77 protein-coding genes (1 of these 77 only partly in view) are annotated in these 54721 nt (G+C 44.3%); 55 read left to right on the top strand and 22 right to left on the bottom strand.

Annotated elements, in window-relative coordinates:
* The coding region (locus tag B3V51_RS02995; protein WP_286707933.1) for a cbb3-type cytochrome c oxidase subunit I at window positions 1-328 on the bottom strand (328 nt) is incomplete at its 3' end.
* Between the two features lie 855 nt (window positions 329-1183).
* Between B3V51_RS02995 and B3V51_RS03000 the strand changes: the two genes are divergently transcribed.
* Window positions 1184-1573: an SCP-2 sterol transfer family protein gene (locus tag B3V51_RS03000; protein WP_071001896.1), complete on the top strand. Its 390-nt coding sequence runs from the start codon at window positions 1184-1186 to the stop codon at window positions 1571-1573.
* A gap of 176 nt (window positions 1574-1749) precedes the next feature.
* On the opposite strand, the gene B3V51_RS03005 is transcribed toward B3V51_RS03000, so the two are convergent.
* Window positions 1750-2721, bottom strand: a complete 972-nt coding sequence (locus B3V51_RS03005; RefSeq protein WP_093068121.1) for a hypothetical protein — start codon at window positions 2719-2721, stop codon at window positions 1750-1752.
* A 449-nt stretch (window positions 2722-3170) separates the two neighbouring features.
* Between B3V51_RS03005 and B3V51_RS03010 the strand changes: the two genes are divergently transcribed.
* The 3 genes from B3V51_RS03010 to B3V51_RS03020 all read left to right on the top strand — a co-directional run bounded on the left by B3V51_RS03010 (window position 3171) and on the right by B3V51_RS03020 (window position 5605).
* The gene (locus tag B3V51_RS03010) at window positions 3171-4406 is read left to right on the top strand and encodes a lipoprotein-releasing ABC transporter permease subunit (protein ID WP_071001894.1); all 1236 of its coding nucleotides are present in this window, start codon (window positions 3171-3173) and stop codon (window positions 4404-4406) included.
* Between the two features lie 44 nt (window positions 4407-4450).
* Complete coding sequence (gene lolD / locus B3V51_RS03015; protein WP_093068124.1) at window positions 4451-5131, top strand: lipoprotein-releasing ABC transporter ATP-binding protein LolD; 681 nt, start codon at window positions 4451-4453, stop codon at window positions 5129-5131.
* Between the two features lie 168 nt (window positions 5132-5299).
* Window positions 5300-5605, top strand: a complete 306-nt coding sequence (locus B3V51_RS03020; protein ID WP_058024771.1) for a hypothetical protein — start codon at window positions 5300-5302, stop codon at window positions 5603-5605.
* Between the two features lie 68 nt (window positions 5606-5673).
* Here the strand turns inward: B3V51_RS03020 and B3V51_RS03025 are convergent, their stop codons facing one another.
* Complete coding sequence (locus B3V51_RS03025; protein ID WP_223335218.1) at window positions 5674-6249, bottom strand: DUF2062 domain-containing protein; 576 nt, start codon at window positions 6247-6249, stop codon at window positions 5674-5676.
* A gap of 298 nt (window positions 6250-6547) precedes the next feature.
* Between B3V51_RS03025 and B3V51_RS03030 the strand changes: the two genes are divergently transcribed.
* The 4 genes from B3V51_RS03030 (at window position 6548) to B3V51_RS03045 (ending at window position 12660) form a co-directional block, all read left to right on the top strand.
* The gene (locus tag B3V51_RS03030; RefSeq protein ID WP_227674253.1) at window positions 6548-9505 is read left to right on the top strand and encodes a ComEC/Rec2 family competence protein; all 2958 of its coding nucleotides are present in this window, start codon (window positions 6548-6550) and stop codon (window positions 9503-9505) included.
* Between the two features lie 196 nt (window positions 9506-9701).
* A complete protein-coding gene (sppA, locus tag B3V51_RS03035; RefSeq protein WP_071001891.1) occupies window positions 9702-10757 on the top strand; it encodes a signal peptide peptidase SppA in 1056 nt (351 codons plus the stop codon).
* Between the two features lie 154 nt (window positions 10758-10911).
* Window positions 10912-11802 carry an alpha/beta fold hydrolase gene (locus B3V51_RS03040; RefSeq protein ID WP_071001890.1) on the top strand — a complete coding sequence of 297 codons (891 nt, stop codon included), beginning with the start codon at window positions 10912-10914 and terminating at the stop codon, window positions 11800-11802.
* 69 nt (window positions 11803-11871) lie between these two features.
* Window positions 11872-12660: a CPBP family intramembrane glutamic endopeptidase gene (locus B3V51_RS03045; RefSeq protein ID WP_071001889.1), complete on the top strand. Its 789-nt coding sequence runs from the start codon at window positions 11872-11874 to the stop codon at window positions 12658-12660.
* 66 nt (window positions 12661-12726) lie between these two features.
* Here B3V51_RS03045 and dusA read toward each other — a convergent pair whose 3' ends face one another.
* Window positions 12727-13713, bottom strand: coding sequence for a tRNA dihydrouridine(20/20a) synthase DusA (dusA, locus tag B3V51_RS03050; protein WP_286707934.1), 987 nt, complete (start codon window positions 13711-13713; stop codon window positions 12727-12729).
* Between the two features lie 144 nt (window positions 13714-13857).
* Between dusA and B3V51_RS03055 the strand changes: the two genes are divergently transcribed.
* Entirely contained in the window at window positions 13858-15009 is a 1152-nt protein-coding gene (locus B3V51_RS03055; RefSeq protein ID WP_286707935.1) for a site-specific integrase, read from the top strand.
* Here B3V51_RS03055 and B3V51_RS03060 read toward each other — a convergent pair.
* From B3V51_RS03060 to B3V51_RS03135, 16 genes are all read right to left on the bottom strand, one after another.
* Window positions 14981-15244 (bottom strand): pyocin activator PrtN family protein, encoded by a 264-nt coding sequence (locus B3V51_RS03060; protein ID WP_286707936.1) that lies wholly within the window; start codon window positions 15242-15244, stop codon window positions 14981-14983. The two genes, B3V51_RS03055 and B3V51_RS03060, sit on opposite strands and share 29 nt — an antisense overlap.
* Complete coding sequence (locus B3V51_RS03065) at window positions 15245-15436, bottom strand: hypothetical protein (protein ID WP_286707937.1); 192 nt, start codon at window positions 15434-15436, stop codon at window positions 15245-15247.
* A complete protein-coding gene (locus tag B3V51_RS03070; protein WP_286707938.1) occupies window positions 15429-15677 on the bottom strand; it encodes a hypothetical protein in 249 nt (82 codons plus the stop codon). Before B3V51_RS03070 ends, B3V51_RS03065 begins: the two co-directional genes overlap by 8 nt.
* Window positions 15678-15679: 2 nt before the next feature.
* Window positions 15680-16402, bottom strand: coding sequence for a nucleoside triphosphate pyrophosphohydrolase family protein (locus tag B3V51_RS03075; RefSeq protein ID WP_286707939.1), 723 nt, complete (start codon window positions 16400-16402; stop codon window positions 15680-15682).
* Window positions 16395-16694 (bottom strand): hypothetical protein, encoded by a 300-nt coding sequence (locus tag B3V51_RS03080; protein WP_286707940.1) that lies wholly within the window; start codon window positions 16692-16694, stop codon window positions 16395-16397. Before B3V51_RS03080 ends, B3V51_RS03075 begins: the two co-directional genes overlap by 8 nt.
* A 187-nt stretch (window positions 16695-16881) precedes the next feature.
* Window positions 16882-17373: a hypothetical protein gene (locus tag B3V51_RS03085; RefSeq protein ID WP_286707941.1), complete on the bottom strand. Its 492-nt coding sequence runs from the start codon at window positions 17371-17373 to the stop codon at window positions 16882-16884.
* 10 nt (window positions 17374-17383) lie between these two features.
* Entirely contained in the window at window positions 17384-17923 is a 540-nt protein-coding gene (gene ssb, locus B3V51_RS03090) for a single-stranded DNA-binding protein (protein ID WP_286707942.1), read from the bottom strand.
* Between the two features lie 11 nt (window positions 17924-17934).
* Window positions 17935-18573, bottom strand: a complete 639-nt coding sequence (locus B3V51_RS03095) for a hypothetical protein (RefSeq protein ID WP_286707943.1) — start codon at window positions 18571-18573, stop codon at window positions 17935-17937.
* Window positions 18570-19430 (bottom strand): recombinase RecT, encoded by an 861-nt coding sequence (locus B3V51_RS03100; protein WP_286707944.1) that lies wholly within the window; start codon window positions 19428-19430, stop codon window positions 18570-18572. The genes B3V51_RS03095 and B3V51_RS03100 overlap by 4 nt, the downstream gene beginning before the upstream one ends.
* Window positions 19431-19441: 11 nt before the next feature.
* Window positions 19442-19666: a hypothetical protein gene (locus B3V51_RS03105; protein ID WP_286707945.1), complete on the bottom strand. Its 225-nt coding sequence runs from the start codon at window positions 19664-19666 to the stop codon at window positions 19442-19444.
* Between the two features lie 9 nt (window positions 19667-19675).
* Complete coding sequence (locus B3V51_RS03110; RefSeq protein ID WP_286707946.1) at window positions 19676-20317, bottom strand: hypothetical protein; 642 nt, start codon at window positions 20315-20317, stop codon at window positions 19676-19678.
* Window positions 20314-20568 carry a hypothetical protein gene (locus B3V51_RS03115; protein ID WP_286707947.1) on the bottom strand — a complete coding sequence of 85 codons (255 nt, stop codon included), beginning with the start codon at window positions 20566-20568 and terminating at the stop codon, window positions 20314-20316. Before B3V51_RS03115 ends, B3V51_RS03110 begins: the two co-directional genes overlap by 4 nt.
* Window positions 20565-20765: a hypothetical protein gene (locus B3V51_RS03120; RefSeq protein ID WP_286707948.1), complete on the bottom strand. Its 201-nt coding sequence runs from the start codon at window positions 20763-20765 to the stop codon at window positions 20565-20567. Before B3V51_RS03120 ends, B3V51_RS03115 begins: the two co-directional genes overlap by 4 nt.
* The gene (locus B3V51_RS03125) at window positions 20766-20927 is read right to left on the bottom strand and encodes a hypothetical protein (protein ID WP_286707949.1); all 162 of its coding nucleotides are present in this window, start codon (window positions 20925-20927) and stop codon (window positions 20766-20768) included. It lies immediately after the preceding gene.
* Between the two features lie 10 nt (window positions 20928-20937).
* Window positions 20938-21291, bottom strand: a complete 354-nt coding sequence (locus B3V51_RS03130) for a hypothetical protein (RefSeq protein ID WP_286707950.1) — start codon at window positions 21289-21291, stop codon at window positions 20938-20940.
* 244 nt (window positions 21292-21535) lie between these two features.
* Complete coding sequence (locus B3V51_RS03135) at window positions 21536-22243, bottom strand: LexA family protein (protein WP_286707951.1); 708 nt, start codon at window positions 22241-22243, stop codon at window positions 21536-21538.
* A 125-nt stretch (window positions 22244-22368) separates the two neighbouring features.
* Here B3V51_RS03135 and B3V51_RS03140 point away from each other — a divergent pair, with 125 nt between their 5' ends.
* From B3V51_RS03140 to B3V51_RS03350, 43 genes are all read left to right on the top strand, one after another.
* Entirely contained in the window at window positions 22369-22608 is a 240-nt protein-coding gene (locus B3V51_RS03140; protein ID WP_286707952.1) for a hypothetical protein, read from the top strand.
* Window positions 22609-22611: 3 nt separating this feature from the next.
* Window positions 22612-22824 carry a hypothetical protein gene (locus B3V51_RS03145; RefSeq protein ID WP_286707953.1) on the top strand — a complete coding sequence of 71 codons (213 nt, stop codon included), beginning with the start codon at window positions 22612-22614 and terminating at the stop codon, window positions 22822-22824.
* 34 nt (window positions 22825-22858) lie between these two features.
* On the top strand, window positions 22859-23044 hold the full coding sequence (locus tag B3V51_RS03150) for a hypothetical protein (protein WP_286707954.1): 186 nt from the start codon (window positions 22859-22861) through the stop codon (window positions 23042-23044).
* Between the two features lie 28 nt (window positions 23045-23072).
* Window positions 23073-23243 (top strand): hypothetical protein, encoded by a 171-nt coding sequence (locus B3V51_RS03155; RefSeq protein WP_286707955.1) that lies wholly within the window; start codon window positions 23073-23075, stop codon window positions 23241-23243.
* Window positions 23233-23445 carry a hypothetical protein gene (locus B3V51_RS03160; protein ID WP_286707956.1) on the top strand — a complete coding sequence of 71 codons (213 nt, stop codon included), beginning with the start codon at window positions 23233-23235 and terminating at the stop codon, window positions 23443-23445. The genes B3V51_RS03155 and B3V51_RS03160 overlap by 11 nt, the downstream gene beginning before the upstream one ends.
* Before the next feature lie 185 nt (window positions 23446-23630).
* Window positions 23631-23960 carry a hypothetical protein gene (locus tag B3V51_RS03165; protein WP_286707957.1) on the top strand — a complete coding sequence of 110 codons (330 nt, stop codon included), beginning with the start codon at window positions 23631-23633 and terminating at the stop codon, window positions 23958-23960.
* A gap of 64 nt (window positions 23961-24024) precedes the next feature.
* Window positions 24025-24510 carry an HNH endonuclease gene (locus tag B3V51_RS03170; RefSeq protein ID WP_286707958.1) on the top strand — a complete coding sequence of 162 codons (486 nt, stop codon included), beginning with the start codon at window positions 24025-24027 and terminating at the stop codon, window positions 24508-24510.
* Window positions 24511-24520: 10 nt separating this feature from the next.
* On the top strand, window positions 24521-25378 hold the full coding sequence (locus tag B3V51_RS03175; RefSeq protein ID WP_286707959.1) for a replication protein: 858 nt from the start codon (window positions 24521-24523) through the stop codon (window positions 25376-25378).
* The gene (locus B3V51_RS03180; protein WP_286707960.1) at window positions 25329-25916 is read left to right on the top strand and encodes a hypothetical protein; all 588 of its coding nucleotides are present in this window, start codon (window positions 25329-25331) and stop codon (window positions 25914-25916) included. Before B3V51_RS03175 ends, B3V51_RS03180 begins: the two co-directional genes overlap by 50 nt.
* Window positions 25913-26107 carry a hypothetical protein gene (locus B3V51_RS03185; RefSeq protein WP_286707961.1) on the top strand — a complete coding sequence of 65 codons (195 nt, stop codon included), beginning with the start codon at window positions 25913-25915 and terminating at the stop codon, window positions 26105-26107. Before B3V51_RS03180 ends, B3V51_RS03185 begins: the two co-directional genes overlap by 4 nt.
* Window positions 26104-26475 (top strand): hypothetical protein, encoded by a 372-nt coding sequence (locus B3V51_RS03190; RefSeq protein WP_286707962.1) that lies wholly within the window; start codon window positions 26104-26106, stop codon window positions 26473-26475. The genes B3V51_RS03185 and B3V51_RS03190 overlap by 4 nt, the downstream gene beginning before the upstream one ends.
* Window positions 26472-26606, top strand: a complete 135-nt coding sequence (locus B3V51_RS03195; protein WP_286707963.1) for a hypothetical protein — start codon at window positions 26472-26474, stop codon at window positions 26604-26606. Before B3V51_RS03190 ends, B3V51_RS03195 begins: the two co-directional genes overlap by 4 nt.
* Before the next feature lie 2 nt (window positions 26607-26608).
* A complete protein-coding gene (locus B3V51_RS03200) occupies window positions 26609-26947 on the top strand; it encodes a hypothetical protein (protein WP_286707964.1) in 339 nt (112 codons plus the stop codon).
* Entirely contained in the window at window positions 26944-27360 is a 417-nt protein-coding gene (locus B3V51_RS03205; RefSeq protein WP_286707965.1) for a hypothetical protein, read from the top strand. Before B3V51_RS03200 ends, B3V51_RS03205 begins: the two co-directional genes overlap by 4 nt.
* Before the next feature lie 432 nt (window positions 27361-27792).
* Entirely contained in the window at window positions 27793-27987 is a 195-nt protein-coding gene (locus tag B3V51_RS03210; RefSeq protein WP_286707966.1) for a hypothetical protein, read from the top strand.
* Between the two features lie 3 nt (window positions 27988-27990).
* On the top strand, window positions 27991-28416 hold the full coding sequence (locus B3V51_RS03215) for a DUF6378 domain-containing protein (RefSeq protein ID WP_286707967.1): 426 nt from the start codon (window positions 27991-27993) through the stop codon (window positions 28414-28416).
* A complete protein-coding gene (locus tag B3V51_RS03220; protein WP_286707968.1) occupies window positions 28409-28873 on the top strand; it encodes a hypothetical protein in 465 nt (154 codons plus the stop codon). Before B3V51_RS03215 ends, B3V51_RS03220 begins: the two co-directional genes overlap by 8 nt.
* Window positions 28866-29150 carry a nuclease domain-containing protein gene (locus B3V51_RS12875; RefSeq protein ID WP_286707969.1) on the top strand — a complete coding sequence of 95 codons (285 nt, stop codon included), beginning with the start codon at window positions 28866-28868 and terminating at the stop codon, window positions 29148-29150. The genes B3V51_RS03220 and B3V51_RS12875 overlap by 8 nt, the downstream gene beginning before the upstream one ends.
* Entirely contained in the window at window positions 29147-29557 is a 411-nt protein-coding gene (locus B3V51_RS03230) for an antiterminator Q family protein (protein ID WP_286707970.1), read from the top strand. The genes B3V51_RS12875 and B3V51_RS03230 overlap by 4 nt, the downstream gene beginning before the upstream one ends.
* Window positions 29558-29703: 146 nt before the next feature.
* Window positions 29704-30075 (top strand): hypothetical protein, encoded by a 372-nt coding sequence (locus tag B3V51_RS03235; protein ID WP_286707971.1) that lies wholly within the window; start codon window positions 29704-29706, stop codon window positions 30073-30075.
* 1 nt (window position 30076) lies between these two features.
* Window positions 30077-30610, top strand: coding sequence for a hypothetical protein (locus B3V51_RS03240; protein ID WP_286707972.1), 534 nt, complete (start codon window positions 30077-30079; stop codon window positions 30608-30610).
* Window positions 30611-30814: 204 nt separating this feature from the next.
* A complete protein-coding gene (locus tag B3V51_RS03245; protein ID WP_286707973.1) occupies window positions 30815-31609 on the top strand; it encodes a DNA-methyltransferase in 795 nt (264 codons plus the stop codon).
* A gap of 197 nt (window positions 31610-31806) precedes the next feature.
* Window positions 31807-31998: a hypothetical protein gene (locus B3V51_RS03250; protein ID WP_286707974.1), complete on the top strand. Its 192-nt coding sequence runs from the start codon at window positions 31807-31809 to the stop codon at window positions 31996-31998.
* A gap of 56 nt (window positions 31999-32054) precedes the next feature.
* On the top strand, window positions 32055-32558 hold the full coding sequence (locus B3V51_RS03255; RefSeq protein ID WP_286707975.1) for a hypothetical protein: 504 nt from the start codon (window positions 32055-32057) through the stop codon (window positions 32556-32558).
* Between the two features lie 142 nt (window positions 32559-32700).
* The gene (locus B3V51_RS03260; RefSeq protein WP_286707976.1) at window positions 32701-33996 is read left to right on the top strand and encodes a terminase large subunit domain-containing protein; all 1296 of its coding nucleotides are present in this window, start codon (window positions 32701-32703) and stop codon (window positions 33994-33996) included.
* Window positions 33997-34002: 6 nt separating this feature from the next.
* Complete coding sequence (locus B3V51_RS03265) at window positions 34003-36162, top strand: portal protein (protein ID WP_286707977.1); 2160 nt, start codon at window positions 34003-34005, stop codon at window positions 36160-36162.
* Complete coding sequence (locus B3V51_RS03270; protein WP_286707978.1) at window positions 36162-36365, top strand: hypothetical protein; 204 nt, start codon at window positions 36162-36164, stop codon at window positions 36363-36365. Before B3V51_RS03265 ends, B3V51_RS03270 begins: the two co-directional genes overlap by 1 nt.
* Before the next feature lie 133 nt (window positions 36366-36498).
* Window positions 36499-36687 (top strand): hypothetical protein, encoded by a 189-nt coding sequence (locus tag B3V51_RS03275; protein WP_286707979.1) that lies wholly within the window; start codon window positions 36499-36501, stop codon window positions 36685-36687.
* 101 nt (window positions 36688-36788) lie between these two features.
* Complete coding sequence (locus tag B3V51_RS03280; RefSeq protein ID WP_286707980.1) at window positions 36789-37667, top strand: hypothetical protein; 879 nt, start codon at window positions 36789-36791, stop codon at window positions 37665-37667.
* A gap of 18 nt (window positions 37668-37685) precedes the next feature.
* Window positions 37686-38954 (top strand): P22 phage major capsid protein family protein, encoded by a 1269-nt coding sequence (locus B3V51_RS03285; protein WP_286707981.1) that lies wholly within the window; start codon window positions 37686-37688, stop codon window positions 38952-38954.
* A 9-nt stretch (window positions 38955-38963) separates the two neighbouring features.
* Window positions 38964-39158, top strand: coding sequence for a hypothetical protein (locus tag B3V51_RS03290; protein ID WP_286707982.1), 195 nt, complete (start codon window positions 38964-38966; stop codon window positions 39156-39158).
* Window positions 39159-39233: 75 nt separating this feature from the next.
* A complete protein-coding gene (locus B3V51_RS03295) occupies window positions 39234-39695 on the top strand; it encodes a hypothetical protein (RefSeq protein WP_286707983.1) in 462 nt (153 codons plus the stop codon).
* 3 nt (window positions 39696-39698) lie between these two features.
* The gene (locus tag B3V51_RS03300; RefSeq protein WP_286707984.1) at window positions 39699-40112 is read left to right on the top strand and encodes a packaged DNA stabilization gp4 family protein; all 414 of its coding nucleotides are present in this window, start codon (window positions 39699-39701) and stop codon (window positions 40110-40112) included.
* Window position 40113: 1 nt separating this feature from the next.
* Window positions 40114-41529, top strand: a complete 1416-nt coding sequence (locus B3V51_RS03305) for a packaged DNA stabilization protein (protein ID WP_286707985.1) — start codon at window positions 40114-40116, stop codon at window positions 41527-41529.
* Complete coding sequence (locus B3V51_RS03310) at window positions 41519-41890, top strand: hypothetical protein (protein ID WP_286707986.1); 372 nt, start codon at window positions 41519-41521, stop codon at window positions 41888-41890. The genes B3V51_RS03305 and B3V51_RS03310 overlap by 11 nt, the downstream gene beginning before the upstream one ends.
* Before the next feature lie 7 nt (window positions 41891-41897).
* The gene (locus B3V51_RS03315) at window positions 41898-42194 is read left to right on the top strand and encodes a hypothetical protein (RefSeq protein WP_286707987.1); all 297 of its coding nucleotides are present in this window, start codon (window positions 41898-41900) and stop codon (window positions 42192-42194) included.
* A 5-nt stretch (window positions 42195-42199) separates the two neighbouring features.
* Window positions 42200-42541, top strand: a complete 342-nt coding sequence (locus B3V51_RS03320; RefSeq protein WP_286707988.1) for a hypothetical protein — start codon at window positions 42200-42202, stop codon at window positions 42539-42541.
* A complete protein-coding gene (locus B3V51_RS03325) occupies window positions 42525-42947 on the top strand; it encodes a hypothetical protein (RefSeq protein WP_286707989.1) in 423 nt (140 codons plus the stop codon). Before B3V51_RS03320 ends, B3V51_RS03325 begins: the two co-directional genes overlap by 17 nt.
* A 1-nt stretch (window position 42948) precedes the next feature.
* A complete protein-coding gene (locus B3V51_RS03330) occupies window positions 42949-43554 on the top strand; it encodes a hypothetical protein (protein WP_286707990.1) in 606 nt (201 codons plus the stop codon).
* Window positions 43555-45036 carry a hypothetical protein gene (locus tag B3V51_RS03335; RefSeq protein ID WP_286707991.1) on the top strand — a complete coding sequence of 494 codons (1482 nt, stop codon included), beginning with the start codon at window positions 43555-43557 and terminating at the stop codon, window positions 45034-45036.
* A gap of 9 nt (window positions 45037-45045) precedes the next feature.
* On the top strand, window positions 45046-45885 hold the full coding sequence (locus B3V51_RS03340; RefSeq protein WP_286707992.1) for a glycoside hydrolase family 104 protein: 840 nt from the start codon (window positions 45046-45048) through the stop codon (window positions 45883-45885).
* Entirely contained in the window at window positions 45869-48040 is a 2172-nt protein-coding gene (locus B3V51_RS03345; RefSeq protein ID WP_286707993.1) for a hypothetical protein, read from the top strand. The genes B3V51_RS03340 and B3V51_RS03345 overlap by 17 nt, the downstream gene beginning before the upstream one ends.
* Before the next feature lie 74 nt (window positions 48041-48114).
* Entirely contained in the window at window positions 48115-50424 is a 2310-nt protein-coding gene (locus B3V51_RS03350) for a hypothetical protein (protein WP_286707994.1), read from the top strand.
* Window positions 50425-50426: 2 nt separating this feature from the next.
* Here the strand turns inward: B3V51_RS03350 and B3V51_RS03355 are convergent, their stop codons facing one another.
* Complete coding sequence (locus B3V51_RS03355) at window positions 50427-51626, bottom strand: hypothetical protein (protein ID WP_286707995.1); 1200 nt, start codon at window positions 51624-51626, stop codon at window positions 50427-50429.
* Between the two features lie 89 nt (window positions 51627-51715).
* Between B3V51_RS03355 and B3V51_RS03360 the strand changes: the two genes are divergently transcribed.
* From B3V51_RS03360 to B3V51_RS03370, 3 genes are read left to right on the top strand one after another with little or no spacing between them, the layout of a single operon-like run.
* Entirely contained in the window at window positions 51716-52234 is a 519-nt protein-coding gene (locus B3V51_RS03360; protein ID WP_286707996.1) for a hypothetical protein, read from the top strand.
* The gene (locus B3V51_RS03365) at window positions 52212-52568 is read left to right on the top strand and encodes a hypothetical protein (RefSeq protein WP_286707997.1); all 357 of its coding nucleotides are present in this window, start codon (window positions 52212-52214) and stop codon (window positions 52566-52568) included. Before B3V51_RS03360 ends, B3V51_RS03365 begins: the two co-directional genes overlap by 23 nt.
* A 24-nt stretch (window positions 52569-52592) precedes the next feature.
* Entirely contained in the window at window positions 52593-53348 is a 756-nt protein-coding gene (locus B3V51_RS03370) for a glycoside hydrolase family 19 protein (protein WP_286707998.1), read from the top strand.
* Window positions 53349-53675: 327 nt separating this feature from the next.
* Here the strand turns inward: B3V51_RS03370 and B3V51_RS03375 are convergent, their stop codons facing one another.
* Window positions 53676-54721: the 3' portion of an MFS transporter gene (locus B3V51_RS03375; protein ID WP_071001887.1), read on the bottom strand. Its footprint extends 259 nt past the window's final position; only the last 1046 of its 1305 coding nucleotides appear in the window; its start codon lies beyond the right edge, outside the window; the stop codon is at window positions 53676-53678.

Below are 54721 nucleotides of genomic sequence, written 5' to 3' on the forward strand. Positions count from 1 at the left end.
CTTGCCACCCCCAAAAGGTAAACCAAGCCAAATATGGCGCAAATAAGCGCGTCTTGCAGGTACGCTGAACGATATAGTAAGACGTTGCGAACAAGGCACAGCCACCGAACGCAAAAATCACCGCATTGGTGTGCAGTGGTCTTAAATGACTAAAGGTCAGCCATGGAATGTCAAAGTTTAGTGATGGCCATGCTAACTGTGAAGCAATGAACACACCAAGACTCATGCCGACGATGCCCCAAACGACAGCCATAATCGTAAAAAATCTTACGATAGTAATTTCATACTCACGGTCAACTGGGGCGACTGCTGTGTTTTGTAAACTCATTGGATGATTCCTTTACAGCCCGAATTATCAACAGAATTAACCAACAGTCCGCATTATAGATATTATAAAAACTTATAAACCTACAATAGCTACAGTACATAATGTTTTTTGACCTTTTATCACCATAATCTTATTAACTATCAATTTAGGCTTTGATTTTATATCAGTTGATACTGATGGATAAAATGAGGCGCTTCGTGCACCTTGTTTACAGCCAATCGATAGTAGGATTGTTAATACATCATCAAGATAAATAAAAAGACGCGCCGTTTTTGAGCATCAAACATCTTATGAGGCTAAATATATATCTTAATTATTACGAAAAAATCTGTACTAATGAAGATAGATACCCATATCTATAGGGCTATAAAAACGCACTGACCATAGATGTATGCTAGCGGCGGCTGACAAAAAACATGTTTATGTAATGTTTGGTTAAAACTCCCGACTCTGTTTAAGGGTATTGTAACGCAATCCTAATTAAATATCATCAGAACTATGCGGCAAAATACAAACTCTTTGGTATAAATGATAGCGAGCAACTTATTATTATTGCGCTACTTGCTTATTTTATACACAATTTCGTCACTATTCTAGATGCGTGTTTGCATCAAACTAAGACAAACGTTGCTAAATATAATTGTGATATTCGAAAGGAATTTTGTAACAATCGTACCACTAGCGGCACAAATAGGTTTTACTTCTCATCAAGTCGCCCCTTATAATGAGCCTAAACATATTTAATGCCCGCATACTTGTGGGCTATTAATAACAGGCATTTTAATAATTTGCTAGTCAGGTTAATGCGTAAAATAGCAGCGTTAACCCAACAAAACACCCATTAAGGATAATAATATGGCAGTTTTTTTGACAGATGAATGGTTTGAGCAAGTGGAGAAAATGGGCAGTGAGGCGGGTGAGTTAAACTTGCCACCAGCACTTGCTAATATGATTGTTAACCTAAAAGTATCTGATACTGACAAAGACATCGAAGCCAACTTTGCCGATGGTTTATTACATCGTGGTCTAAATAGTAACGGCACGACGACTTTATTATTAGATCGTAGCATTCTACAGTCTATCATCACTGATTTTGACACCAATCAAATTATGGGTGCTTTCATGAGCGGTAAAATTCGCGTTGAAGGGGATATGTCGCAATTGATGGCAGTACAGACTGCTCGTCCAAGCGCTGAGCAAAAAGAGTTGTATAAGCGTATCAAATCAATGACGACGATGGCGTAGGTCTTATATTGAGTGGTTTGTACTCAAGCCATTGATATACAATTCACTCAGATATACAAAAGCCCCTATTTAGGGGCTTTTTATTTGCTCAAACATTCAACTGTCATAACAGCGGGACAATCATCTGTTTATCGGACTACTGTCTTGTTTCATTAGATTGTATCAATTTAATTTTATCAGCTGGCTTTAGACTGCGCCGAAGCTTGCTGATTCTCTTTATATATCGCTGCCTGCAACCAGACATTGGCTTGTACATAGTCATGCACTTTAATACTGGCGGTCTCTGGCGTATTAAGCGCACCAATACGTACGACAAAGGGATCTGCATCCTGCTCACGTAATGTCACTACATCAAACAAAATGACAGATTTATCGTTAAATATCGTTTCTTGTTTGCCAAGCACTTGACCTTGACACCAAGCCTCATCTTCTTGCCCTAAAGTATCGCCAAATAAATAAGCACACATGTGTCCTAAGTTGATTTCGACCGGTGCCATTTGTTCTTCGGTTTCAGGTTTCCATTCACTGATTTGCGCTTGCAGATCGTCTGGAATTTTTCCGTCATTAGCCGCGACGATATCGTTAAACGCACGATGATAGCGGATAGATTCTTGGTCTTCTACCATGATGACTTCGTTTTGCTCACTGAGCTTAATCTCGTGCGCCCATGCGCTAAAGTTAACGAAATAAGACGTATCGCGCTGATACAAATGACGATTGGTCGTATAGAGCTGATCAAACGCATAAATAATGCTGCCATCAGCCGTGCGTAAGCGTAATACCGCATCGTGTGAGTTGTCATTGACAATGACGCGCTCGATTTTACAATCAAGCCCATAAGGACTATCAACACAAGGATAAGCATTGATGAAGCGCTCAGGCTTACCGTCTTTCATTGCGAGTACTTGATTGATATGGCAGGGCTTGTCTTCTGATAACAACAAACAGCTGTCTTTTGCACTGACGTTGTTGTTCAGGCCTTTAGGTATTGCCGCCACTTCAATCATTTTTTGTAGCCACTCTGGCACATCCTTGCTCATATCATCGGTCAAAATACGCCAATGATCGCCATGACCTGCAGACTGCTCATCGGTCAGTGTGATCTTGGTAGGAGTTTGAATGTTTTTATATTGATAATTTATGGTCATGAAAATACTCAAAATTAAGTCAGCGTGGGGTTTGTGTCTAATACTGTAGTGCGATGGTTACTTACGTGCCATTCAGTATTTCAAATAACTGGTTTATGATGTCAGCGACATTACCAGCAAAGTGTGAACAAACCACAATGAGGGTTAATGACAATTGTCTTTAGCATATAATATATAGGTATTGACATATCTAATAGCAAGGCCTCTATAAAAAATAATAACAAAACCCAGTTTTTTGGTAAAAAATACTCTTAGTATCGGCTAATGACTGGCACATATTGGCTAAATTGTGTCAAACTAGCTCCCTTTTGACGGCTGTCCTCGGCTCGTCTGATCTCCTGTTTTGTGTTTGATTTATATGTGAGTAGTAGCAGCTGTATGATGCATTTACTACTGCTCGTGATGCAACCTATATAAAGTCGCACGTAGATAAGATAAAGAGTTTGAATATGTTTCGTCCTTTAGCGTTATTTATCGGCTTACGATATACCCGAGCAGAGCGCAGTAATGGCTTTATCTCCTTTATATCCCTGATTTCAATGATTGGTCTGACGCTTGGGGTTGCCGTATTGATTACGGTGCTATCGGTCATGAATGGTTTTGATCGAGAATTAAAAACCCGTATTTTGGGCATGGTGCCGCAAGCCACCGTGGTCTCAACTGAGATTATCGGTGATTGGGAGCAGCTCGCTGATAAGATTAAGGAAGATCCAGAAGTATCAGATGTCGCCCCCTTTATCCAATTGCAAGGGATGCTGACATCAAACGGTCAGGTCGCCGGGATTATGGTGACTGGCGTCGAGCCTGAATACGAAAAAAACGTCTCTATCATTAATGATCATATGGTCGAGGGCAGTATTGATACCTTGCAAAGTGGTGACTTTAGCATCGTATTGGGTGAAGAGATGGTGCAGTCTCTGGGTTTACAGATAGGGGACAAAGTAACTCTAGTGCTGCCAGAAGCCTCGCCATCGCCAGCCGGTGTGATACCGCGGTTTAAGCGCTTTACTTTGACAGGTATTTTTACCATCAGCCCAGAGGTAGACAGTCTGATGGCGTTCATCCCGATGGGTGATGCAGCAAAACTGCTGCGTCTGCCAGAAGGGGCGCAAGGCGTGCGCATGAAGCTCAATGATATCTTTACTGCGCCGATTGCCGCAGAAAAAGCCGCTGCTATTTCTCCTCAGCAGTTGTTCCCCAATGATTGGACGCAGACGCACGGCAATCTATTTGGTGCAATTCAGATGGAAAAAGCCATGGTTGGTTTGCTACTATTTTTAATCATCTTAGTTGCCGCTTTCAACATTGTCTCAAGTCTTGTGATGCTCGTCACTGACAAAAAAGCAGATATTGCCATTCTAAAAACCTTTGGTGCGTCTCCTCGTTTGATTACCCAAGTCTTTATGGTACAAGGCGTGGTCATCGGTGTGATCGGTACCGTTGCTGGTACGATATTGGGTGTGATATTCGCACTCACCGTCAGTGATATTTTAGGCTTTATTAATCAAGTCTTTAATTTGAATCTGTTTGATGCTTATTTTGTGAATTATTTGCCGTCAGAGTTGCGTTTACTCGACGTGGTATTCATTACAGGTGCCTCATTTATATTGAGCTTTTTGGCAACGATTTATCCAGCACGCCGAGCGGCTAAAATTCAGCCTGCCCAGACACTACGTTATGAGTAATTCAATCGCATAAATATCGACATAAATAAAATAAAGGAAGCGCTATGTCTGCCATTTTAAAGGCGACCAATATCAATAAAATATATGATGAGGGAGCCGTTAGTACGCAAGTATTGACGGGCCTTGATCTGACAGTTCATGCTGGTGAGCGCATTGCTATTGTCGGGACCAGTGGTTCAGGAAAAAGTACCTTGCTACATTTGCTTGGTGGTTTAGACACGCCCACGAGTGGTGAAGTCTGGTTACATGGTCAGTTATTAAATAGCATGAATGAGACCGAACGCGGCGCGATGCGCAACAAGCATTTGGGTTTCATTTATCAGTTTCACCATTTGCTAGCAGAGTTTACCGCAGTCGAGAATGTTGCGATGCCTTTACTGATGCGTCCAGAAGTATCAACAACTGACGCTCGCAAGCAAGCGATTGAGATTCTCGAAAACGTCGGTCTAAATCATCGGTTGATGCACAGACCGGGTGAGCTATCAGGTGGTGAGCGTCAGCGCGTGGCGATTGCGCGCGCACTAGTTACCAAGCCTTCGCTTATCTTGGCGGATGAGCCAACTGGTAACTTGGATTATGACAATGCGCAAAGTGTCTTTGGATTGCTATCAGAGCTACAAAGCACTATGCAAACAGCACTTTTGATGGTGACACATGATCGCAACTTGGCGGCGCTTGCTGATCGTCAATTATTGCTACGTAATGGTCATTGGGAACAGTATTAACGTCTATATATGTTGAGATTTTCAGATGAATATAAGTGTCATAAATTAGCACTTATAAGGGTTGTCCTAACGAAATATATTGTTGTATTATCAAGTAAATATCTCATAGCAAAAGATATAGAAGCTTGATTAACTAGCTGCTATGTCTATTTTATAGGTCTCCGAATAATGAACAAAGATGACAATCCAATCGCCGCTTTTGGCAGTGCTGAAGAAGGCGATGAGCCGTTAAAGCCTTATATCGATCCAACCTTGTTTGACACCATCGATAGACAAGAACAAAAGGATCTTATCACACCCGTGTTTGATGCGATCACTTTGGCTGGGGTTGACTATGATTTAAAGGTTCAAGACAGCGCGACAGGTAAGCGTTATACGCTCTGTAAAAACGACGAGGTTATTGAGATCGTCTCTATGGATAAAGATTTTACGGATAAGCTTATAGATGCCATAGAAAGAACCAAAGAAGAGTGATAGCTCTTGCTTCAGACGCTGACGTTGTACTGTTTAATATTAATACCGTTTAATGATGTTAAACGGTATTAATATTTAGGCGATTTATCATCAGGTTTTTGCTGACGTTTTTGCCAACTCACGACCGTCTTGTAACGCCAAATCGCTTTAAAAGCAAGTCCACAAACGATGCTGGTTATAATCGCTAAAATCGTTAGCCCTATACAAAATGCTGTAAGCGATACAGTGCCTTTATAAGTAATAAAAGGGTTGGCGCCATCTGATAATGCCCATAAGCTAAAATCAGCAATCATTCTGCCGATAAAGCGCAAACTGATCACTGGTGCATCAATGATTTTTGCACCGATATAATACCCAGCATAAAAGATAGGCAAGCTGGTGACTGGATTGGTAATCCACGTTAGACCGAGAGCCATAGGCACATTGGCTCGAAAAATAAGTGAGCCAATCAAAGCCAGCAACATCTGTCCTGGCAGTGGAAAAAATGCGCTAAGCACGCCAATATAGACTGCTTTATTTAAGCTATGGCGGTTGAAGTGCCATAACCGAGGATCTGCCAAATGCGGGGCGAACAGTTTTAGGGTGCGACTTTCTAGGATTTTTTCCGGTGTAGGAAGCAGGTCTTTTAGACGTTTGTGGGGCACAGTATCGCCTTTAATCGTTAACGACAGTCCGCTCAATTGTATTGATGGGCTGGTATAAAGTAATATTATGGATAAAAAATACCGATGAGAATACATAGAGTGGTGATGGTAGAAAGCCATCATTTTAATATGCCTCATCAGTATAGGGTAATATAAATATAAATGCTATTGCCTCACAGATATGATGCTTCAGTCGCTTCTAAAATGTCGATAAAAATGGCTGCTCTGGCGCCTTATTATCATCAATAACTGGCGTTAGCTGCATTATAATATTTTGCTCATCAAGCAAGGAGTGCTGGTGTATTGGTTAGTTGGTAGCCTGGTAATTATTGCTATGATGGGTGTGTTGGCAGTTGCAGATAATGTGGCGATGCCGATCGACATGCCTTTATTGAATGTGGTCAGCGCCACAGGTTTGCTTTGGTTGCTTGTCATATTTGCTATTATTCTGCTTAGTGCTACTCAACTTAATAGCCCTTCAGTAAATACTCAAAGTACCAATAAAACGCGTTCTGTCAGCTCACCTAATGATGTTAAATTGTCACTTTTTAGCAAATACTTCTTATTTGGTCTATTAGCCATTGGGTTGGTCGTGAGTAGCGCGCTACAAGCGCTAGTTGCACATCAGCAAGCCGAAACGACCAAAATTACTGACTCTATACGTGTACAAGCACTCGTTCGTATCGAAGGGATAAGTGACAGTGTATATGATGCCAGTACAGATAGCGGCTATCGACAAGTAGCAGTGGTCACGCATTTAATGCCATTAGTCGCTGAGTTGACTCCCCAAGATTTGGCAGATAGTACAAGGAATTATTCGAAGGAAGAAAATAATAGCCTAAGTAAAAGCTATAGTGACAATTTTGAAAAAAAACCCAATAATCATATCGAATACCGAGTATTGCTCAATGCCTATCCAAAAAACACATCAAATAATGACTCGTTCTCAAATTTAAATGATTTGCAGCCAGGCGATGAGCTATTTATGAGCTTGGCACTGGTACCATTGTCTACCTCCAAGCAAGCAATAAGCAACCCGTCTGGTTTTGATGGTTATCGCTGGTTGCGAGGTCGACACATTGATGGTGTGGCAAATATACTGGCGGTTAGTGCGTTGACTGTCAGCAAAAGCAATAACGATGAAGCTTTACAACAAGCATCGACGTCTGACTCTTATTTCCAGCGATTTCGTACTCGTATTGATATAGGACGTTGGCAATTAAGAGATCATTTCTATAGAGATTGGCCTGCACAAACCACAGCAGAGCAGCAGACCAGAGCTGTCACATTGAGTTTGCTCACAGGTGACCGTAGCTTGATCAATCGCGACACCAAGGATCTATATCAACTGGCGGGTATCTCGCATTTGCTTGCAATATCAGGGACACATGTACTGTTTTTAGCCATTGTATTGGGCGGCGCCGTTGTGTTGCTATTCAATCGACTGTGCCCAGTGGTTTATCGCTATATGCCACGCTGGCAGGTGCGTTGGTGGGTAATGATTGGTGCTGCTTTTATCTATGCACTATTTACAGGTTTTGATGTGCCTGCTGCACGTACGGCGTGGATGCTACTGGCTATCGGCTTGGTGAGATTGACATTGCTACCTATCAGTACCATGCGTGTGTTGTTAGCATTAGCTGTCTTGATGGCATGGCAAGATCCGTATGTATTGTGGCAGGCAGGGTATTGGTTGTCCTTCATCGCAGTGGCGCTGTTGCTCAAATACGAAGATACCTCGTATCAGCGTACTACAGAGGCTTTGAGATCATCGTACGACGAGCATAGGAGTAAGGGCAATAGAGTGCTCTATCATGCTCTGCGAGCTGGACGGCGTATGTTCAAGCTACAGTTTTGGTTGTTTCTGACGTTATTGCCTATTACGCTGCTCTTATTTGGTAAAGCATCATTGTGGGGACTTATTGTCAATTTATTTGCGATTGGGCTGTTTGGGTGGGTGATTGTACCGCTCAATCTGTTAGCAGGGCTTTTTTACCTGTTATCACCCACGATAGCTGACAGCATTTGGTCTTTAGTAAGTGCCATCGTCGGCAATCTACATGAGTTGATTGGTTGGCTGACATCATTACCAGCATTAACAGACGCATGGTTGTATACGCCAGTTAATATGGCGATATTGCTCATGGTGTTGTTAAGTATAGTACCTTGGCTTTTGCCAAGAGGGCTGCTCAGTCGCTGGTTGGCACTGCCTCCACTGACGCTGTTAATGATGACGGTGTATGCCAATCAGCAGTCAATGATAACAATGCCGACGTTATATATTTTGCCAACGGGTGATCCCTATATCAGTGCAGCCTTGCTACAATTCCCTTTACATAACCAAAGCGTTAGTAACAGTAAGGATAGATCTTCACTTGCGAAAGACAATACCAGCTGGCTGTTTTTGGCTGATCATAGACCAACCGCAACACGGACCATGCCAAGCAATCTCACAGCGGATAAACTATCTGTATCTTTAGAGCAGCAACTGGGCAGTTTGTCAGTCGATAAACTAGAAGGCATCATAGTGCAGAGCAGTAGCACCGTACTGACTGACACGTTGAATGCCAGTGAGCAAAATATGGTCGTTAGCGCCAAAAATTCTGAGTTATTACCGCTGGCAGTTGCGCAGTTAAATCAGCAGCTACCTGTCAGTCAATATTGGCAAGCGGGACGCTCCGAGCGTTGGTCTGCATTCCAGCAAGCCTCTAAAATAGCAGCTCAGTCTAAAGGTAAGACGAATATCAGTGCGCAAGGTTGCGAGCAAGGCAAAACATGGCAGGTGGCTAGTGGTGATGTATCCATCCAAGCAATGACAGGCTGGAGCGAGATAGGTGATACTAGCGTGTGGGACTGTACAATTGCGATTGATAGCAGCGTACCTATACAAGTTCTAAGATACAACGCAGCCGATCCGCTAAAGTCATTATCTGTAAACTCTCAAACGAAAATAGCAGATAACCAGTTAGATACGGATCACAAAAACTTGTCTCTATCACGGCTTGTTTTAGATACTGACACCCATCCACGTGTTTGGCAGATGTGGTCATTATTATGTTCAGCTGATTCGAATAACGACAGTATGAGGTTTAAAAACATCACATGGCTTGGTCATAGTGCATCACAGATGACAACTGATGTCATAAGTCGTCAAAGCATCAATGATATTATCACCTATGATGACAAACCTTTAGAAGCGTCTTTATCGCTGAATATAATAAACAACGGTGTTGACGCAGAAGCGATGAGTCCTTAAAAATATTGCTTATACTCGCAGTGTTACAATATGGTGATATTTCACAGTTATACTATTGAACCATTATCGAAATACCACCATACTTAGCAGCCTATTAATACCGATGATTGACACGGCGAGGAGATATTTATTTTTAGCCGTATCTACCAATATCATCTTTTTATTGTTTTAGATTGTTTCTGACTTAGGAAGTTATATGCCCAACTGGCCACCAGACCCAAACAAACGTCCTGATAATTCGGCAAATCAGCCAACGCCAATGCAGCAACCAAACGCGCCGAGCGGACAAGAGTGGAAAGTACTGGAAAACACCTTATTAGCTAGTGTGGTTGAGCAGCGCCGTGCTCGTCGCTGGAGTATTTTCTTTAAACTGTTGACCTTTGGTTATATATTATTGATATTTTTGACCATAGGTCGCGGATGTAGTGGTTCGCCAACAGGTATGGATGCCGTTGATACTAGCTCGCCGCATTTGGCAGTGGTTGAGCTGCAAGGTGTGATCAGTAATGATGATGTGGCCAACGCTTACGATGTCAATGAGGCATTGACAGACGCTTTTGCAAATAGTAACTCTAAAGCGGTGGCGTTAGACATTAACTCACCTGGTGGCTCACCGGTACAGTCTGATGAAATTTGGCAGACTATGATGGATCTGCGTAAAGAATATCCCGATAAAAAGCTTTATGCTGTTATCGGTGATATTGGTGCTTCAGGTGCTTATTATATCGCCTCTGCCGCAGATGAGATCTATGTCAATCCATCGAGCTTGGTTGGTTCTATCGGTGTCATTATGCCAAGTTACAATGTCAAGGGCCTAATGGACAAGGTCGGCGTAGAAGATCGTACTATCACTGCGGGTGAGTACAAAGACATCTTGAGTTTGTCGCGCCCATTGACTGACTACGAAGAAAAACATGTCGAAGGTGTGCTTGCTAATACGCACAAGCATTTCATCAATGCCGTCAAAGAAGGCCGCGGTGATCGCTTGAAAAATCCTGAACAAAACAAACTGTTTTCAGGACTGTTTTGGACCGGTGAGCAATCTATCGAGTTAGGTTTGGCAGACAAAACGGGCAGTATTACAAGCCTCAGTAAACAATTGGATCTTGATACGATCATCAGCTATAGCCCAACCGATCCGTTCCAAATGTTTATGGATCGCTTTGCGGTACAATTGGGTGCAGGCATTGGCTCTAGCATGAGCCTTGATGGGTTTTTGCCCCAAGAAGAAGGTAATGCAAAAATGCGTTAAGCGTTTAATATTTTAGATATACTGTGTATGATTGTTGAGGCTGAGCATATAATTATGCTCAGCCTCAATTGTATATAATGCTAAAAACTACCTTAATATGAAAGACAGTTGAATTATTAAAAATAATATATAAACCATCCCACGAGAGCCTGTTATGAGTGATGAAATCAATTTGCAGACCTTTGCTGCGCTACCTGTCTCCAAGATAACAAAAAAGCCTGTGCTACATTTTGCCCATGCCAATGGCATGCCAAGTGCTGTCTATGAGCCGTTTTTTGCAGGATTGTCCGCATTTTTTACGATTGAATATATTGCCATGTTGGGTGACACGCCGGATTATCCCGTGGATAATCATTGGCGCAGTCTGACGCAGCAGGTGATCGATAGCGTAAAAACTGCCTGTGAGAAGCATAGCGTCAGTCAGGTGGTGGGCGTGGGTCATTCACTTGGCGCCATGTGTACCTTGCAAGCAGTGTACCGTGAGCCTAAGCTGTTTGCTCAAGCAGTGCTCATGGATCCGCCTTGGATTTATGGCAAAGTTAGCTTGTTATGGCATTTGGCAAAGACAGTAGATAAATTGCCTCTTACGAGTAAGCGTTTGATGGATAAATTGTCACCAGCGGGTATCTCTAAGCATCGCCGTGATGTGTGGGACAGCCGAGCAGATGCGTACGAAAAAATGCGGCACAAAGGATTTTTCAAAAACTTTGATGAGCGCAGCTTCCAAGGCTATATCGATCATGGCTTGCATGAGCGCGCGGATGGTAAAGTGACACTGGCCATTCCTAAAGCTAATGAAGTAGAAGTGTTTCGTACCAATCCTTCTTGGTATTGGCTGACGCCCAATCGTGGCCCCAAAGTGCCTGTTACCTTGATTATCGGTCAAGACAGTATCTTTTTGAAACGTCGGTTTCCCCAACAGATAAAGTCGCGCTTGGGCATACCTTATGAGACTCATGAAGGGGGGCATATGTTCCCACTTGAGCACCCAGAGTCTGTATCGCAGCAGGTACTAGAACTGATTAAGCGGCAACTATCAAAATAAAAGCAACGTATCGTTATGTAGGCTTGTGTCTAATACAAGCTGACAGCGTATTTTTTAAGTGACATATATATGCCAAAAAACGTGACAGCTTTACCGGATATCGCAACCTCGTCTGAGCGTCCGCCATTATTTTCACGCGTTGGTACATTTATGCTGACGGTAGGGATGGTGCTTGCGTTTTTTATCAGTCAATTGGTAGGCGTCTATATCGCTGGCAAGCTGGTATTACCTGCGACCAAAAATGCTTCGATGGGCGATATCTTCTTTTTTGGCAGTAACGATGGAACAGTCGTGAGCTTATCAATACTCATAGGCTGTGTGCTGCTGATGACAACCAGTGTTCTCATTATTCGTATAAAAGGCGGGGAATGGCGACAGTATTTAGCATTAAAGCCGTTTTCATTTACGGTAGGTATGGGCATGCTAGGATTGCTGTTGATATTTATGATAGTCAGTCAGGCGCTGACTTATATGCTGGATATGACGCCGCTGGTATTTGTCGACCCTCTATATCAGTCTGTTAGTTCAGTGTGGCTGCTGGTCTTTGCAATGGTCGTCGTTGCACCTATTTACGAAGAAGTGATCTTTCGTGGCATATTATGGTCAGCCATCAAAGAGCAGTTCACCGCACCGTCATACTCTGTGCAGCACGGTGCGATAGTAGCAAGTATCGTGACCAGTTTGATATTTGCCACTATCCATGTGCAGTATGGCATTTATGAAATCAGTACTATTGTGGTTTTGGCATTCATATTTTGTTATGCACGTATCAAGTCAGGGTCGCTATTACTGCCAATCGTACTACATATCGTTAATAATGGCGCAGCAATGTGGCAGTATCTTGCGCAAGCGGCGTAGATAACATGCTAGCCACGACAATGGCTAGCATGTGAATTCTATCAAGCCAGTTATATCAGCATTTAGCTATGCGTCAGGATTTAACAATAATACTTCATCGGCTGCTCGTTTAATGTCATCGAGCGTGAGCTGAGGTTTGCCGCTCAATGCTTGCCGCCATTTGCGTGCACCCATCAATCCTTGAAACAATCCTAGATAATGCCGTGTCATCGTGGGTAGTGCTTCGCCTTTGGCGATTTGTTCTTGTAGATAAGGGTAGAGCTGCTCTAAAATCTCTGAGCGCTTAGGTATTGTTTCGGGTGCTGCCTCGTTCCATAAGCTATTGGCCTCTGCTAATAGATACGGGTTGTGATAAAACGCCCGACCAATCATCACGCCATCGATATGTTGCAAATGCATTTTTATGTCTTCAATGGTATCAATACCGCCATTGATCTCAATATCAAGCTCAGGAAAGTCTTGTTTTAGACGATAGACATCCTCGTAGCGTAGCGGTGGTATCTCGCGGTTTTGCTTAGGACTCAGCCCTTGTAGCCACGCGGTACGTGCATGAACGATAAAACGCGTACAGCCAGCCGCCGCAACGGTCTGCACAAAATCCACCATAAACTCGTAACTGTCAAAATCATCGATACCGATACGGTGTTTGACCGTCACGGGGATATCGACTGCAGCTTGCATGTGCTTGACCAAGTCAGCCACCGTTTTTGGCTCTGCCATTAGACAGGCGCCTATCTTGTTGTGTTGCACACGATCAGAAGGGCAACCAACATTGATATTGACTTCATCATAGCCGTATTGCTGAGCAAATTCGGCGCATTGTGTCATCTCACTGATATCTGCTCCGCCAAGCTGCAATACCAGTGGATGCTCAAGTGTGTCAAAGCGTAGGTGACGTGCGCGGTTACCGTGTATCAATGCACCGGTGCTAATCATTTCGGTATACAGGTACGTGTGCGGGTTAAATAGTCGCGCAAAGTAACGATAGTCTGTCGTTGTCCAATCAATCATAGGGGCGACTGATAGTCTCTTATTATCCATTAAATCAAGCATTTAGCGTTAAAGCCTTATTTTATATAAGTTTTTAGATTTGCCCTATCACCGATTGATAGCGATTGGCAACGATTGATATAGATTTATAGCGATTGATGGTGTACCTTATTTGTACCAAAACAACAAAATGATGGCATGGTACAAATGGGCACTATAACAAAGCGCAAAAACAAAGATGGCACGGTTAGATTTCGCGGTGTTATCCGCATTAACCGTGAGGGTTATCCGCCATTTACTCAGTCACGCACGTTTAGCAAAAAGTCGCTCGCTGACGCGTGGATCAAAAAACGTGAGGCAGAGATTGAAAACAATCCTGATATTTTGCTCAATCGTGAAGCAAAGTCCATGCGATTGCAAGACGTTATTATAAAGTATCTTGACGAGATGGGCGACCAATTCGGGCGCACTCATAATCTATCGCTGATGCTTATCTCACGGTTGCCGATAGCAGCAAAACAAATCAGCAGTCTCAGGCGTGAGGATTATACCGCGTTTGCTGATGCGCGCCTAAAGGGCAAGTATGATGGTTTATCGCCCATCTCACCGTCAACGCTCAACGGTGACATGATGACGCTCAGGTCAGTGTTAAAGCAAGCCAAGCTCGCCTGGGGCCTCAATGTCAATCTAGCAGAGTTTGAAGAAGCCATGCTAGGTCTAAAGCATGGGCGCAAAGTAACACCCAGCAAGCAGCGCAATCGCACACCGACCAGCGACGAGCTACAAGCACTGACAAATCATTTTTACGCAAAATATCACAAGCGCCGCTCCGTCTATCCGATGCATCTTGTCTTATGGCTGGCTATCTACACGGCACGGCGGCAAGACGAGCTAACACGCATGAGGCTAGATGATTATAGCGGCGATTGGTGGCTTGTTAGAGACGCAAAAAACCCACGCGGCAGTATCGGCAACCACATTAATACTAGGGTTACAGATAAAGCGGTGGGTGTGATTAATGCGTTGTTGAGCGATAATATCAGGGATGCAATGCGTAGTAACAACCGATATTGGGATAGTGATTTACTACTGCCACTATCGGGCAAGATACTGTCTAAAAACTTTACCGAGGCGTGTAAAATGCTCGGTATTAGTGACTTGAGGTTTCATGATCTAAGACACGAGGCGGCAACGAGGCTATCCGAGCAAGGCTTAACAGTACCACAAATCCAGCAAATAACCGGTCATGAGTCATGGTCTAGCCTACAACGATATGTCAATATATCGCCCCGCGCAACCGTGTTAGAGTTTGACGAGGCAATCGAGGTCGCTAGGCGTGCATACTCAGGTGGTCTTTAGCGGCTTCCTCGCTGACTTTATCAATCCATCTTGCGAGTGATTTGACGCTTACATGATAGGTTGAGCGGTTTTTACTGCCACCGATCACCACCGGAAACGGCAAGTCCTGCTTACGCGCCCTCTCCTTTAGTGTCTCCCATTTTACCTCTGGCAGATAATCCTCTGCCACTCTCTCAAGTGATACCAGCGGATTGTACTGGTATCGCTCGATTAATATGTTTTCTGTATTATTCATCTATCGCCCCTCCAATATTGTACCATCAAGACAAGCAAGCGATTTTATCGGCGCTTTTCCTCTGTCGCGCTCAGCAAATAACGCCCTTGCAAACTCATAAACATACGGATTTAAATCCATTTCACCGCTTGGCTGCTCTTTGAGTTTAAAGCCGTTTGCCAGTGCTATCTCTTTGATTTGGTCGTTAGTCACTTTGCACCTCGCTATTAATACCAATCATAATATCGCCACGCTTTGGCTCACTTGGCTCAGGCAGCTTTTGACCGCTAGCTATATACTTGTCTAGCGCGTCAATCGCTGTGTTTACAGCATCAATAAACGATTCATTCTGACCGCCGCTAATCTCAGGTATGTCTCGTAAAAATACTCTGTAGCGAGTACTGAATATTTTACTGGTTATTTCTTCAAACTGTGCTGGGTATAAGTCACTCACAATCACTCTCCTTGTTTTACAAACGGCGTCAAATCAGGCTTGCTATAACTCTCAGGCTTCGCAATCTTACCGTCCTTGTCATACTCAAACTTACCCTTAACCATCTTGCTATTGTTTGAGCGTATGACTTCTTTGAGTGCGCCTTCAATATCAAAGCCCATCATATAAGCCACGCCAGTAGCAGTTACGATTTGGTCGCATAGCGCATCTAGTAATTCGATTTTATCCATTCGCTGCATGACATTAACAACGCTAATACTGTCGCCTTTATACCATTGCGCCATCATTTCATTGTCGTTCGACTCATTGCCATACAGAGCTACATCCATCTCGTAAACTTCTTCGTAATGACAACCGATCTGAGTGCAAATATCTCTATCAGTCGGCTCAGGCTTCGCAGCTTTAAACCAGTTTGCAATATCGGTGATGGAGTCGGGCTTAACATACGGCTGCATCTTTTCGTTGTAGTGGTTCCAAGCCCACGCTTTAGCTTCGTCGATAGTTGCAAAGCCGGTAGCTTCTTTTGTCGGCGCTTCGGTATGTCGATTATAGTAAGCCACGACCCAACTATCATGGTCGCCATCAGATTGTATTTCTCCCGCATCTCTCATTAATTCGTCGCCATACCTGTAAATGGTGTATTCACAAATTACTGTAACGGTATCTGCCCCAGTGCCATCTTTATAATCAAACCACCTCAACGCCTTCAACGGTAAATTACTCATCGTTTTGCTCCTTATCCAGCTTATTAATCGCCATGCTGTAAATCTCGTTGCACACATTCTCTATCAGCACATGCTGCTCGTCCGCACTCAAATTCGCCACAACCTCTGATAGGGTTTGCGCTAAGCTGTTAGCCATAGTCAGCAATATACTGTTAGCATCACCATCATTAAACGTGGTTATGTTGTCGTTGTCGGTATAAGTGATAATGATAGCTTGGCGCTCTAAGCCTTTGCTTGACTTGTTAAAATCTTGAATAACACTCAATGCTTTTTTCTCAATATTCTTATTCATAGTCTCAATCCTCATTAGTAAATAGATGACCTGTCTCGTAGGTCAGTCGGCCTTGCCTCGACTGCTTTTTCAAAGCTCATGCTAAGCACGTAAGGAATTGTCAATCTTGGCTGCTAGCGATTCTTTCGTTGCATCATCATCTAGCCTTGACGCATCCGCACATTAGCCCCTGCGGCTGGGTAATCTGTTACGATGCTTTCAATTCGTTGTAATAGATAGGCTCGTTTTCTCTGTGCCATTGCTTGTGACATGGATCACAAAGCCACATAACATCCATCGGTTTGTTGTAGTCGCAATGATGACCGTGTAAGGCTGTCTCATTGCTGCATGACTCACATTGACTAGGTTTGTGCAATCGGCCATCACGGACAGCATTGTTTACTGCGTTACGAGCTGCTGAGCGATGAGGGTAGCGTCGGTAATGAGCTTCTTTCGCCTTAGCTGTTGCCTTTTTACCCTGTTCGGTTTTAGCGTAATCTTTGCGAGCTTCCACGCGATGCGGCAGGTTGGCTCTATTGCGGTCAAATTCTCGGTAGTGTTCAATGTTAGCGGCTCGGTTGGCTCTCACTCTAGCGCGTATGCACTCTTTGCAATTCCCTGATTTTCCGTCCTTGCGAATAGATGACCGGTAAAAATCATCTATAGGCTTATCGGTTTTGCAGTATTTACAATTAATCATGATTAACTCCTTAGAATGGAATGTCTGACTTTACATTGCCGTTTTCATCAACCTCTTCACCGCGCGCGTTATACATTGGCTGCTGATTATTCGGCTGCTGAGTTGACTGATTATTAAAACCCTGCTGTGGCTGAGCTGATTGCTGATTGTTATAGCCCTGATTGTCCTGAGCAGGTCGGTTATTGTTCTGCTGATTGTTAGTCGCTTGACCTTCGTTTTGACCGTCTAGCATCTGCATTTGGTCGGCTCGTATCTCAGTGATATATTTATCTTGACCGCTTTGGTCTTGATACTTGCGAGTGCGTAGGCTGCCTTCGATATACACTTTTGAGCCTTTACGCAAATACTGTGCTGCAATCTCACCTAGGCGGTTAAACAAAACAATTCTGTGCCATTCCGTCGCTTCTTTTTTCTCACCACTCTGCTTATCTGTCCACTGCTCGGACGTGGCAACCGATATATTGGTTACGTTGCCACCGTTGTTGAATTGACGAGCCTCTGGATCAGCTCCCAAATTACCGATGATTATTACTTTATTAACTCCGCGCATAGTCTTGCCTCTTAATTCGATAGTTGTTTAAATAATTCGTTGTAATAGTCACGCGACATTTCGACGCGCTCTTTTGCTTGCTCAATTAGTGACTCGTCGTACTCAATCTTGACTGACCTGATGCGTTTTTGTAGTGGTATTCGATTGACCAGCTCAACGTGCTCATACTCGTCATCGTTATAGCCAAGCAAGCTATGCGGAGTAGGTAGCAAAACAAAGTCCACGTAATGCACCTTTTTGCCCCACAACTCCATATAGACCTGACCTTGCCAATCGTAACCACCGTCTTTGACCTTTTGCACAGCGTCGTCATGTGTCCAGGGGAAGCTATCGATTGACCATGAACATTTGGTGTCTCGTATGCTATCGTCGGTCAGTAAGTCGCACTCACCGCTAAACCAGTCGTTACTTTTGCGCTCAGTGTTTTTGGTCAGCTTGACCGCTTTTAGCAGACTAACGGCTTTGATTGCATCATCTTCTAGCATCAAGCCTTTGTTAATCATCTTTGCGTCAATCTCACGGTGATAATCAAACACATCGAGCAAAACAGCATTGAGCACCACTTTTTTTGATGTTTTACCGAGCGTGGTCTTGTTCTGTAAGCGCGTCATCAATCCACCTAACGCGCTTGCTCTGCATTTGAAAGTCATGAGGCTAGTAACTCCTGTCTCTGCTCATTGCTGATGGTATAACCTGCACTACCATCTAGCACTGATCGCTTATCAAGATTGCCGTTTTCAATTGATGTTTTGACCGTTGCAAAAATATTAGGGTCGTCTGATATATCCATTTCAATCGCCGCTTGCTGTGGCTGATTGTCTGCATACTCATAAGACTGTTGACCATTAACATCACGAATGATTGCTTGGTCAGCTTGTACGGCCTCAGCCAATGTTGGTACGATTGACAATGGCGCTTGCTTACTTAGCAGCAGTTTTAGCACCGTTTTCTGAGCCATAGCCTCAAAGTTATCCTTCCAAACGCCATAGCCTTTTTTGAATGATTGGCTGTACTGTCCAGCATGGGAAGCCATTTCTTTATTGGTCATAGCTAAATGAGCCTCAAAGCCATTCAGCAGTTGGAAGTAGGCGATATAACCTGTGACCTCACCTTTTGGCTCTTTGGGTAAAAATGCAGTTAGGCGCTCATAGACTGATTGCTCGGTGTCACCTGAATACGTTTTGCAAGCACTGATGCGCTTAAACTGACCGCTACGCTGTGCAAGCTGAACAAAGCCCTTATAGCCCATCTGAAAGCTCGCTTGGCCTTTAAACGGTACGATGTAAGCAAAACCTAAATTGTCATTGATCGGTAGGTTAAGAGTGGCAGCCGTAACTACTGCGCCAAAAATACTTTCAGGTGATGCGTTTTGCAGTGCCTTGTTGCTATTGACTACCTGTAAGGCGCTTGTTAAAAATACGTCTTTTCGCTCCCCAAGCAATTCTTCTAACTTGCGCTGCACGCCTTGACCGTTCATATATGCTTTAATTGCTATTGCGTTACTCATAGTCTTATTCCTTATGAAATCTCATTTAAATAATCGATTAACTCACCAAACCCTTTGTACCATCTGCCCATGCGTTGCCATTTCTCACTGGTGGGGTAGTAGTTGATTGTGTGACCGGTTGGCGCTGTCAGTCTTATGTGATACAGATCATTGAAAGATTTAATATCAAGACTAAAGGCTGTCAGTTGGTCAAAGTCTCGCTGTCTTTTTGACAGCGGTACTGAGTGCTTTGCCATGTCAGCCTCCTATAAACCCACATCAGCGGCGGTCAGCGGTTCGCCTTTATGGTCGATAGGTACGGCGTACCGCCAAACCGTATCGCCACACACAAAGTCACCGTCGCTTGCAATACCCGTCACAACAACCGCTCTCTGATGAAACTCGGCAGTAGCATCGTTTTCGTCGCTAACTACAGCTAACACCCAATGCTTTCTACTTTTTAGATACCGGCATAAATCACTACCTGTCAGCTCTACCTTGTCACGCTCGATTAGCGAGTTTTGCCAGTTGGTTGTGTCGAATTTCAAGCTGCATAGCTTCATAGCACCTACTTGGTTGTACCAGCGGCCATCTATGTTTGAAACCTTGGGTGTGCTCTCGAAAAAATTAGTCTCGCCATCAAAATCAACTGCTAAAAACCGCCATTCTTTGGGTTGACCATCAAACACACTCTGATCTAACTGCTTTAGTTTTGGTTTTTTTAACCCAAGTCGTACAGCGTGTCTCTCTAACGACTCCTCCACAGCGACCGCATTTTCTGCACATTTAGCATCGTGCTCAGGGTCAGGTAGCGCGTGATTAAGCTCGGTCAGCATTTCATCTGCATAATCTCGCCATTCTTCCAACGCTTCAATTCGTCTTAATAACTCTCTTTTAGTAACTTTCATAACTCACCTTCCTTAATTCGTTTTAACGACTCATTCGCAGCCTTAACCGTTTTATACTGCTCAGACTGCAAGTATTCGTCCGTATAGCCTTGCTCAGTCGTCGGTTGCCACTCGTTGCTTACAAGTAGCTCACCGTCTATCTCGACCAACTGATAGGCTTTGTCGTCAACGATGACTGTTTCGGCTAGTGCCTGATGCGTAACAAACGCACCAAGACCAGCCCAAACTGCGATAAAGATGATTTGCTTCATGGCTGTACCTCGCTATTTGGCTTGTAAGGCACTCGGGTTTCGACGTAAGCGGTAAACTTAATATCAACACTAGGTACAGCTATTAAGTCCGATTTGCATTGATCGCAATTAACAAGCAACTCATCTTCGTCGTAAAAAACATCTGCATGGTCATGCATGTCTATTTCATAACCGCAGTTAGGGCAGTTAAATTTCATCTACGCCACCTCGCTTTCTTCGACCAACTCAACCGATACCAAATCGAGCTGTCTCTTGTAGTGACTGGTCAGCACGCTACGCGCTTGCATCTTGGTGTCAGCCTCTACGCGCTCAACCATCGTCACGCCTTTCATGATGTGTGTAATTTCAAATATCTTCATGACGCTCTCCTTATACTACGTAGTAGTCGTAAGCCGCTGGTCTGGCTGTGACAGTGTTTGTGATAACTTGCTTAATCAGCTCGATAATGCGCGGTCTGTCTGCGTCTGTTATTGTGTAGTTACCTTCGGTCTCGTAACCGTCAGCAGGGTCGTAAACATGGTCAACTGCTAGGTTGTTGATAGCATCTACTTCGACCCAACTGCTACCATCTACCATGACTAAGCCATTCCAACATTCGCCGCGTGTGCCATGCTCGCTAATGTCGGCATCAAAGTTAATCTTGATACCCATATCGCCTTTTATGACGTAAATCGCATTGCTTTCATGATCTGCGTCATTGTCTAATCTGATAATGTCTGTCATACTGTCCTCGCTTTGTTAAGTAAGCCCTGTATGTCTTTGGTCGGATTGCAGGGCTTTTTTACGTCTTGAATTTGGTATCGCTGCGTCGTCCGCGTTTTGCCTTGCGATGTGGTTATAATAGCAATACTATTAATAATAGTCAATAGCTCAACTATTAATTAGCAAAAATAAATAGCTAAACTACTATTATTTATTTTAGACAATAAAAAACCGCCTCGTAAGGCGGCTTAGTTATTGGGCTTTGCTACACAAGCAGCTTGCTGTACTCCACAGCTACACCGCAAATCTCAAAAGGCGCAAACCTGCTATCTATAATAGGGTAGTCCTCGTTTGATGGCACAAGCTCGCTATACTCCCTCCCTGTCTGCTCATCAAAACCTCTTGGCCGCCATTTTTTAAACGTGGTTGCATTCTCGCCTTTTTTAAGCGCTATTACAAAGTCACCCGCTTTTGGCTGCCTGCTTGGGCTGATTAAAACCATGTCCTTTGGGTAAAAATCCTTAATCATACTATCGCCCTCTATCACGACCCAGAAACAATCATCACCGTGTAGCTCTGCGTTATAGGGCACTCCTTCTTCAACAATCGCATCATCAAAATAATCACAAAACGAACCGGCTTGTACATAATTTAGTATCGGTGCTTTTTTAAACTTGGATTTTCCTTGCACCGTAAAGTTATCGCCACTCATTTGTTTGGCTAAAGACGGTGAGAAGTCCGACACTGGTACTTGTAGTGACTCAGCCAGTTTTATTGCGGACTCCAAGCTCAAAGCTGTACGACCATTTAAGAAGTGACCTACTGCGCCTTGTGTCCATCCGCAATCTGCTGCAATAGTTTCTTGGCTTATCTTCTTGCCTTTGTTGCGCGCCTCAATCTTTTTAGCCTCATAGATCGCCTTTAGTCTAGCAGCATCTTTTAGCTGCGCCTCTGTCAATCCAACCTTGCTCATAACGGATCCTTATTGATTTTTGCGTATTTTGTAATAGCTTTGCTATTAATACAAATACTGTAGCTATTGATTTAACATAATAGTGGTGCTATTATTAATACCTAAGATATTTATAGGGCAAACTTATGGACATCCTGACGCTAGAAAAAGCAGTAAGAATGTATAAGCAAGACCCACTTGCCGAGCTTTTAGGGGTAACGCAGGGCGCTGTCCAGCAAGCAAGTGGCAAAAATCGAAACATATTCATTGTGCAGGACGATGATGGCTATACAGCCTTTGAAATCAAACCTGCATTTAGAACCAATCCAAATATTAACGATATTAGTCAGCTCATCAGTAGCGGACTACAACCAGAGGAGGCTTAACCCATGTACGACAACCCAAGACACATCAAAGACCACAGGGTCAATGCTCGCTTTAATGATGACGAAATTGAAGCGATTTCACAGGTGGCTGGTTTGACTGGCTTGCAAAAAAGCACGCTAGTACGCCAAGCCACGCTTAGATTTATCGAGGAGCTTAGAGCTGAACTTAAAGGAGAGTTTGACCGAGATTACACAAACTTGAAAGACGCAGGTTAGCGAACTTTTGGTAACCAAAGAATAGGAGAGGCTTATGCCTGATAACGATCAGCCGTCTTTTAGCGAGGACGAGCTAGAGGATATCAAGCGAGCAGCAGAAATTATGGGTATGACAGTCGAGGAGCTTGTTAGTTATTCGGCAAATAGGTACGTCAAGCGCGTAAAGGAAGATGCTCGAAAACTAATTTATAACCCGAAATCGATAAAGATACTTAAATGATTTTCGGTAACCGAAAAGGAGCTAAAAGATGCAAGAGCAAGACATTCAGGCATGGGAGCGTGAGTTAAAACACTCTCAATTGATGCAAAAGCAGCGCGAAGGCTGGGACGGTAAGCGAGTCACATTTGCAGGCGGTAAAACTTACGATCTGCCAAAAACAACTAAGACAACCAAATGGAGTAACAAAAATGAAAAGTGAATATGACGCGATGCAATCACTCGCAGCAAGCAAAGAGCAAGCAATACAAGAATATATTGCAGACCGTAACGCTCAGACGCTACTAGATGAGCAGCTACGCAAAGAGCGTATGAACGAAATATTTTGGCGTGGCGTCATGCGTTTTATCACGCATATCACACTGGTATTAATCGTCGTTTACGCACTATTTCATTTTGCATAAGGGTTAATCATGGCAACGAGTCAATCAGAAATCGAGCAGCACATTAAGCAACACGGTATCAAACAGCTTACAAGTCAGGACAACACAGGTCTGTACTGCAACTCAAATCACTATACCAAAAGAACTAAGCAAATCGTGATTAGGCAGACAAAAGAATGGTCACGGACAAAGAAGGAGTGTAGGCCATGAAAATCACAAAACTAGATAACTTTGGCGAAGGTTTTACAGTTGCACCGCGCAGACCGCACAAAGGGGGTGCTACTCGCACAAAGGCGAAACCAAAGCAAGGCAAGAGCGCAGGTCGCTCAAAGGTCGCAAGCGATACGCCAACAGAGAAAGGGCAACGGATTTTCGAGCAGATGAAAAGAGATGGTTTTTACAATGTGGCTGATTTTGATATGTCGCTGTCTTACCTGAGCAACATCATGTCAAACATTCGCGAGATGGGTTATCAGATGAACAGCATAAGAGACGAAAAACATCGAGTAATCAGGTATGAGTTGGACAAGCAATAAAAAACGCTCTCAGTTCGCACCTGAGAGCGTCTCGAAAACTTAAACACAATCGGAGTATATACCTATGAGTAATACAAATCAAGAAAAATCATTTTACAGCAGTAGAGCTATAGCTAAGCACCAAGGCAAGCCGCACAGCTACATATTAAAAATTGTTAGAGATTTAATCTCACAAGACTTGCTAGTAAATACCGTATCTAGGATGTGGGTAAGCGAACAAAACCACCGTGAGTACGAGGAATTTATCTCAGTCCATGAAGATATGGAGTTGATTATATCAAAGGTGTATGTCAGGCCGCCGCCAAAAATTCACGGGTATAAGCGCAAAGAAATAACGTGGCAGTTAAGAAAAAAGGTTTTTGAGCGTGACGCATACCGATGCAAAGGCTGTGGTGATTGGCATGACCTATGTATCGATCACATTTTACCAGTCGCTAGAGGTGGCTGTAAGAACATAGAGAACTTACAAACACTTTGCCGATCATGTAACAGCAAGAAAGGCACCAAGACCATGGATGAGTGGTTGGAGGTGCGCAATGCAAACGATTAAGAGGCAGACAATGAAAGAGACAGGCTATACGCGAGTAGACAACAAGATATTTGACGCACAGCCGTTCTTATCGCCAGTCGCGTTTAGTGTGTTGATGCGAATGGTAAGGATGATTGATGGTTACGGCAATGACGAAAAAAGCCTATCAAACACGTTCCTACAGTCTAATTGCAACATGAGCAAAAACACAGTCTCAAAGGCCGTAAAAGAGTTAGTTGAGTTTGGTTTTTTGAACCAAAACGCACAGCAAAGAAAGACCGCTATTTACACTTTGAACTATGAAAATATCGCCGCTTTTAACGCTGAAAAACATGGTCAAAATTTAGCATCCCAAAATTTAGCATCCCAAAATATGACCATTAGGTTCCCAAAATATGACCCAGTTGTGTCCCAAAATTTGGGAAGTAATAAAGAAAAGAAAGAAAAACCTTTAAAGAAAAATATAGAAAAAAGTAAACCAAAAAAAGCTGCACCTAAATCTTACTCACCTGAAAAACCTGAATCGGTATCTGATCAGATTTGGAATGATTTGTTAATTCTCAGAAAAGACAAAAAGACATCCAACACTAAAACTGCTTGGACAACCATATTCAACGCACTGGAAAAAGCACAACAAGCAACTGGTCACACACTGGATCAAATAATTGCTTTTTGGATAAGCAAAGACTGGAAAGGGTTTAACGCTGATTGGTATCTAAACGCACAGCCAAAACCGCAGCAAACAAATTATCAGGGGGATAACAATGGAAACCATCAATCAGCTAACAGCCAACCTAAATCAAAAGCAGAACAGTACCGAGATATGCTCAACCAGCAATATGCAGAACGCTACGGGCAACCACAGCCAACCGAGCGAACAGTTAACTAGCTCAATCGCTGAAATGTTCGTTGGCTGGAAACGACTTTTTAAAAACAAAATCAAAGACGAGGATTGGGGTATAGATACCGTTTTTGATTGGGCGGAGATACTAACTGAGTTACAGATCACAAAAGCGGAGTTTGGTAAAGCAGAGCGAGCAGTGAAATTATCAGGTGGTTGGCCACCTAGTCACCCAGCGGACTTCTTAGCCCTAGGACGCACAGACACAGCAAGCAGCTATCCCGATATGCGCCAAGAGTACCTAGCAGCAGCACAAGGCATCTACAAGCACGAAGTTACGTTTGAGACAGCAAATCGAGTCGGTACCTGGGAGCTAAAGACACAGCCTGAGTCGATTAGCTACAAATCTTGGCAAAAGCATTACCCAGAGGTCTGCAAAGAGCATAGCGAGGGCAAGAGCTTCAAAGTGCCTGAGTCGCATCAGGTCGAATACAGCCACACAGCGTTACAACCTGATAGCCCAATGTCTGCCACAGTCGATGATTTTCTAAACCAGTTTAAGCGCAAGCATAGGGACGCGGTATGAGACAGATCACAATGCTCACAGAAAAAGACGGCAAGCTGTCCGGCGAGGTTTTAGAGGACGGCAAATACTGGCAGATACCAGCGTTTGAGTATAGCGGCCAGCACAAAGAGGCTGCGCTGCTAGAGAGATTGGATATTGTGCAGATTGAGGCGCAACTGGAAGCAGATATAGCAAGGGGTGAGCAAGCATGAAAAAACCAAAGGCGTTCAAGCCTAAATTCAACGGCAGCATGATTATATTTTTACATGATAACAACCCTGATTTTTTAGCATTTAGAGCGCAATTTACCGAGGACTGGCTGCAAGAGGGTAAATACACAGGTGGTAAGCGTTCGGAGATTATGGGGCGTAAGCGTAAGTTTCAAGTATCGGTACATATATTCGATAAAGACGGCTTTAAGTGTGGGGAGAATGAGCTGGTATTCAAAAGCAAGGGCGGCCAAAAGGATATATCAAAGACGATCTTTAAATTTGGTACTGAGCTGATTAATGAGATACGAGCAGAACACCCAGAGTATGACCTTGACTTGATTAACTCATTTGCCGAGGTGGTGGCATGAAAAACATCTACAACAAAAAGACCGTGCAGCGCATGGAGTGGGTCAAGGCGGACACGGTTGTTATTACATACGCGGACGGTACTAAGGAAACGATGAGTCGTAAAAGTTTTGAGCAGATTATTAAGGGGTGATTATGACCGGACTATCAGAACAACCAAAACTAGTACCAGCGAATCCAGTCAAATGTGCTCGATGCAATCAAGTCTTTGCATCAGGCTCGATTGACCATCTTTGCTTTGATAAAGACGGCAACTGTCAAATGTGCCAGGCCGAGCTAAGCGGTAAGTACGCAAACGGTCAGAGCAACGCTTTGGATGATTTGATTCGAGCAGCTAGAGATTTACGCCAAGCATTAAAGGATTATGAGGATAGCAACGACTGTGGAGAAATGTACTACGCAGAGCGAATTAGCGGCCCAGTCGATTTGCTCATTGATGCACTGAACAACTATGAGGGAGGCGGTAAGCAATGAGTATTGCAAAAATCGGTATCGATACAGGTGTCAAAACAGGCGTGGCGGTGTGGGAGGATGGTCAGTTAGCAGCAGTTGAGAGTATGACAATCACAAAGGCGATGGATTTTATATTAGGCCACTATCCGCGACCGCAGGATTGCAAGCTATACATCGAGGACGCGCGCAAGTGGATTGGATTCAACGGTAAGACCAAATCTACTCAATCAAGACTGCAAGGCGCAGGGAGTGTTAAGCGCGATGCAAAGATTTGGGAAGATTGGTGTAAAGAAAACGGTTATGAAGTGGTGTTTGTCAAGCCGATGGGTAAGGGGCTTAAAAAATCAGCGGATGAGTTTAAGCGCATCACAGGTTGGCAAGGTCGGACGAATGAACACGCTAGAGATGCAGCCATGATTGTGTATGGTCGATAAACACGCACAAAAACGCATCAAATCGGCTCAAGGTGAGCTTTAAGAGTTAGTTTGATGCAATGGGTGCTTGATGGGGCTAAAAGGGATTAAAACGGAGATTTGAAGGTGAATAAATACTGGTTGGGATTTTTGGTGTTTTCAATGATTTTTAATTCGCTGGGTTGGTGGGCAGCAGGTTACAACATTTACGCTTTTAACACTGGCATGAGTTTGATTTTGATAGCTAATGAGGTGCATAAGGGGTTACGGATATGAAATTAAGGCAGTGTGAAATTTGCAAATGTTACCTGACCGATGGTGAGGTTAATGCAAGCCAGTACGATAGATATTTAACGTGCTTCCAGCATAAATACGAGATAAAAGAACAGACCGCCTCACTTGACAAGCAAGAAATGAAATTAATGGATTGGGTTGATTTGGGGCGCAAAGACAATGACTAATCTCAAACTAAAACGACCAATCTTGATAGGCGACAAATCAACGCACAAGAAAGACAACACAGAATGCGAAATAACGTCCATTTGGATCAACACGCAAGGTCAAGCGGTTATTGAGTCGGTCGATGATAGAGGTGAGCTTAGCACGGACAGTGTGAGCAGCTTTATTAACAATTATCGAAAGGGGTAGGTTATGAGTGAGATTCAATGGGTCAATGACAAGCGAGTGAAGCCAAGTGTTGAGAAAGACATGGTAAACCATCCGCCACACTACAAGGATGCGAGCGGCATTGAGTGCATTGAGGTTACAAGTCAAGGACGCAAAGACGACGCACCAAAAGCCGTCCAAATCCTAAACGAAGCCGTACAAATAATGGCAGAGCGTGGCAAGTCTTACGACAAATCAGGCGGTGAAGCTGAACGCTCAATGCCAAAGATTGTAGCTATGTTTAACGCGCTGACAGGGCATGAATTGACACCAGAGCAAGGTTGGAAGTTTATGTGCTGTCTAAAGCTCGCAAGGTCGGAACAAGGCGAGTATCGAGAAGACAATTATCTTGATGGGGCGGCATACATGGCATTGGCAGGAGAGGAGGCAAGCGAGGCCGACGATGACTAAAAAAACATGGGTTGTTAAGACTGATGAACAGCGACTTAAGCACATGAGTTATCTAGCTAGCCGCTCACTACCTTACACGGCTACAGACGAGGACGGCGAAAAGGTAAAGCGCAGCACACCACAGAACAGCCTATTGCACCACTATCTAACCGAGGTGCATCAGCAAAAGCCACAGCACTCATACGAGGAGTACAGAGGGCTTTGCAAGTTGTTTTTTGGCGTACCGATACTTTGTGAAGATGACCATGAGTATGCGCAAGTCATGCAAGAGGAGTTTTACGCCAAGCTGTCTTACGAAATGCAGGTCAAGTACATGATGAAGCCGATAGACGTAGCTGTAACTCGCACCATGAATAAAGGGCAGATGCAAAGATATTTAGATGCTATTTACCATCATTTTACAGTCAATCGCGGTTTACGGCTAACACAGCCTAATGAGGGTATTTACTATGAGTAAGCTACGCAAAAGCGCACGAGGTCAGCAATGCACGTTAAGGCTCACAGGCTGTAACTACAATCCTGAGACAACGGTGCTCGCTCACATACGCATTAACAGTTTTTGCGGAATCGGACTTAAACCACCTGATTATATGGCGTGTTTTGCTTGCTCAAATTGTCACGACACGATAGACGGCAGGGTAAAGAGTGATAGCACATATCAGGATATTTTGAGGGCGCATTTTGAGACGATGCAGATTTGGGTTGATAATGGACTGATCGAGGTGGCTAAGTGACTGAGCTGGATATTAAAGACAAATTAGCAGCATGGGGCGCATGGAGTCGGTCGGATAGCAGCGGGCTTGGGTATATCAGCCCATGTTTGCTGATTATGCGGGGCAACGTAGCAGAGACATGCAGAGCGCCGAGAGCGCACTATATCAGCGATGATGAGGCGATGCTGATTGATGCTGCTATCAAGATGCTTAGACAGGACTATGAGGTGTTGTTCCAAATCGTCAGACGCAAATATTACCGATGCTGGACAGCTAAAGAGATAGCACAGCACTATCTAACAGACATTGAATATCCACGGCTGGCGCATTTAGATTGGGAGCATAAAGATAAAAAACGGTCAGACCACCGCCATGTCGGGTTGATGCTAAAAGAGGCTGAGCGCATGATTGAGCAGTATTTAGCGTAAGAGACTCCCGCAATACGCGGGATTTTTTTTGCATTTATTTTAAATTATTTTGCAAATAACACTTGACCAATTACCTAAAACTAGGTAATATAACCATATCAACAACGACAAGGCTATAGAGCCAGTCATCATCTAGGAGATACATTATGAAATCATTTATCTTTAAAGCAGCTCACCAACAAACCAAAAAAGTTATCCAAGCTGGCGACAACTACGCCGTGACTTTTGGCGCAGTGCTAAAAAACATCTACAAAACAGTTAAAGGCATCACTCAGCGCGTTGCACCGCTAATCGCTAAAGGCTTTGTTGAGTTTACTGTCGAGCATCGCACCACTGGCAACAAAGGCGGTTACTGCATGATGTTAAGCCAAGGCAACCAAGGTTATAACGTAACGCAGATTTTAAACAAGGCCACCAAAAGCACTGCTTATTACTTGACTCATGACGGACAAGCTAAGTCTTTTGGCGGTCAGTTGGCAGTCTTTATCATCCACAGCTTAATCAAAAAAGGCGCATAAGATGGACATTAAGCAATTAACCGAGGCGGGTCGCTTGCTATACGGCGACCAGTGGCAAAGCAACATGGCGCGAGATTTAAACATTGATAGCCGCCGTGTAAGACAGTGGCTCAGCGGCACAAGCCCTGTATCGCCTTGGGTGGCAACTGAGTTACAAGCACTATTAGATAAAAAGCAGTTTAATATCAATCAGTTTTTAGGATCAATCAATAAGGATGCTGACATGACAAACTTTATAAATAAATTGCAACCAAACACAGCTATGACCAATAAGGTAGCTCAAAATCCTAACAGCACCAAAGTTGCTGAGGCAGTGCAAGCACAACTAGAGAGTATTGTGATAGCTGCCTATAAAAACAATCTCTTTAAAATAGCAGGCATAGACGCAGATGGTAAAAAGCTCATTGAGTTTACCGCAGCAAAAGGCGATGATGGTTTGGCGTTTTGGTTTGGTGAGGATTGGCGCAGCAAAGTTACACGCATCGAGCGTATCGGCGATGCTGATGAGGTAGTAAAGATTGATGATATAGCTTAATGTGGCAGTCACTACAATATAATTTGACACTACCCAAAAAAATAGGTATATTTAGGGTACGCTGAACAGAATAGTGTAAAGCGACCAATAATACTCCTTACTTGCCCCAACTCATGAAGTTGGAAAATGCGAGTAAGGACAATACAACGCCTCATCATTAATTTGATGGGGCTTTTTTTATGTCTGAGATTTGGCAGGGATAGCATGATTGATTTAAGACAAGGCGATTGCTTAGAGCTGCTTAAAGATATTCCTGATGGTAGTGTTGATTTGACCGTCACAAGCCCACCTTACGATAATTTACGCACGTATAATGGCAACAATGACCAATGGTCTGCTGATGTTTGGCAGAAAGTTATAGCTGAATTATACCGTGTCACAAAAGATGGTGGTGTAGTCGTATGGGTAGTAGGTGATGCTACAATCAAAGGTAGCGAAACAGGCACGTCATTTAAGCAAGCGTTACATGCTATGGATTGCGGTTTTAATTTACATGACACGATGATTTTTCAGAAAAACGCAAGCCCGAGGGACACTAGAATACCTAGATATTGGCAGGGTTTTGAATACATGTTTGTATGGTCAAAGGGCAGGCCTAGCACCTTAAATTTCATCAGAGTACCGTGTCAGACGGCAGGCACAAAAAAGCGGTCATATATGCGTAAACCAGATGGAAGCATCAGAGAAGATAGAAAAAAACTGCTAACCAAGGTTAAAGACGATAAGCCTAGAGACAACGTGTGGAGGTATGGGACAGCGAGACATGAAATGCACCCAGCACCATTCCCCGAACAACTCGCCCACGACCACATTATTTCATGGAGCAACGAAGGTGATACAGTCCTAGACTGCTTCATGGGCAGCGGCACAACAGGCGCAATAGCTGTAAAGAATAACCGTAAGTTTATCGGTATTGAGCTAGACCCTGATTATTTCAAGATAGCTGAAAAACGAATTAACACAGCCGCCGAAAATGGCGGTTTTTTAATGTCCGATTAAATAGCAAGGGATGCTATGAGCAACTACGATAAATCACATGAGTGGGTTTATAACGAATACCACAAGACAGAGAACGTAATCACTAAGCGGTCTTACTTGGACATACTCAAGCGTCGAGCCAGTACGGGCAGTAAGAAGGCAGCTGAGTACGTTAGCTTGATAGAGCAATCATTGATTAGTAGATAACGAGGTGAGTTGTGAACAAGATATCAGACAAGCAAACGCTATATGTTGGTGAGTCATATTCTGATGTAGAACTGGAAACGATAAATAATAATGTTTATATATCTGATACGGCTGATGACGAGTGTGTGCATTTCCCTATTGAACGATGGGAAGATGTAAAGGCTGCTATCGACAAGATGGTCGAGCACAGACAGAAAGATTAAACCCTTTTGCCCACATTGATTGATGGGCTTTTTTTATATGAGCGCTGGAGGGTGCTATGACTAATGAAGCGCTCGACAGCGTTGTGAGTGAAGATATTAACAAAGGCGGCAGACCAACAATTTATAGCGAAGAATTAGCGCAAGTGATATGCGAATCACTAATGGTTGGAATGTCTTTACGCAAGATATGCGAGCTTGACGGTATGCCTGCTATATCTACTGTAATGCAGTGGTTAGCAAGCGGCAAAGATGGGTTTATGGAACAGTACGCGCACGCAAGGCAAGTGCAAGCTGAGTATCTGCTTGATGAATTGATTGATATTGCTGACGATTCAGCAGATGACTACGAGATTGTGAATGGCGAAGAAAGACTGAATCAAGAACATATCCAACGAGCTAAACTGCGTATTGATACGCGCAAATGGAATATCGAAAAGCTAGCGCCCAAACGTTATGGATCTAAGCAACAGATTGAAAGTAATGTAAATCTAAGCGTAAGCAATCTAACCGACGATGAACTGGATGCTCAAATAGCGGCGCTAAACAATGGCAACTCGTGATGATAAACTGAAACTCCTCAAGTTGCTTGAAGAAAAGCGACGCAGAGAGCGAGTGTATCGCTACAAGACATTTGGTGAGCGGCTATATCCAATTCAGCGAGAGCTTTTACAATGCACTAAGACCTATACGCAAGTTTGCTTTATGGCAGCTAACCGAGTTGGCAAGACCATGACGGGGACGTATATTGATGCTATCCATGCATTGGGGCAATACCCCGACTGGTGGGACGGTCACGCATTTGACCATGCACCGCTTCTATGGCTGCTTGGTTATTCTGGCGAAAAGTGCCGCGACCTTTTGCAAAAACCTATCTTTGGTATTCGCAAAGAAAATGAATGGGTAGGTGGCTTGATTCCGCCCGAGTACATACTTGACCATGAGTCGATGACTGGCACACCTAATGCTATGCGTACAGTGTACGTGAGGCATGGCGGTGGTGGTGATGTTCAGCATCAAACAGCGGCGGTGCAGTTATGGTCATACAGTCAAGGTCAGCACGCTTTGATGGGTGATAATGTTGATTGGTTTCACATCGATGAAGAACCAAAAGACCCTAATATTTACCCACAGGTCTTAACTCGCACAGCAACGGGCGATAACGGCAAAGGCGGTCGAGGCATCTTGACGTTTACGCCTGAGAATGGGCGTACTGACTTGGTTATTCAGTTTATGGATGATCCAGCCGACGGACAAATCATGCTCAATGCTGGTTGGGATGATGCGCCGCATTTGGACGATCGAGCCAAGAAAACACTACTTGAATCATTCCCAGCTCACCAACGTGATATGCGTACTAAGGGTATTCCAATGCTAGGACATGGCCGTATTTATGACTTGGGTGAAGAATTTATCACTTGTGATCCGTTTGAGATACCTAATCACTTTATGCTAATTGATGGCATGGATTTTGGTTGGGACCATCCACAAGCGCAAGTGCAGTTAGCTATTGACCTTGATAACGATATTATTTACGTCACTCACGCTTGGAAACAAAGGCAAGTTACACCAAGCGAAGCATGGACAGCGACAAAGAAATGGGCTGATGGCGTGCCTACCGCATGGCCATTAGATGGCTTGCAGTCTGAGAAAAGCTCAGGCAATCAACAGAAAAAGTCTTATGACGATGTTGGTTTTGACTTGCTGCCTACTTACGCTAAGTGGCCTGATAATACAAACGGCGTAGAGATAGGCTTGCTTGAGATATTGTTACTGATGAAAAGTGGCAAGTTTAAGGTGTTTAATACTCTGAGAGAATGGCTTAATGAGTTTTTGCAATATCATCGCGACGAAAAAGGCAAGATTGTAAAGACTGGTGACGATTTGATGGACGCCACGCGCTACGCATACATGATGCGGAATCACGCCATACAAAAAGGGTTGATTGGTGAGCCTGAACCTGCGCCAGCACCTATCCCCACAGTTAAAAACTATTGGTAATAAACTATGAGCAAGCAAAACGACAAATTGCATCAACGCTTGCTTGAGCGTATCGATGCAGACTACAGCCAATCGCACGACAATCAACGCCAGTCTTATGATGACCGGCGTTTTTGTTTTGTGCAGGGAGCGCAGTGGGATGGCGACATTGGCAGACAGTTTGAGGGCCGTCCAAAGTTTGAGTTTAACAAAATTCAGCTATCAGTCATTCGTATCTACAATGAATGGGCTAAAAACCGCTTTACCGTTGAATTTAGACCGCAGAACAATGCAGCCGATACAGATACAGCCGATAACTTGCAAGAGTTATTCAGAGCCGATGAGCGCGATAGTAACGCCGATGAAGCTTACTCTACTGCTTTCATGGAAGGTATTAGTGGCGGTATCGGCGCAATCTTACTTGAGGCTAAGTATGATGATGAAGATGGTGACGATGACGAGTATCAGCGCATACGCATCAAGCCAATATTTGAAGCTGACACGATGGTCTATTGGGATAGCAATGCGCGTCGCTACGACAAAGCAGATGCTAAGCACGTAACGATTGTGACCGCAATGTCAAAGGCTCAGTTTGAGTCTAAGTACAATAAAGACGTTTCGAGCTTTGACGACTTACAAGGCTACCGCTTTGATTGGCGTGACGGTGACAATGTGCGAGTCGCTGAGCATTACGAGCTGACAGAGCGCAAAGTTGAGGTTACTAAACTATCCCATCCGCAAGGTGGCGAACCAGTTAAGCTCTACGAGGATGACGAGGATTTTGACCAGCAGCTAAGCGATTATCTAGCACAAGGCTATGAGATTGATTTTGCTAAAAAGGTTAAGCGTAAAGAGGTTAAAGGTTATGTATTAAGCGGTGATGGCATTGTCGAAAAATTAGGCGTGATAGCAGGTGAGTATTTGCCCGTAGCGCCGTTCTACGGCAAGCGTATGTATGTTAGTGGTCGAGAGGTCACACAAGGCCATGTAGGGCTGTCTCGTGACGCTCAGATAGCATTTAACCTTAAAATGTCTGGCTTAATTGACTTAGCAAGTCGTCCGCAAGACGAAACGCCTATTTTTACACCAGCACAGGTCAAGGGTCATGAGGGGCAATGGGCAAGCAAAGAAGTAGAGCGCAAGCCATACTTAACGATTAATCCGACTAAAGACGCGCAAGGCAATGTTATTGGAGTAGGGCCACAAGCCTACACCAAAGCGCCAGTGATACCGCAAGCGATGGGCGCATTGATTGAATCAAGCGGTGCGTTAATTGGCGAACTGACAGGCAACCAGTCAAACGGTGAGCAGTTAGTCAGCAACGTATCGACCGAAGCGGTTGAGATGGTGCAAGACAAGGTTGACGCGCAAGCATATATCTATCTTGATAACTTTGCTAAGACGATTGCCCATGTTGGGCGCATTTGGCTATCAATGGCTCAAGTGGTTTACGATGAAGAAAGCCGCGAAATGTCAGGTGTTAGCCATGACGATACTGATAGCAAGGTTGTGATCAACAAGCCGACTATTAAAGATGGTCAGCTTGCTTATGAGAATGACATACAAGGCGGCAAGTACAAAGTAACAGTCGATGTCGGTGAGGCGTTTAGCACGCAGCGCGATAAGACAATCAAGCGCATGATTGAGATGCTACCGCTTGCTTCAGATCCGCAAGACTCTAAGGTTCTTTACAACACCATCTTAGCTAATCAGGACGGTGAGGGCACACACGACCTTAGTCGTTATGCTCGCAAGAATCTCATTAACATGGGAGTTACAGAGCCTGATGAGCAAGAGCAGAAAGAGATGCAAGCCGCGCAACAAGCAGCAGCTAATCAGCCGCCTGATGCACAGACGCAATATTTTGAGGCAGAGGCAGCGAAAGCACTTGCAAGCGCAGAGAAAGCGAAAGCTGACACGCAAAAAACACTTGCAGAGGTTGACGAGACTCGCGCTGATACGGCTAAGACGCTCTACGAGATGCAACAGCAGTTTGAGCAATCACAAGCAGCACAGCAACAAGCTATGCAGCAAATGCTTATGATGCTCACAACTATGCAGCAATCACAGCAGCAGAATGAGCAGCAGATTAAGAAAGAAGTGACACCACAAGAGCAGCCTGATATGCAGCAACTAGCAGCTACGGCAGCTATGCAAGAAGGTATGCCACCAATGGAGGGTATGTGATGAAAGAGTTAACCAAAGCGGTTATAGAAAACAACAATCAGTTACTTGTGCAAGTAGCTGATTTGATGAGTAAGTATGATAGCGCTGATGGTAAATCCGCCCTTGGCGAGTGTATGGCGTTAATGGTTAGAGCTAACTCTCAAGTTTTCGCTAAAGACTTACAGGAGATTATCAACGCATCTAATCTTGGCGGTGCTAAATAAAACTAATCCTACTGCTACTTGCTGATAAGTTCTTACGGTACATGGATAAGAAAGCTAATGCTCGTAAGGCTGAATTAGCCAATGGCAAAGACGCTGATATGCTATAATAACTCTATAAAATAAGGAGTTATTTATGCAAAAAGACTGCGCTTATAGTTGCGATATTTTAGATGATGGCAGTTATCGTGTTGCTATCACAATCGATGGCGATTATTCAAAAATAGTTAGTTACGGGGAAACGCAGGACATAGCGGAATCTAATGCAAAAAAAATTATTGCTAAGATAGAACGCTTGAATTCTATGCGCGTTGATTTCAACTAAACAAACCAACCCAACCAAACAAAGCTCACTTCGGTGGGCTTTTTTATTGCCTAAATTTTAACAACAGCCACCAGATGCTATAAATCTGAGGAGATACCAAAGTGAGTGATTTTGACGACAACCAAGACTATCAAGAAGATACCCCGCAAGTCGAAGATAACGAGGTCATCGATGACGAGCAGGATATTGAAGATAGTCAAGACGATGAGCAAGATGCCGACGGTGAAGAAGCCGAAAGCCAAGATGATAGCGCCGATGACTCAGACGACTCAGATGACGCGCTTGATTTTAGCTTTGATGATGACGGTGATAGCAGCGACCCTTTCAGGGGACAAGAAGCGCCCGAGTGGGTGAAGAAAGTCCGAGAGGAAAACCGCGAGCTTAAACGTCAATTAAAGCAGCGTGAAGCACAGCAAATGCCGCAACAAGTGTTACGCGAGAAGCCAACGCTTGATGACCATGACTATGACAGTGATGCGTTTGAACAAGACTACGCGCAGTGGCTACAAGAAAAGCAGCAGGTTGATGCACAGGTACAAGCCGAGCGGCAAAAGTACCAACAGTATCATGAGCGCTATAAAGCCGATGTTGACGCAATTAAGGCAAAAGCACCGGATTATGACGAGGTAGAGCTATCCGTCGTTGATGTGCTGTCTGAGCAAAAACAAGGCTTGCTGCAAATGCTGGTCGATAACCCTGCCAAAGTGGTTTATGCACTTGGTAAAAACTCACCGGCACAACTGGAGCGATTATCGAAACTTGATGACGTTCAGTTTACAAAGCAAATCGTCTTGATGGAGCAGCAAATGACGTCAAAAGCAAAATCACGTAACCCAAACAAGCCAAAGCCCAAAACGCATGAGCTGGAAGGCTCAGCGGGTGGTGCTGACGCAGAGTTAGAAAAACTTGAAGCGCAAGCGGACAAGACGGGCGACCGTTCAGCCGTCATTGCATACAAACGAAAAATGCGTAATAAATAAACTTTTAAGGAGCCTCAAATGGCTGGTAAGTTAACAAAACAAGAGATTGTCGCTTTTGACCAAGTTGTCGAAGGCTTTGAGGAGGCGCTTGTCTATACGCAGGCTGCTAAAATTTATCGATTCCCTGATGGGCGTACTGCGCTACGTGGTAATGATACCGTATGGCGCATGATGCCAAAGCAGGCAATCTCGCAAGAGGGCTTGAATCAAACTGGCAACTTTGAAACGCCAAGCGAAATGGCTGCACCAGTTACTGTTGACCGCAACCGATCAGTGCCGTTCTTGATTCGCCCAGGTGAAAACCGTGACCAAAGTTTCATGAGTGAATGGGGTGAGGCTGCCAAGATTGAGTTAGCAAGCAAGGTTAATGATGCTTTACGTCGTGAGGCTGCTTACTACTCGTCTAACGTCAATATCCGATCAGGTGCGCCTACCGGGTTTAAAGATGTGGCAACAATGAAGGCTATGCTTGACCGTCAAGGTGTGCGCGGTACTGGTCGCCAAGCATTCTATTCATCTACCGCCATGATTGATATGTCGGACAACCTTGCAAGTCGTCAGACACTAAACGGCAAGACGTTGACCGCATACGAAGAAGCCTATGTGAATAAGATTGCAGGCATCTCGGTTCACACTGATGATTCGCCTATTCAGCTTGAAGGGTCTGATGTGGTTGGTGCAACGGTCTCAGGCGCTAATCAGCGTCATGTGCCAATGGCCACCAAGAAAAACAACATCAACGGTACTGAGACTAACGTCGATAACCGTTCAATGGTGTTAAATGTCGCTAAAACTAGCGGCGCATTCAAAGCAGGTGATGCGTTCACCATTGCAGGCGTTTACGCTGCTCATCATCAAAACAAAAACAACACGGGCGACTTAAAAACCTTCCGAGTTATTGATGTTGTGTCAGACACGCAGATTGAGATTATCCCTGCTATCGTTGCACCTGACGCGGAGCTTGTAACCATCTCGGAGCTTGCTTATCAAAACGTATCAGCAACGCCTGCCGATGGCGCAGCAATCACCATGCTGAACAAGGTAACGACGGACATTAACACTGTGTTTGTTAAAGACGCGCTTGAGATTATCCCATCAACACTTGGTTTAAGCGCGGAAGATGGTTGGTTCACAACCAAAGCCACCTTGCCTAACGGTATTGAGATTGCATACAGCCGTCAAGGTGATATCAACGACCTGAGCGTAAAAGCTCGTTACGATATTACGTTTGGCACAGCAATGCTCAACCCTGAAATGGCAGGCATCCAGTTATTTAATCAAGGTTAGGAGTAAATTATGGCAGTTCCAACTTTTAGCGCACCGGTCATCACGCAAGATGGTGTTACTGGTCTTTATCACGCGAGCTTTACGGTATCTGATACCGATGTTAAAGCAGAGGGCGTTGGTGATACACCTTATCAGGCTAAGCGTCATGCTGTTGTGACTTATCGCAAGGCTAATCCGCTTGCGTTCTTGGATATTCCCGCTTAACCGATAGATTTATAGTTATATGCGCTGTCTTAGGGCGGCGTATATTGCGATTGATTTAACCAACGGAGATAAGCAATGTCAAACATGATGATTTACGCCCCACTATCAGCTACTGGCGGTACGATTGAAAACGTATGGGGCACAAAAATGCGTGTCAAGTCGATTGACGCCAGCGACAAAGATGCCGTCGAGCAAGCCAAAGCAGACGGTTGGTCAAACAAAGCACAAGACGTTATCGAGCAAGCAGAAGCCGAAAAGCTGCAAGCCGAAAACAAAGCAATGAAAGTAATGGTTGGCGGCAACAGCGTTGCAGCACAACTTGAAGAACAGCTATCGCAAGCATTGACGGAGATTGCAGAGCTTGAGCAGAAACTCGCAATCTACGAAGAAACCAAAGATACAAACGGTGATGGCAAAGTGTCTTACGATGAAATGGAAAAAGACGAGCTGAAATCCCTACTTGATAAACGTGGTGTCAAGTATGTGTCGCGTGACAATCTTGATGATTTAATTCAGAAAGCCAAAGACAGCGAGTAAATTATGAACATCACGAAACGAGATATTGTGGACCGCTCTTTTAAGCTTCTGTCTATGAGCGGGTATATGCTTGACGACAGCCCAGAGGACGAGCAAGACATTCTACAAACACTCGATGATATGATGGCAGAGCTACAAACTGGCAGTTATGACTTTGGCTATCTTTTCGCCGAGGACGTGACCGAAAGTTATCTTGGTGATTTGGCAGGCATTAAGCGTGATGCGCTCTCAGGCATCTCTCACAAGCTCGCATTACGCATTTGTAGTCTATACGGTAAACAGCCGCCAGTCTTGTTGCTCAATCAGGCTGACGACGCATACAACGCATTGCTAACGCGCTATCAAAAGATACCTGAGATTGAACACTCGACTGATAACGTGGTGCTAGGTACAGGCAATAAAGTAAGGTGGTGGTGATATGCAGATCCCAATTATCAACGGTATTTATACCGATGTAACGGCGGACTATCGCACATCATACCCGCTCAATCTCGTACCAGTGCCAAAGCAAAACGGTATCGCTAACGGTTATCTAAAAAAGGCTGACGGCATTGAGTTGTTTTGCGGTGCTGATAAAGGTGGTATCGACAGAGGCGGCATCAACTGGAATGGTGTTTGCTACCGCGTCATTGGCAATATGCTGTGGCAAGTCAGTGAGCAAGGTGTTTGCACATCAATAGGCGCTATCGCCAGTGGTGAGCAGTGCAGCTTTGCGTATTCGTTTGACCGCTTAGGCATTGCATCAGGTGGCAATCTCTACTATCTGCAAAATGGTGAGCTGACACAGGTAACGAATGCCAATCTTGGCACCGTGGTCGATGTTGAATGGATTGACGGTTATTTTGTCACAACCGATGGTGAGTTTGTTATCCAAACGGAATTGAATGACCCCACGCAAGTTAGCCCAACAAAGTACGGCTCAAGCGAGGCAGACCCTGATCCAATTATCGGCTTGATGAAAGTCCGCAACGAGCTTGTTGTCTTGAACCGATATACCATCGAAGTGTTTAGCAATACAGGCAGCGCAGGCTTTGCCTTTGCCCGTGTCGATGGCGCAATGATGACAAAGGGGCTTGTTGGTACGCATGGCAAGTGCCTATTTGCTCAGTCATTCGCTTTTGTTGGTAGCGGCAAGAATGAGCCTTGCAGTGTTTATCTTGGTGCTAATGGCGGTCTGTCAAAGATTGCTACTCGTGAGATTGAGCGTATTATCTCGGGCTATAGTGACTCGCAGCTATCAAATATTGTGCTTGAAGCCAAAGAACAAGACATGCATCAGCATCTATACCTGCACCTGCCTGATAAAACGATGGTTTACGACTTTGCAGCAAGTCAGGTTATGCAGCAGCCAGTTTGGTTTGAGCTATCATCATCTACAGACGGCAACGGCGCATATCGTGCTATCAATCACGTATGGTGCTACAACAAATGGATTGTAGGTGATAGATTTAACAGCAATGTTGGAGTGCTAACCAACAAGCTATCAAGCCACTACGGTGAGGCGGTCGCTTGGCAGATTAACACAACGTTTTTATACAACGGTGGTCAGACAGGACAGATAAAGTCTATTGAGCTTGTCGGCTTGACTGGCCGCACGAATACCATCGCTGATCCAAAAGTGTTCTTATCTTGGACTAAAGACGGCATGACGTGGAGTAATGAGCGTTTGCATCGGCAAGGTATGCGCGGACAGTACAATAAGCGCATTATCTGGCTAAGGACTATCGGTATGTTTCGGCAGATGATAGGTCTTAAATTCCGAGGCTGTGACGACTCACTAGCATCATTCACAGCGATTGAGGCGGACGTGGAGGGCTTTGGTAATGGCGGTTAATAAAGTATATAAAATCCCTCGTAATGTCTTGGCGGAAATGACCAAAAACAACCCGCAAGCAATCGCAGCATTAGAGAACAGTCAAAACATGGCTGAACGAACACCGCAGCAGTTAGAGGATATTATTGTCCAGATTAACAGTGCGGTCGATAAAGCAGAACAAGCCGCACAGATTGCCACACAGTCAACCGCAATCGCTCAGCAGCTACTAAGTGACCTTGCGCCACAATTAAACGCTGTGAGCGTGCCACAGACGCAAATAGACATATTGAGCGCGGTCAATGTATCAATCGGTCAAGACGCTCAGTTACAACCAGTCGGCAACCATCAAGACTGCCCCATTCAACTCATGCCAATTTAGGTGATATATGAAACTAATCAACAAACAGGCTGCAAATATCACTTTGGCAGCCGAAAGTAACACCGTCTATCTGCCAAAGACTGACGCACAAATTCGAGCGTTAACCATTCACAATCCAACCGCTGAGCCTATCAATTTAACGATTGAAGTCAACGGCAAAACGATGGTCAAAAAGACCATCACAGCAGGTGCAACCGAGGTTATTAGCTCGCTATTTAATCAGCAGATTGTCAAAGACGAGCCATTAACCATGACGGGCGAAGGTGCTAACGTGCTGTTAACAGTGGTTGAAATCACGGAGTAGTTATCATGGATGACACGTTGGTTCTTTGGATATTGGCTGGTTTGACAGTTGGCATTGTTGCAGGTCAATTGCTTTTTATTGCGTTTGACAATTACCAGTCGTACAAAACAAGAAAAGAGATAGCCGCTAGAAACCGCCAGTACGACAAAGAAAGAGTTGAGCGGTTAGAGCGCGGTGAGTATGAGCCGCCCTTTGGAGGTGGTTCGTTTGCTTTTCGCGTCTATCGTGATTTAGCAGAAGCAGAACGTGAACGACAATCCAATAAACCAGACCACCTACTTTGTGTTATGCAAGACTTCTTTGTTGAGCTGCGAGAAAGAGATAAAAACAATGATAAAACAAGTTAAATTCGCAGACTATCAGCACAAAATAACATCAATGATGATGGAAATGCTGCATCTTGAGCCGCAGCCAGTTGATATACCAGTGCGGCGGTACTGCGAGCTTGACGACATGGGCGTACTGCGTGCGATGCTGTGGTTTGATGGCGATATGGTAAAGGCAGTTGCTCTATTGTTTGTCAGTCCGTCACTGCGTAACCCCATGATTGTTGACGCGTCCACTGATGTACTGTGGGTTAAGCCTGAGCATCGCGGTAATAGCTCAGAATTTATCAGCAGTATAAAGGCGTATTTGTCTGATATTGGTGTTAACTACTGGTACGTGTCAAGCCGTGACAACGCACCCATCGAAGGGTTTTTAGAAAAGAATAACTTTGAGCCGCTTGAGCGGCTTTATTTTTGCGAGGTGTAAGATGGGATTTGTTAAAGATGCGTTCGACAGCATAACGGGCAAGTCTGCCGCAAAAAGTGCAAGCAAAGCGCAGCAGCAAGCGACTGAAAAAGGCATGGAGGAACAGCGCCGTCAGTTTGATATCATGCAGCAGCTCATGCAGCCGTATGTTGACCAGGGCGCAGGGGCTTTGCAAGGTCAGAATGACTTGCTAGGGTTAAATGGCTTTGATAGCCAACAGTCAGCCATAACCAACATCGAGAACTCACCATTCTTTAAATCACAGTACCAAATGGCTGAGAACGCACTGTTACAAAATGCAGCAGCAACAGGTGGTCTGCGTGGCGGCAACACTCAAGAAGCACTGGCTGATAACCGGTCTAATATGCTCTACAACAACGTACAGCAGCAGCTACAAAATTTGAGTGGGGTCGCTAGTAACGGTCAGAGCGCAGCAGCAGGGCTTGGCGGTCAAGGTTTGCAGTTTGGTAACAATATAGCACAAGGCTATGGCGATATTGGACAGGCGCAAGCAGGGTATCAGCTGGCAAAAGGTCAAATCAATCAGGGTTTGCTAGGTTTTGGACTTAAAGCAGGCGCAAGCGCATTAGGTTTCGGAGGATTTTAAATGCAACTCGCACAAAGTTATTTACAAGGTATGGGTAGTCCGTTTGACGGCGTGCTTGAGGCATACGGTTACGGTCAGCAATTACGCCAAAACAAAGACACGCTACAAGCACAGCAAGCCGAGCAAGCACGTAAAATACAAGCACAGCAGGCGTTTGAAACGATTGATTGGGATAATATGAAGGAAGTGCGGCGCATGGTCGCTCAATTCCCAGAATACACCAAAGGCGCCCAAGACTATATCGGCAAAATGGAGGCTAAAGAGCAGCAAGGGCTATTGGGAACAATGAGCCGTGGCATATCCGCATTGCAGAGCGGTTCTAATCAAGTGGCGTCTGATTTGTTTAGAAGTCAGGCAGAAGGTTATAGAAACGTAGGCGATGAAGCGGCAGCAAAAGATGCTGATTGGTTGGCTGAAATGTCGCTAACAGACCCACAATCAGCGCGTAGAGCCTTGATGATGCAATACGCGGTACTAAGCCCTAAAGAGTCAGGCGCTAATCTTGAGAACTACGGTGAGGCGCTTAATCCACAGCGTAAAGAAGTCGATGCTGGCAATGCTATCTACAATTATCAGATTGACCCAGTGACAGGCGAAGTGAGCGGTGCTGAATGGATTGTTGATAAAGCGCCTACGCCTGATAACGTGCTTGATAATGAAACGTCTATTACTAACAACCAGCTAGACAACCTGACAAGCCGTCAGAACAATATAACCACAAACCAAACATCACGCGACAACAACATCACAACCAATCAGACCAGTCGTGACAACAATATAGAGACTAACAATACAAGTCGTTACAACGCACAATTAACGGCTGAAATGAAAAAGTACGGTATTGATGTTAATTCCGCTGATGCGCGCCAAAAGCTACAGTACGAGCAGCAGCGAGAGGCGGTAAAAAACAACCAAGCCGAGTTAAAAGAGGCGGGCGGTAAGTATTACTTTGTGAATAAAAAGGGTGAAATCTATCCAGCTATAGGCCCAGATGGTAAGCAAATTGTAGCAACCAACAAAGGCAAGAAGCCGCGCACTGAGTCACAGACTAAAGACTATTTATTCGGATCAAGAATGCAAGAGGCGAATAATATTGCCTCAAGATTAGAGCGACAAGGTGTTGATAGAGGCTCTTTGCTCTCTAGGTCAGGCAGTTTAGGTGAAACCGCAGCAAATATCTTGCCCTCTGCATTGGGCGGCAACTCACCAGAGCAGCAGCAATACATACAAGCGCAGCGTGACTTTATCAATGCAATCTTACGTCGTGAGTCAGGTGCAGCGATTGCAGAAAGCGAGTTTGATAACGCTAGAAAGCAATACTTTGCACAGGTGGGCGACTCTGCGGCGGTCAAAGCTCAGAAAAAGAGAAACCGTGAGTTAGCCGCGCAGACACTACTTGAAAGCGCCAATGGTGAGCAAACACCTACCGTGTCAGGCGGTCGTGGCAATAGCGCGGTTGATTTAAGTGATTTGATTAAATAGAGGTGAGTCATGGCAACAAAAGCACAATTAGAGAAGTATTTAAAAAACCCTCGTGTGCGAAAGTTCCTTGACTTGATTGCTCATACCGAGGGCACAGAGGGCAACGGCTACCATACAGCGTTTGGTGGTGGTCGTCTTGGCAGTCTTAACGACCATCCGCGCTACCTAAAGACTTTCAAGCAGCAGAACGGCAAGACAAACAAGACCAGTGCAGCAGGTCGTTATCAGTTTTTAAAAAGCACATGGGATGGCTTGGCTAAACAGTATGGTTTAAGTGACTTTGGACCCAAAAACCAAGACCTAGGTGCGGTTGCCTTGCTTGCTCAAAATGGCGCGTTAGGTAGTATCTTGAAAGGTGACATGACGACAGCAGTGAGAAAGTCAGGCGCAACATGGGCGTCACTGCCAACCGCCCCTGCTAGCTATAGCCAACCTACTAAGTCTTGGCGGACAGTAAATAGGTTCTTAGGCGGCAAAGGTGTCAGCAATGCACCACGACAAGAGCAATTACCCCAACCACTAGGCACAGATTGGAACGCTTTCAAAAACAAAATAGAGGGCGGTCAGTCAGCACCACAGCCAAAACCGCTAGGTACAGACTGGGCGGCTTTTAAGTCTAGTATAGATGGTGAGCAAGATGTACCGCAGCCGCAGCCACTAGGCACAGACTGGACTGCATTTAAAAGCAGTATTGAGGGCGACAGTGCGCCAGTACCAACTCAAGTAATGCAGCCACTTGGCACCGATTGGAATAGCTTTAAGCAGAGCATTGAAACACAAGAGCCGTCGCAACCAGACATTGAGGCACAACCAAACATCATAGGTGGTAATTATGGCAGCCGTATCTAAAGCAGCGGTGCAAAAGATTGTAGATAAGTATCGCAAGGCAGGGCTTGGTGACCAACAGATTGCTATAAAACTACTCAAGCGAAAAGACAACGTAGGTAAAAACCTGCAAACAGCCGTTGAAAGGTATCAAGAGGCAGGATCACAAACGCCACTCGAAGATGTCATGGGTATGTTTAACCTGAACCCAAGCCGAGCAAAAGGCAGCCGTGTTGCAGGTCAGTCCAACTCAAACGCCTCAATAGGCGATAAGCTAAGCTCGTATGCCACAAGTGCAGCAATGGGGCTGGCTGACGCAGGTGCAGGCATCGTGCAGATGAACAAGCAGTTTGGTGATAAAGCAAATAGTGTGGTCAATAGCGTATTGGGTACTAACCTTGATACCAATGCAGCATCCAACTATAACAAGCAATATAAGCAAGCAAATTTAGCCACTGACGGTGCGCGTTCGGTTGCAGGTCGTACTGGTGGCGATTGGGTGCGCGGTGGTACTGAGATTGCAGCGACACTGCCTATCTATGCAGCAGGTCGAGGTACTACGCTAAGCGCTCGAATGGCTGACCAAGGCGTGAGAGGCGCAGCAGTTGGCGCCGCTCAATACGCTGAGAACACAGATGACAGATTGCTAAACATGGGCGTAGGCGCAGCAGGTGGCGCAATCGGTCAAGGTGTCGGTGAGAAAGTCGCTGGTGCAATCGGTAAAGGCGTAACAAAGGCGGTCAATGCTAAACGTGGCAACCTTGCCCCTGCTCACAAAGAGATTGACGACTTGGGCAAGCAGTTTGATGTACCGACCACGGTTGGTGACATTAACCGAGGTGCATTTACCAAACGCGCAGAGGTAGCGCTTGAGCAAGTTCCAGTATTGGGCACAGGTGGATTTCGTGAGGCTCAAAACGTAGCAGCAGTCAAGGCCACAGGCGGGGTAAGCAGCAAGCTCAAGCAAGCACTATCAGAGACAGATTACAAGGCCATGCCGAGTATTCGAGCCGCAGCCGCAGCAGGTGATAGAAATGCCGCGCGCGTGCTCAATATTGCAGAAACAGCAGGTGACGACACAGGGCGTGTTCTGCAAGCAAGCGCAGAGGTTCGCGCCTTTCGTGAGAGTAAGATTGCATCAAGGCTGTATGACAAGGTTGATGAGGCCGTGGCAGCAAGCGGTAATGATATTGTCACGCCTACTAAGTCAACGGCCGCATTAGATGACGCACTGCAAAAGCAAGCTGACTCACTCGCACCTGATGACGTGCTGCAAAGAGAGCTTGCCGCTATATCAGAGCGTATCAACGACCCTGATATATCAAAGAGCTTTGGCAATATGCGCTTATTGAGATCACAATTAGGCGACTTAGCTGATAAGTATGGCAGTCCGGTTAATGGCAACAAAGCAGCGTCAAAAGTGTTTGCTGATGTGCGTCAGGCAGTCGATGATGATATTGCAGACTTTGCGCTAAACTCAGGCAATGCAGCAATCAAAAAAGCCTACCAACGTGCAGACAAGTTTTATAAAAATGCCATGAAACGCAGCGACAAGGCGATTGCTAATGCCATGAAAAACAACAAGCCTGACGAGATATACAATGCGTTTGTCAAAACAGGTAAAGGCGATAGGGCTAATAACTTTTACCAAGCCTTAGACCAAAAAGGCCAAGCAGCGCTACGATATCAAATGGCAGATGAGGCTATCGCTAAGGCCACAAATGAAAGTACAGGTAACTTTAGCCCTGCTAAGTTTGCAGGTGAGTTTGAGCGCATGGCAGAGCCTTACGGTAATATCTTCAAAGGCGATGACAAGAAACAAATGGACGGACTTGTTAAGCTCATGCGTCATATCGAGCGAGCAGGTCAGTACAAAGAGAATCCGCCAACAGGCAACAGAGTTATACCGTGGCTTGTGGCAGGTGCAACAGCAATCGACCCGACAACTGCAATCCGCGTGGGCGGTTTGTCATTTTTTGCAAAATCAATGCTGACAACACGCGCAGGTAAGAACCTATTGCTCGCAGCAAACAAACTACCTGAGACGCAACAAGCAGCATTAGATAACATATTAATGAATGCAGCCAAAGTATCAGCCGCAGCAGGTAGTAAAACAGCCGACGCAGTAGCAGGTACGAAAGTTAGTGACGAGAATAGCGCCTCGTTAACATCGTTTTAATTGCTAGTATCGTTAGTCTGTTTTATAGTCCATAGACACACCACCAAAAGCGAGGTAGAAAATGGGCTGGATTAGTGCAATTATCTTTTTTATTGTCTTTATCTACGCAGCATCAGACGGACAACAACGAAAACCCTAAAACATACCGCCTTAATTGGCGGTTTTTTATTGCCCACAATCCCGCCATGCGCGGGTATTTTTTTGCCTATTTTTTGGAGACCAACATGGCATTACGCAGTTCTTTACAGCCACAACCACACCAGTATATAGGTGATTTCGCGGGTCGACCATTAGATAATGGCATGGTTTATTTTGGTGAGCCTAATAAAGACCCTGAGTTTTATCCTATTAATATTTACTCAGACAGCGATTTATCCATTCCTTTGGCGCAGCCCGTAAGAACGAAAGGCGGGTTCATGTATAACACTGGAAAAATGACAGAAGTCTATGCTTCGCAATACGCATACAGTGTGAAGATTGTTGACAATTACGGCGCTATGGTTTTTTACGAACCTAGAATGGAAAGAATTAGCATAAAAGACTCTATCGAGATTAATACCAAGCTCGATGTCACAGGCTCAGTAACAAGAACACAGGGGGATAAAAACAGTGAGTCTATCAGCTTGCTTGATTTTATCCCGCCAAGCGAAATGGCAGCTATTAAAAACCGCACATCAACTTATGATTGTAGCGCAGCACTGGAGGCAGCAGTAGCTACAGGTAAGCGAGTAAATATACCGACAGCAGGTACTTATAAGTTTGTTGCAGGTTACAGCGGTACGACCGACTTTGATGTAGTTGCTACCACAACGGGTGTCACTTTTGATTTTAATGACTCAGTAGCCAACTACCCATTACAAAATAGCGGTAGTGTAACATTGTTAGCTAAGACCTTTGCTGCACCAAGTAAAGGCGCTCAATCTGTTACATTTGACAACGTATCGGGCATATCAGTCGGGGATTGGCTTTGTTTTTATTGCCCAACAGATTACTCATACTCCAAATGGCGAGCAAATTATCGAGCAGGTGAGTGGGTAAAGGTACTCGCAATATCTGGGAATAAAGTGATCTTTGAAAAACCATTTACAGATAGTCTTGTTGGACTAGTATTAGAGCTTTATAAACTTAATAGTGTTGTTTGTAAAATTAATAATATCACTCTAGTGCGAAAAGGTAAGAAACAAGGCATTGTTAAATTCTCGCTATCATCGGATGCGAATGACACAAACGTTACTATAGATGCCGAAACTGAGTCATCAATTATGTATGACCGCTGCACAAAACCTGTATCCAATTATGCAAAAGGTGTCAATGCGGGACAAGGTGCTGATATGGTGGGGGGCGCAGGTGACGACTACGGTATTAGCTTTGCCAACTGTCAAAGTGCTAGGGTTTACAACGCAGATATTTACTCAAGACGACACGCTATTGCGCTCGGAGGTGGTAACGATGTTTGTAGTGTGCCTGTCACAGATTTTAGGTGTTACAACTCTACGCTTAACGCAGACCCCGACGCACTAGCAGGTTCGGCGGATATGCACGGTAATGTCAGAGATTCATCTTATGAGGATTGCACCTTATATGCAGGTTCAAATATAGGTGGGGGCGATAGGTGTTACATCAAACGCAGCCATATATATTCCGACACTATCGGGCAATGTGGGTTTGCTAGAGAGCTTAAGTCGGGTGATTTTGGTTGGATTGATTGCGACTACTACGCAAACGGCAATGCTCAAGCAGACGGTAGAGGTGTTATTGATATCGGGGGTAACAGCTTAAACGCAATTAAAGCTGAGGCAACCGAAGGCAACATAACCGTCAACGCCAATGGTCGGGTTTGGGGTAACTTAGGTGGTGGCGTAAGCAACACGTTTGTAAAAATATCAAACAGAGGCTCTGTCGCTAAAATAAACTCAAATACTGATGGTTTAGTATTCAACAACACGACAAAATTCCTTGTTGTGGCAACGATTAGCCACGTTTCAGGGGCAGCTATTAGCGATAAGATTGTGGTAGACAATATCAGTGGAAATTACCCGTCTGAGTTGGTCAGAGCACCAGTAAACGCAGGTAATACTTATTTAGACCAGCCGATGCGATTGCAAAAAATGGAGGGCAAACTTTCGTTGGTGACTGCTGCTGCTAAAAATATCTACTCCACACCGACGGTACTGCCCTTTAATTACCCGAGACGCCCTTTTGTGCAACTAACCGCTAGACCTTCTGACAACTCATCGCTCGCTATTGCAGGTCAGGTTAATTACTCAGTGATACCATACCAAGCAAACAATAAGACTGTCGCTGCTCGTTTAAACTCAATTAACGATTTTACCGCAGGTGTCGATGTTGAAATTGCATACACTGTAGGCATAAGAGAGTGTTAAGTTTAACGCTTGCCGAGTGTTCTCGCTGAGAAATAAACACCCCATGCGAAAAACGGGATCACCCAAAACACAGGTTTTGCGAATACGATTAAAAGAAGACAAACAGCATTTACTGAAAAAGAGTACCACCAATGCTGTTTGCCACTGTTTTTCAGCAGCTTACGTAATGAGCTAAATGTCGTATATACACATAACCATGTATAACCAAGCCAAAAGACGAGACCATAATTAACATATGCGCTCAAACTATTGTGTGCATAACCTCCAATGTCGCCTGTGGCTAAAGCATGTCCGCCAAAAGACCCTAGTATTGGATGATCCTGTATGATTTTTATATTTTTTTGCTCTAATTCTTCTCGCGCCAACCACGACCCGGAATCTTTTAGATCAAGAAGTTGTAACTGCCTACTAGACATTAGATCTTCTTTAAATATATAAGATAATGCCATTAATCCGAGTATGATAGCGATAATTGTGAGTAAGTATTTTTTTTGGTGTCTAGTTTTTAAAATCATAAACAAAGAACCAAAAAATAGGAACGCCACAAATTCTGACCTAGCGCCTAAGTAAAAGAACAGGAAGCTAGATGAGAGTATTAAAAACAATACAACAGGTGTTCTGCTGCTATAGCAAATCAGCAGTATAGATATAACAAGGAGGTTCCTAGCCAGTGACTGGTAACCTGAAACTGTATCTGCATCTGCATCTGCTAGAAGCTTCAGATCAAATATTAATGACTTTGTGTTAATGAAATATATAGCAACAAAGCCAAAGAAGAGGAAATAGAAAATGAAACTTAATCGAACTGTCTTTTTTGTATTAGAACGTAATAAGTGAAATCCAAGCAAAAACAATGAAGTCCATAACACCAAAGTATTATAGGACTGGGTAACAGTTTCGTTAGGGATGTCTTGATAGGTAGATGAAATAATAGTTGTCACAAACGCTATTAAGAATATTGAAATATGTAAAAAACTTAAAGCAGGGGCGTACTGTATATTTAACTTCAAAGTATTGGGCAGTCGAAGCACATAAATAGCAGCAACCACCACCGACGCGATGCCAAAATAACCACCTAGAAATGCAGGGAATAACCCATAGCCCACCGCTATGTGGTATGCAATAAAACCACCCATTAGCAAGATAAACAAATATGGAGTTATGGAGTAATACAAGCGTTCAATACTTATTGTTTTTTTCATGATGCAGTATTTTAATTACAGATTTATTCGCATTATACACAACACCCTCTTTTGAGGGTTTTTTATTATCTAAATTTTGAGGGGCAAAGATGCTTAAAATCAAGCTTTGGCAGCTATGGTGGGCTTGTATAGCTGCTTTAGCTGCATCATACCCGATTAGCGCATGGGCGACTGAGCAGCTTATCGAGTCTCGTGTTTTGCCAGCACCATTTTTACTGAGTTGGACAGGCGTTTGGGTGTTTTCGACAGCAGGTGGTCTATGTGCAGCTTTTGTCAAAATACCCGAGATTGACGTGCGCTTTTATTATCCAAGTCTCGCAAAAGCGTTAATCGGTATATTTAGCGGTGTTGCGCTGAGCTTAGCGGTTAATTCGTTTAGTGAGGCTCAGTCCGAGGCGTTACCACTTTTTGCGCTCTTAGCAGGTCTATTTAGTGCGCCACTTGTGGCAGGTACGATGGTGTGGATCAGCAACCAAAAACGCATAAACAAGACGCTCAATCAGGCAGTACGCAAACGCACAGGGCTAGATACGTCAGTTGATGACGACTTTAAAATTGACACAGCTTACAAAAAAGGAGGCAGCGATGATAGCGCCAATCTATCTTGATTTAACGATGGCAGTCTGTGCTGTCATCTTGGGTTTAGCTGTAATGCTTAAAAGTATGCGCGTCATTGATGATGATGTCTATACACCAATAATCGAGCTGTCTTTAGTGTGCGCAGGCGCACTAAGCTGGGCGGTTTACGGCTTTTTGGCTTTATCAGCTATTACGTCATATCCGCCACTGCATACGGTTGGCTATCAGGGGCATTGGGGTTATACGCTTGCAAGGTTTTTGGGTTTTGTGGCTTGGATATTATCACTACTGCTTGTTACTCGATACAGTGCATATATGCAAGTCCGCAAAGTGTCGAGCAAATGCAATAAACACGCCCCTTAATTGGGGCTTTTTTTGGGGAAAAATATGAGCGTAAAAGATAGCGTAAAAGATAGCGTAAAAAGGCTGCAATCTGACATAGGTGTCACGCCTGATGGCTATTGGGGTGGTTTGTCCCAAGAGACTTTAGAGGGTAAGTACAAGCTGGACTTTGACTTTGCTAAATTTAAAGAGTTGTTTAAAGTTAAATCAATCAGTCAGGGCTTTGTAGATGGCGTAAATGGCTTGTTTGCAGCGTTTAACAATTACAAAGAGTTGGACTCAAACAATCCTCTGTATGTCGCTTATATGCTCGCTACAGCGTATCACGAGACAGCATTTACCATGCAAGCAATCACTGAGTATGGCGGTGTCAGATACTTCGATAAATACGACACGGGGCGCTTAGCTGAACGACTAGGCAACACGCCCGAGGCTGACGGTGATGGCTATAAATATCGTGGTCGTAGTCATGTTATGATTACAGGCTATGGCAACTACAAAAAGTTTACCGACATTTTAGGTATCGACTTGGTTAACAATCCTGATTTAGCATTAGACCCTATTGTCAGCGCAAAAATACTGACGATCGGCTCGTTAAAGGGCACGTTTACGACACGCAGGCTAAGCCAATACATCAAGTACGGCTTGGAGTACAGCGAGTGGGTAAATGCTCGTAGGGTGATTAACGGTGTTGATGATAACAAAGCGATTGCAAACTACGCGATTAATTTTTTGCAGTGCATTAAAGTTGTTACGGTGCAAGATAGCAATGTGTGCGAGTGTTGCGGTCAGTCTGTTTAGCTGCTTAAGCCCATCATTAATTTGGTGGGTTTTTTAATGTTTAAAATCCAACTACCGAGGATTGATCGGTGGTTGAATATCTCAAACCCTTTGCACCATATTTGTACCATGCAATAAAACAATACAACCAAAGCCTCGATACAAAAGGCTTTTAGCTAATTGTGGATACAATCAATCATTGGCGCAACGGAGAGGCGTTTGTTGGTCATATCAACCATGGTTATCAAGCCTTAATATCTGTGTCTTAAACAAATGGATAAGGTGCAATGAGATATCTCATTGCACCTTAGTTTTAAACATCGTTCGAATTAGTGACTGATCTATTATTTATAAAATAACATGATCAATCTTTTTGAATTCAGGCAAATTATAGAAATAAAGCCCCATAATAATACCGATAGAGCCCACAAAGGCAATATATAGCGCTGGCGAGAAACTGATGAGTGTCGTGGCGTAACCAAGACCAAAGGGTATCAGCACACCCACGATACCGTAGGTAATATTATAACAAAAAGAAATGCCGGTGAGACGTACATTGGTCGGAAATAGCTGCACTAAAATGGCAGGGATCATGCCCATGATACCGGCACAGAACCCTAGCAATGCATACATGATTAAGATATAGTCGCCACCCGCCTGCAGATGATAAAAGAACGCCAGTGTTTGAGCGATAAGTAAAACAGAACCAATGACCAAAATTTTACCAAAGTTCTCATGGGTCGAGATCATGCCATAAAAGACACAGCCAAGAACCATAAATACGATGCCCAAGCTATGAGAAAAGCTAAACAAATCACTGTCTAAAGTAAAGTTGATTTCTATTAGTTCTGGCAGTAGTAGGACAATGACAGAGGTGATACTAGATATCACTATAGTCAGTACCATACTGACAAAGATAGAATGTTTGCAGCGCTTGAATAATACCGTAAATGGTCTACCTAGATTCTTACCAGTTTTTGGCTTATCTAACGCCAAGAAAAACGGAGTCTCTTTAACCAATCGCCATACCAACAATGGCAGACAGGTTAGTAAGGCGCCAACAAAAAACGGCAAACGCCAGCCATAATCAGTCAGCTGTACGGTGGTCATAAAGTCAGTCAGCCACAGAAAAAACGCATTAGAGAACAGTACACCTACCAAAAAGCTAGCCGTAACGTAGCTACAAGCCACTGACAAATACTGCCGAGGGACATGCTCCGCCACAAATACCCAAGATAGCGGTGTGTAAAGACCAAATGCCATACCTTGTATGATTCTCAGCAATATGAATAACGCAGGTGCAAGCGCACCCCACTGCGCATAAGTAGGCAGACACGCCATTGCGAGCAAGCTACCTGCCGTAACGATTATGCTCAGGAAAAAGGTCGGCTTTC

Origin of the sequence: Psychrobacter sp. UBA2514 (assembly GCF_002341255.1) — a bacterium.
GTDB classification, from domain to species: Bacteria; Pseudomonadota; Gammaproteobacteria; order Pseudomonadales; family Moraxellaceae; genus Psychrobacter; species Psychrobacter pacificensis.

Coding starts and splice junctions, on each gene's coding strand:
- B3V51_RS03240 (WP_286707972.1), top strand. CDS start 30,077: ATGGACATTAAGCAATTAACCGAGGCGGGTCGCTTGCTATACGGCGAC.
- dusA (WP_286707934.1), bottom strand. CDS start 13,713: ATGCTTGATTTAATGGATAATAAGAGACTATCAGTCGCCCCTATGATT.
- B3V51_RS03140 (WP_286707952.1), top strand. CDS start 22,369: ATGGACATCCTGACGCTAGAAAAAGCAGTAAGAATGTATAAGCAAGAC.
- B3V51_RS03165 (WP_286707957.1), top strand. CDS start 23,631: ATGAAAATCACAAAACTAGATAACTTTGGCGAAGGTTTTACAGTTGCA.
- B3V51_RS03115 (WP_286707947.1), bottom strand. CDS start 20,568: ATGAAGCAAATCATCTTTATCGCAGTTTGGGCTGGTCTTGGTGCGTTT.
- B3V51_RS03170 (WP_286707958.1), top strand. CDS start 24,025: ATGAGTAATACAAATCAAGAAAAATCATTTTACAGCAGTAGAGCTATA.
- B3V51_RS03285 (WP_286707981.1), top strand. CDS start 37,686: ATGGCTGGTAAGTTAACAAAACAAGAGATTGTCGCTTTTGACCAAGTT.
- B3V51_RS03000 (WP_071001896.1), top strand. CDS start 1,184: ATGGCAGTTTTTTTGACAGATGAATGGTTTGAGCAAGTGGAGAAAATG.
- B3V51_RS03175 (WP_286707959.1), top strand. CDS start 24,521: ATGAAAGAGACAGGCTATACGCGAGTAGACAACAAGATATTTGACGCA.
- B3V51_RS03145 (WP_286707953.1), top strand. CDS start 22,612: ATGTACGACAACCCAAGACACATCAAAGACCACAGGGTCAATGCTCGC.
- B3V51_RS03020 (WP_058024771.1), top strand. CDS start 5,300: ATGAACAAAGATGACAATCCAATCGCCGCTTTTGGCAGTGCTGAAGAA.
- B3V51_RS03155 (WP_286707955.1), top strand. CDS start 23,073: ATGCAAGAGCAAGACATTCAGGCATGGGAGCGTGAGTTAAAACACTCT.
- B3V51_RS03210 (WP_286707966.1), top strand. CDS start 27,793: ATGACTAATCTCAAACTAAAACGACCAATCTTGATAGGCGACAAATCA.
- B3V51_RS03125 (WP_286707949.1), bottom strand. CDS start 20,927: ATGAAGATATTTGAAATTACACACATCATGAAAGGCGTGACGATGGTT.
- B3V51_RS03160 (WP_286707956.1), top strand. CDS start 23,233: ATGAAAAGTGAATATGACGCGATGCAATCACTCGCAGCAAGCAAAGAG.
- lolD (WP_093068124.1), top strand. CDS start 4,451: ATGTCTGCCATTTTAAAGGCGACCAATATCAATAAAATATATGATGAG.
- B3V51_RS03105 (WP_286707945.1), bottom strand. CDS start 19,666: ATGGCAAAGCACTCAGTACCGCTGTCAAAAAGACAGCGAGACTTTGAC.
- B3V51_RS03100 (WP_286707944.1), bottom strand. CDS start 19,430: ATGAGTAACGCAATAGCAATTAAAGCATATATGAACGGTCAAGGCGTG.
- B3V51_RS03130 (WP_286707950.1), bottom strand. CDS start 21,291: ATGACAGACATTATCAGATTAGACAATGACGCAGATCATGAAAGCAAT.
- B3V51_RS03345 (WP_286707993.1), top strand. CDS start 45,869: ATGGCAGCCGTATCTAAAGCAGCGGTGCAAAAGATTGTAGATAAGTAT.
- B3V51_RS03360 (WP_286707996.1), top strand. CDS start 51,716: ATGCTTAAAATCAAGCTTTGGCAGCTATGGTGGGCTTGTATAGCTGCT.
- B3V51_RS03005 (WP_093068121.1), bottom strand. CDS start 2,721: ATGACCATAAATTATCAATATAAAAACATTCAAACTCCTACCAAGATC.
- B3V51_RS03370 (WP_286707998.1), top strand. CDS start 52,593: ATGAGCGTAAAAGATAGCGTAAAAGATAGCGTAAAAAGGCTGCAATCT.
- B3V51_RS03195 (WP_286707963.1), top strand. CDS start 26,472: ATGAAAAACATCTACAACAAAAAGACCGTGCAGCGCATGGAGTGGGTC.
- B3V51_RS03200 (WP_286707964.1), top strand. CDS start 26,609: ATGACCGGACTATCAGAACAACCAAAACTAGTACCAGCGAATCCAGTC.
- B3V51_RS03135 (WP_286707951.1), bottom strand. CDS start 22,243: ATGAGCAAGGTTGGATTGACAGAGGCGCAGCTAAAAGATGCTGCTAGA.
- B3V51_RS03120 (WP_286707948.1), bottom strand. CDS start 20,765: ATGAAATTTAACTGCCCTAACTGCGGTTATGAAATAGACATGCATGAC.
- B3V51_RS03185 (WP_286707961.1), top strand. CDS start 25,913: ATGAGACAGATCACAATGCTCACAGAAAAAGACGGCAAGCTGTCCGGC.
- B3V51_RS03150 (WP_286707954.1), top strand. CDS start 22,859: ATGCCTGATAACGATCAGCCGTCTTTTAGCGAGGACGAGCTAGAGGAT.
- B3V51_RS03310 (WP_286707986.1), top strand. CDS start 41,519: ATGGCGGTTAATAAAGTATATAAAATCCCTCGTAATGTCTTGGCGGAA.
- B3V51_RS03305 (WP_286707985.1), top strand. CDS start 40,114: ATGCAGATCCCAATTATCAACGGTATTTATACCGATGTAACGGCGGAC.
- B3V51_RS03315 (WP_286707987.1), top strand. CDS start 41,898: ATGAAACTAATCAACAAACAGGCTGCAAATATCACTTTGGCAGCCGAA.
- B3V51_RS03335 (WP_286707991.1), top strand. CDS start 43,555: ATGCAACTCGCACAAAGTTATTTACAAGGTATGGGTAGTCCGTTTGAC.
- B3V51_RS03045 (WP_071001889.1), top strand. CDS start 11,872: ATGCCAAAAAACGTGACAGCTTTACCGGATATCGCAACCTCGTCTGAG.
- sppA (WP_071001891.1), top strand. CDS start 9,702: ATGCCCAACTGGCCACCAGACCCAAACAAACGTCCTGATAATTCGGCA.
- B3V51_RS03060 (WP_286707936.1), bottom strand. CDS start 15,244: ATGAATAATACAGAAAACATATTAATCGAGCGATACCAGTACAATCCG.
- B3V51_RS03235 (WP_286707971.1), top strand. CDS start 29,704: ATGAAATCATTTATCTTTAAAGCAGCTCACCAACAAACCAAAAAAGTT.
- B3V51_RS03295 (WP_286707983.1), top strand. CDS start 39,234: ATGTCAAACATGATGATTTACGCCCCACTATCAGCTACTGGCGGTACG.
- B3V51_RS03330 (WP_286707990.1), top strand. CDS start 42,949: ATGGGATTTGTTAAAGATGCGTTCGACAGCATAACGGGCAAGTCTGCC.
- B3V51_RS12875 (WP_286707969.1), top strand. CDS start 28,866: ATGAGTAAGCTACGCAAAAGCGCACGAGGTCAGCAATGCACGTTAAGG.
- B3V51_RS03255 (WP_286707975.1), top strand. CDS start 32,055: ATGACTAATGAAGCGCTCGACAGCGTTGTGAGTGAAGATATTAACAAA.
- B3V51_RS03245 (WP_286707973.1), top strand. CDS start 30,815: ATGATTGATTTAAGACAAGGCGATTGCTTAGAGCTGCTTAAAGATATT.
- B3V51_RS03080 (WP_286707940.1), bottom strand. CDS start 16,694: ATGAATAAGAATATTGAGAAAAAAGCATTGAGTGTTATTCAAGATTTT.
- B3V51_RS03325 (WP_286707989.1), top strand. CDS start 42,525: ATGATAAAACAAGTTAAATTCGCAGACTATCAGCACAAAATAACATCA.
- B3V51_RS03190 (WP_286707962.1), top strand. CDS start 26,104: ATGAAAAAACCAAAGGCGTTCAAGCCTAAATTCAACGGCAGCATGATT.
- B3V51_RS03215 (WP_286707967.1), top strand. CDS start 27,991: ATGAGTGAGATTCAATGGGTCAATGACAAGCGAGTGAAGCCAAGTGTT.
- ssb (WP_286707942.1), bottom strand. CDS start 17,923: ATGCGCGGAGTTAATAAAGTAATAATCATCGGTAATTTGGGAGCTGAT.
- B3V51_RS03095 (WP_286707943.1), bottom strand. CDS start 18,573: ATGACTTTCAAATGCAGAGCAAGCGCGTTAGGTGGATTGATGACGCGC.
- B3V51_RS03260 (WP_286707976.1), top strand. CDS start 32,701: ATGGCAGCTAACCGAGTTGGCAAGACCATGACGGGGACGTATATTGAT.
- B3V51_RS03055 (WP_286707935.1), top strand. CDS start 13,858: ATGGGCACTATAACAAAGCGCAAAAACAAAGATGGCACGGTTAGATTT.
- B3V51_RS03205 (WP_286707965.1), top strand. CDS start 26,944: ATGAGTATTGCAAAAATCGGTATCGATACAGGTGTCAAAACAGGCGTG.
- B3V51_RS03220 (WP_286707968.1), top strand. CDS start 28,409: ATGACTAAAAAAACATGGGTTGTTAAGACTGATGAACAGCGACTTAAG.
- B3V51_RS03365 (WP_286707997.1), top strand. CDS start 52,212: ATGATAGCGCCAATCTATCTTGATTTAACGATGGCAGTCTGTGCTGTC.
- B3V51_RS03355 (WP_286707995.1), bottom strand. CDS start 51,626: ATGAAAAAAACAATAAGTATTGAACGCTTGTATTACTCCATAACTCCA.
- B3V51_RS03275 (WP_286707979.1), top strand. CDS start 36,499: ATGCAAAAAGACTGCGCTTATAGTTGCGATATTTTAGATGATGGCAGT.
- B3V51_RS03085 (WP_286707941.1), bottom strand. CDS start 17,373: ATGATTAATTGTAAATACTGCAAAACCGATAAGCCTATAGATGATTTT.
- B3V51_RS03265 (WP_286707977.1), top strand. CDS start 34,003: ATGAGCAAGCAAAACGACAAATTGCATCAACGCTTGCTTGAGCGTATC.
- B3V51_RS03110 (WP_286707946.1), bottom strand. CDS start 20,317: ATGAAAGTTACTAAAAGAGAGTTATTAAGACGAATTGAAGCGTTGGAA.
- B3V51_RS03290 (WP_286707982.1), top strand. CDS start 38,964: ATGGCAGTTCCAACTTTTAGCGCACCGGTCATCACGCAAGATGGTGTT.
- B3V51_RS03010 (WP_071001894.1), top strand. CDS start 3,171: ATGTTTCGTCCTTTAGCGTTATTTATCGGCTTACGATATACCCGAGCA.
- B3V51_RS03075 (WP_286707939.1), bottom strand. CDS start 16,402: ATGAGTAATTTACCGTTGAAGGCGTTGAGGTGGTTTGATTATAAAGAT.
- B3V51_RS03300 (WP_286707984.1), top strand. CDS start 39,699: ATGAACATCACGAAACGAGATATTGTGGACCGCTCTTTTAAGCTTCTG.
- B3V51_RS03340 (WP_286707992.1), top strand. CDS start 45,046: ATGGCAACAAAAGCACAATTAGAGAAGTATTTAAAAAACCCTCGTGTG.
- B3V51_RS03270 (WP_286707978.1), top strand. CDS start 36,162: ATGAAAGAGTTAACCAAAGCGGTTATAGAAAACAACAATCAGTTACTT.
- B3V51_RS03040 (WP_071001890.1), top strand. CDS start 10,912: ATGAGTGATGAAATCAATTTGCAGACCTTTGCTGCGCTACCTGTCTCC.
- B3V51_RS03180 (WP_286707960.1), top strand. CDS start 25,329: ATGCAGAACGCTACGGGCAACCACAGCCAACCGAGCGAACAGTTAACT.
- B3V51_RS03320 (WP_286707988.1), top strand. CDS start 42,200: ATGGATGACACGTTGGTTCTTTGGATATTGGCTGGTTTGACAGTTGGC.